This window comes from Mycobacterium sp. PS03-16, assembly GCF_004570325.1.
Lineage (GTDB): Bacteria > Actinomycetota > Actinomycetes > Mycobacteriales > Mycobacteriaceae > Mycobacterium.
On record NZ_SPQO01000019.1, the window covers coordinates 56,996 to 100,651 of the forward strand.

Genomic DNA, 43,656 nt, shown 5'->3' on the forward strand with positions numbered 1-43,656 from the left:
CCACCTGCGGTATCTGGCGTCGCCTAAGCTCGACACCGAGTAAGGGAGGTGCGATGACCGGCGATGACGCGGCGCTCGACGTCATGGTCATCGCCTACGACGGCACCGACAACGCGCGCCGGGCCGTGCACTACGCCGGCCGCTTCCTGACCGCCGCGGCGCGGGCGGTGGTGCTGACGGTGTGGTCGCCGGCGCTGCGCGGACCGCAGCGCCACGAGGTGGACCTCGACGGCCCGCCCGACCCGTCGGACACCGACGACGTCGACATGGCCCTCGCCGACGCGCAGCGCACCAACGGGGAGGGTGTGGACCTGGCGCGCGCCGCGGGCCTACCCGCCGAGGCGCTGTGTGTGCCGATCACCGGCACGGTCTGGGGCACGATCATCGACGCCGCGGACGCCGTCGCGGCCGATCTCATCGTCACCGGCACCCGCGGCACCACGGGTGTGCGGTCGCTGCTGCAGTCCAGCGTGGCGGACAACGTACTGCGGCACGGGCGCCGTCCGGTGCTGATCGTGCCGCCGGGGCCGTGACGGGCCGCGTGCTAACTTGGGCGCCATGGAACGGTTCATCGTCCCCTCGGCCGCCAGCATCGTCGTCGGCCTGCTGCTCGGGGCGGCGGCCGTGTTCGGGGTGACGCTGATGGTGCAGCAGGACACGAAGCCGCCGCTGCAAGCGGGCGATCCGGCGTCATCGGTGCTCAACAGGGTCGAGTACGGCGACAGAGGTTAGCTCCCCGGCCGCGGTGTCCCCGCCGCGCGCCGACGCACCGCAGCCGCTGTCGCGGCGCTGGTTGTGGGTGGCCGCCGCGGCGGCGCTGGTCCTGACTTTCGCCCAGTCGCCCGGACAGATATCGCCCGACACCAAACTCGACCTCACCGCCAACCCACTGCGGTTTTTGGCCCGTGCGGCCGACCTGTGGAACAGCGACCTGCCGTTCGGGCAGGCGCAGAACCAGGCCTACGGCTACCTCTTCCCGCACGGCACGTTCTTCCTCGCCGGTGACGTACTCGGGTTGCCCGGCTGGGTGACCCAGCGGCTGTGGTGGGCGCTGCTGCTGGTGGCGGGCTTCTGGGGGGTGCTGCGGGTCGCCGAGGCGCTCGGCATCGGCACCACGTCGGCACGGGTGGTCGGCGCGGTCGCGTACACGTTGTCCCCGCGCGTGCTGACCACGCTGGGTGCGCTGTCGTCGGAGACGCTGCCGATGATGCTGGCGCCATGGGTGCTGCTGCCGGTGATCCTCGCCCTGAGGGGTGATCCGCGGATCCGGGTGCTGGCCGCCCGCTCGGCGGTGGCGATCGCGCTGATGGGCGCGGTCAACGCCGTGGCCACGCTGACCGGTTGTCTGGCCGCGGTGCTGTGGTGGGCGTGTCACCGCCCCAACGGGGTGTGGCTGCGGTTCACCGGCTGGTGGTTGGGGTGCGCCGCGCTGGCGGTGCTGTGGTGGGTGGTGCCGCTGCTGCTGCTGGGCCGGATCTCCCCACCGTTCCTGGACTACATCGAATCCTCCGGCGTCACCACGCAGTGGATGTCGCTGACCGAGATGCTGCGCGGCACCGGCAGTTGGACGCCGTTCGTGGCGCCGACCGCGACCGCGGGTTCACCGCTGGTGACGGGTTCGGTGGCGGTGCTGGCCACCGTCCTGGTCGCGGCGGCGGGATTGGCCGGGCTGGCGATGCGCTCGATGCCGGCGCGTGGGCGGTTGATCGCGATGCTGCTGGTCGGCGTCGCGCTGCTGGCCGCCGGCTATTCGGGCGGCCTCGGCTCTCCGATCGCCCATCAGGTGCAGGCATTCCTCGATGCCGACGGCACCCCGCTGCGCAATCTGCAGAAGTTGGACCCGGTGGTGCGGCTGCCGTTGGCGCTGGGCCTGATCCACCTGCTCGGTCGGGTTCCCCTGCCGGGCAGCGTGCCGCGACCGGCGTGGCTGCACGCGTTCGCCCACCCCGAACGCGACCGGCGGGTGGCGGTGGGAATCGTCGTGCTGGCGGCGCTGCTCGCCGGTACCTCGCTGGCCTGGACGGGACGGCTGACCGCGCCGGGCGCGTTCACCGCGCTCCCGCCGTACTGGCACGAGACCGCACAGTGGCTCGACGCGAACAACACCGGGGATCCCACGGCGGGGCGGGTGCTGGTGGCCCCGGGCGCCCCGTTCGCCACCCAGGTGTGGGGCACCACCCGCGACGAACCCCTGCAGGTGCTCGGCAACAGTCCCTGGGGGGTGCGCGACTCGATCCCGCTGACCCCGCCGGAGACCATCCGCGCCCTGGACTCGGTGCAGCGCCTGTTCGCCGCCGGGCGGCCGTCGGCCGGACTGGCCGACACGCTGGCCCGCCAGGGCATCTCCCATGTGGTGGTCCGCAACGACCTGGACCCGGAATCGTCGCGGTCGGCGCGGCCGATCCTGGTGCACCGCGCGATCGACGGCTCTCCCGGGCTGACCAAGGTCGCCGAATTCGGCGACCCGATCGGCGCGGGGACCCTCGACGGGTTCGTCTCCGACAGCGGGCTGCGGCCCCGCTATCCCGCGGTGGAGATCTACCGCGTCACTTCAGCCGTGAACCCGTCGGCGCCGTACCTGGTCGATGCCGACGCGATGGCCCGGGTCGACGGGGCACCCGAGGCGCTGTTGCGGCTCGACGAGCGCCGCCGCCTGCTCGGCCAGCCGCCGCTGGGGCCGATGCTGCTCACCGCCGACGCACAGCGCGCCGGCCTGCCGGTGCCCCTGGTCACCGTCACCGACACCCCGATGGCCCGCGAGACCGACTACGGCCGCGTCGACGACCACACCTCGGCGGTCCGCGCCCCCGGCGATCCGCGGCACACCTTCAACCGGGTCCCGGACTACCCCTCTCAGGGCGCCGATCCGGTGTACGGGCGCTGGAGCGGCGGGCGGTTGACGGTGTCCAGTTCGGCGGCCGACTCGACCGCCCTGCCGAACGTCGCCCCGGCCACCGGCCCCGCCGCGGCCATCGACGCCGACACCTCGACCAGCTGGGTGTCCAACTCGCTGCAGGCCGCGCTCGGCCAGTGGTTACAGGTCGACTTCGACAAGCCGGTCACCAACGCCACGCTGACCGTCACCCCGAGCGCCACCGCCGTCGGCGCGCAGGTGCGGCGGATCGAGGTGGCCACCGTCAACGGCACCAGCACCCTGCGCTTCGACGAACCGGGTAAACCGCTGACGGTTCCGCTGCCCTACGGCGAGACACCGTGGGTGCGGATCACCGCGACCGGTACCGATGACGGGTCGGCGGGTGTGCAGTTCGGGATCACCGACCTGTCGGTCACCCAGTACGACGCGAACGGCTTCGCCACCCCGATCTCGTTGCGCCACACCGTCGCGGTGCCCGGCCCGCCCGCCGGATCGGCCGTCGCGAAGTGGGATCTGGGCTCGGAGCTGCTGGGCCGGCTTGGCTGCGTGGACAGCCCCGACGGCGTCAAGTGTGCCGCGGCGATGGCGTTGGCGCCGGAGGAGCCGGTCAACCTGAGCCGGACGCTGACCGTGCCGGAGCCGACGTCGGTGACGCCGACGGTGTGGGTGCGTTCCCGGCAGGGGCCCGCGCTGGCCGACCTGATCCGCGCGCCCGGCACCACCCGCGTCGCCGGCGACGCCGACATCATCGACGTGCTGGGATCGGCGTATGCGGCCGGTGACGGCGATCCGGACACCGCGTGGACCGCACCGCAGCGCGCGGTGCAGCCCCGGACCTCGCCCACCCTGACCCTGACCCTGCCCGCCGAACGGGAGGTCGCCGCGGTGCGGGTGACGCCCAGCCGGACCGAACCGCCCGCCCATCCCACGATGGTGGCCGTCGACCTCGGCAACGGTCCGCAGGTGCGCCGGCTGTCCGGCGGCGGTGCGCAGACCCTGGCGTTGGCGCCGCACCGCACCGATACCGTGCGGATCTCGCTGCTGGACTGGAACGACGTAATCGACCGCACCTCACTGGGATTCGATCAGCTCAAACCGCCCGGGGTGGCGGAGGTGACCGCACTCGACGGGCGGGGCGCGCCGATCGGCGCGCCCGACGCCGCCCGCAACCGCGCCCGAACGATCGCGCTGCCCTGCGGGCAGGGACCCGTCATCGGGGTGGCGGGGCAGTTCGTGCCCACGTCGGTCACCACCACCGTCGGCGCCCTGCTCGACGGCGAGCCGGTGCCGGCCCGGCCGTGCCGCAGCGAACCGATCGCGCTGCCCGCCGGGGAGCAGGAGCTGTTGATCAGCCCGGGCAACCGGTTCGTGGTGGACGGCGTGCAGCTGTCCGGGCCCCTGGCTCGTGACATCCGTTCTGCGGCAATGCAATCCGTGGGAACCGGCGAGTGGGGTGCGGACCGCCGCGAGGTGACGGTCGACGCCGCCGCCACCGACCGGGTGCTGGTGGTGCCCGAGAGCGTCAATCCCGGGTGGAGCGCCCACACCGCCTCGGGCGTCACGCTGACCCCGATCGTGGTCAACGGCTGGCAGCAGGGATGGGTGGTGCCCGCCGGCACCGAGGGCCCCGTGACCCTGGATTTCGGCAGCAACACGCTGTACCGGACGGGCCTGATCGCCGGGCTGGCGCTGCTGCCGGTCCTGGCGCTGCTGGCGTGGCTGCCCGCGCGGCGGCGGCGCACGGGTGCGGCCGCCCGGCCCTGGCGGCCTCACCCGCTGCTCGCCGGCGCTGCGGCACTGGCCGTCGGCACGGTGGTCTCGGGCTGGGTGGGTGCGCTGATGGTCGGAGCCGTGCTGGGCGCGCTGTACGCGCTGCGCCACCGCGACCGAGTGCGCGACCGGGCCACGGTCGTGGTGGCCGCGAGCGGGTTGATCCTGGCCGGCGCGGTGCTGTCGCAGAATCCGTGGCGTTCGGTCGACGGATACGTCGGACACTCGGCGGGCGTGCAGTTCCTGGCGCTGTTGTCGGTCGCCGCGGTGGCGGCCTCGGCCGTCCCGCTCAATGCCCGCGGACGCCCTGGGCTGCGTTAGGCGTCTGTGGTTGCGCTGTGCCCACGTACGCGTGTGCCCGCCTTCGCCTATTCCAGTGGCGAAGACGGGCAACAACCGGCCGGGCGGTTACTTGTGCAGCAGCGCGGCGATGTCGGCCACGTTGTCCACGGACTCCAGGTTGTCGACCATGGTCACCAGGCGGTCGATCTGAGCGTCGTCGATGGCGGCGGACGCCAGGCTGCGGAATTTGGCCACCAGCTCGTCGTGAGTCATCGGGTTCTGCGGTGCACCCTTGCGGTACATCTCCTCACGAAGGAAGGTCCGACCGTCCTTGAGGGTGATCTGCGTACGCGAACCCCAGTAGAGATCCCAGTCGACGATTTCTGTGGCACGGCCGTACTTCAGGTCGCCGTGCACGTGGAGTTTGTCCCCCACGGCCAGCACTTCCGGATCCTTGAGAACCTCGGGATCGACGTAGTACTTCAGCTCGTTGCCACCCTTGACCATCGCCAATCCGAGGCTGTAGGCCAAGCTGAACTGCGCGCCGATGGTGTCCTGCGGCTTGGTGATCGCCGCGCCGTGGTTGAGCGCGTGCGGGTTGATCCAGACGTCGATGCGCTCGAGGTCGTCGAAGGTGACGTCGTTCTCGCGGATCAGGTGGGTGAACGCTTGGATCGCGGTGGGAATGGTGCCGACGGTCGGGTAGGCCTTGACGATGCGCTTCTCGAGGACGAACCAGTCCGGGGAGTCCTCCTCGAGAATGCCGGACACATCGTCGAGGCGGGCGTGCAGCCGGCCGAGTCCACGCTTGCCCTCGAAGATCTCAGGTGGGCCGGTCAATCCGTTCTGTGCCAGCAACGTCGCGACCATGCCCGCGCGGGCGGCCATTCCTGAGTGGTAGCGCTTGACCTCGCCGCCACCCTGGTCGTACTCCATCGTGCCCGACGAGTGGCTGCCCGTGATCGACAGCGCGTTGACGATGGTGTCCACATCGAGATCGAGCAGCTTCGCCGTGACCGTGGCGGAGCCGAACGGCCCCACCAGCGCCTGCGCGTGAAAACCCAGTTCGGAGATGGGGCGCGTCAACACCCGGCCGATCTTGTAGAGCACCTGGCAGCCGAGCACGACCGCCAGCAGGAAATCGCGACCCGACAGTTGGCGAGCCTCGGCGAGCGCGAGAGCCGAGGCGACGGTGATGCTGCTGGCATGGGTGCCGCCTGAGTACCCGGTGTCATCGAACTCGCAGGAATGCGCGAAGTTCGAATTGACCATCGCGGCATCGGGCGAGCAGACCTTGTCACCGTGGCCGGCGATGGTGCTCTGCGGCTTGCTCCCCAACTCCAGTGCCAACTCATAGCTCGGCCGGGTCCAGGGCAGCGTCGAACCCATCAGGATGATGCCGAACTGATCGAGGATGGCTTCCTTGGCGGCAGTGATCGTATTGGGCGGGAGGTCTTCGTACTTCAGTGAGGCGATGTATTCGGCGAGCCCCCGCGCAATCGGGTCGGCTGTCGTCATTTGGGGGTCCTTCGGGGTCGGGAGAGATCAGGCGAGCAGGATCGACGTTCGAGTACCGTGCGGCGGCGCCCGGCCCAGGCCACCGTCCGCCATCAGAAGATCGCTCCGTCCCACAGTCGTAGGCTCAGCAAGCCCCACAGGATGTAGTAGAGGAACGCCCATACCAGCAGTCCCCAGATCGCTGCCGTCCACCACTTGGTCTTGGCGACCATGAACAGGTACGTCGCGGCGAAGATCGGCGCGAAGATGAGGAAGCCGAAGGCCCAGAGCCCGAGTATGAAAGCCAGGAACTGCGCCACCACGATCGCCAACTGACGTGGACCGGCTTCGACGATCTCCGCCTCCTCGGCTTCGGCCGTCTTCTCGCGAAGCGCCACGATCGTGGAACCGCTGCCGCCGATATCGTCGCCCGCCATGGCGGAGGTGCTCGCGCCCGCCGGGTCCGGCACATCCGTCGACCTCCGTTTACGCACGAGGACGGCCACACCGCTGACCGCGATACCCACCGAGAGCGCCGCGAGGATGAACGAGATGGATTGCGGCACCGTCGCCGCGCTGGTGGGTAGATCCGCCGTGCGCACATCCCAGAACGCGACTGCGCCGAGCACCGCGAAGAACCCGGCGAGGAAGATGTCACCGCGAGAGAACGGCCGTGCCTTCGCCGTCGCATCCACCCGGGCTCGACGCCGATTCCGGTAGTAACGGATCAGCGGGGATGCCAGGCTGATCGCCGCGATGACCGCCAGTATGACCACAATCGGCCGGGTCAGCCACGCCGACGGTTCACCGTAGATGTTGTTGGCCAGGAAGAAGTTCGCCTCGGCCAACTTGCCGAGCACCAGTCCGATCAGCATGGGCGCGACCGGCCAGCCCAGCCGCTCCGCCCAGAACGCCAGTAGCCCGACGAGGACCATCAGCAGAATGTCTTCGAAGCGGAACGATTCGGTGAAGCTGCCCACGGTGATGAAGACCAGCAACAGCGGCACCAGCAGCGTCTGGCGCATGTCGGCGAGACCCGCGATGCGCTTGGCCAGGAGCAGGCACAGTCCGACACAGAGCAGGTTGGCGATCACGATCGTCCAGACCATGCCGAAGGTGACGTCGACATTGGTGGTCAGCAGGTCGGGACCGGGTTGCACGCCGGTGATGATCAGTGCGCTGACCAGGATGGCCATGGCGCCGCTGCCTGGTATGCCGAACGCCACGGTGGGGAGCAGGCTGCCACCCTCCTTGGAGTTGTTGACCGAACCGGCGGCAAGCAGACCCTCGATCGACCCCTTACCGAACTTCTCCGGCGTCTTGGACGATTGCAGCGCGTGCCCGTAGGCGATGAACTGTGCCGAAGTGCCCCCCACGCCGGGGATCAGCCCCACATACGCGCCGATGAGACTGGTGCGCAATACCAGCCACTTGTGCCGCCAGGTGTCCTTGGCGCCCTCGAGCCACGAGTTGATCCGTACCGGCTGATCGCCGATCTCCGATCGTGCCGGCAGCATCGACGCCAGAATGGCCGGGACGGCGAACATCCCGACGACGACGGGAACCACCGGGATTCCGTCGAGCAGGTAGAGCGAGTCGAAGGTGAGTCTGGTCTGCGCGGTGGCGATGTCCTCGCCGACCGTGGCGAGCAGGACCCCGAGCGAAGCCATCGCCAGACCCTTGGCCATGTTCTTGCCGGACAGTGCCGCCACCGTCGTCAACGCCACCACCGCGAGCATGAACACCTCGGGCGGTCCGAAACTGAGGACGAGCGGGCGGACCAGGGGTACCGCCAGGGCCAGGCAGAAGGCCCCGAACCACGCACCGACCAACGAGCTCGTCAGCACGGCACCGATGGCGCGTCCCGCCTGGCCCATCCGGGTCATCGGATAGCCGTCGAACACCGTCGCCGCCGACGACGCCTCTCCCGGTATCCCGAACAGAACCGAGGTGACGTCGCCGGCGGTGGCGCAGGTGGCGTGCATCGCTAACAGGAAAGCAACGGCCGCAAGAGGTTCCATCGAGAACGTCAGCGGCAGCATAAGTGCCATGGTGGCCGCACCGCCCAGGCCGGGCAGCATGCCCACCGCGAACCCGAGCAACGTGCCGATCAACATGTAACCCACGGTGGGCCACACGAACAGCGCACCCGCGCTGCCCAGGAACGAGCCCAGGCCGTGCAAACCGTCAGCGATCATGAACGATCAACGCTTCTTACTGTGAGTCGGATTCGATCTGGGTGAGCACCGGGGCGACCACCGACGGATCCGCGGTGACATACTTCGTGATTCGCTCCGCGACCGTCGCACCGTCGCTGGGCACCACCGCGTACAGGGGTTCGGCTTCCTTGACGTAGTCTTCGTCGGCGTTCATCTCGTCGAAGGCGGTGCGGTAAGCCTGAACTGCCTCTTCGGACAGTCCGGGAGGACCACCGAAGGAACGCGCGAAGCCGTACCGGGTGAGGATCACTTCGAGAAGATCCTGTGACTCGGGAGAGGCGTTCTTGAACAGGTCGGATGCCTTGGGGACACCGCTGAGTTCAGGAGCCGACAGCGCGGGCGCGTCGGAGAGACCGACCGTGACCACGGGCAGCAGTACGCCCTCGTCGATGAGATCGCGTTCCTCGTCCTCCAGGCTTTCCCATGTCGTGACGATGGCGTCGACCTCTCCGCGTTCAATGGCCAGCCGACGCTCGCCCTCGTACCCGAACACCGTGTCGAACTTCCATCCCAGACCGCTGGCCAGAGTGGCCTGGACCAGGTGCGGCCCGTCTCCGGGTGAGCGCTGGGCGATTCGCACCCCGGGTCCCTCCGTGAGCGGGGCGAGGTTGTCCTTGGTGATACCTGTCCGGGTGTGGACCAGAAGCACGTTGGTTGTCACCGTGGGGCTTCCGAACCACTTGAACTTCGACGCGTCGTACCGAACGCCTTCGGCCTCGCCTTCGCCGATCAGGTTGTAATGGGGTACGGCGACCGAGAACACACCGACCGAGGTGCCGTCGGCGGGCGCTTGGGTGTAGGCGTAGTTGGCCATCACCTTGTCGCCGCCTCCAGGCATGTTCCTGACGATCACCTCCGGGTTCCCCGGCAGGTATTGCCCGATGTGGCGAGCGATCACGCGCGCGGTGGTGTCGTGCCCGCCGCCCGCCTCCTGTCCGACGAGAATCTCGACCGTCTTGCCCTGCAGGGTGAAAGCCCCGTCGGAGGACCCGGTCTCGGCGGGTTTGTTGATGCACCCCGAAAGCGCGGCGGCGACCACTACGGCCAGGCCGCCTACGAACATTCGGCGTGAGGGGTTGCGACTCATACAAGACTCCATCGACTTGTCGGAGCGAATCCGGCCCGAATGGGGTATTCAGGCGGATTAGGATACTTTTTGGAGTCTAGAGTTTTGCGCGCGAGAGTCAATAGCTGACGGCAGATTGCCGGGAGTCGACCTCAGCGACGGGAGCCCGAGATATAGCCGGAGATCAGCGCGACGGCCAACCCGCCCAGGTAGCCGCCTCGCGGGCCGCCGTGCACACCGACGACGTCGCCGGCCGCCCGCAGCCCGGGCAACGGTTGTCCGTCGCGGCCCAGCACCCGGCACCGAGCGTCCACCCGCACACCGCACATCGTCGCGGTGATGCCGGGAAGCACTCGCATGGCATACCAACTGGACGAATCCGATGCCCCGCCCGCCCAGGCTGCCACGGACCATTTCAGTTGAGCTCGCGGAATCCTCAGCTGCACAGCTATATCCGTGATCGAAGCCGGACCGATGACCTCGGCGCCCCGTTCGATCAACTCCGTCACGTCCCGCAGATGCCCGTCGGTCTGCGTCGCCCGCGGGGAACCGTCACTGTCCCGCTCGGCGGACGCCTCCGCGTGCGTGCGGCTGTCGAACACCACCGTGAAGCCGGAGGGGTCGCCGGTCCTCACCATCGCGTTGACCAGAGCGATCCCGTTGTCGGCGTTCGGGGTGAACGCATGCCCGTCCCGGTCGACCAGCAGACCGCGCCTGGCCACCGCGTCGACGGTCGGCTGAGGCCAGAGTCGAGGTTCCCGGGCTGCGGTGGCGGACAGCAGATGACCGTAGACCGCCGACGACGGTTCGGTCAGCGCGGCACCCGCACCGATCAGCAGACGCAGACCATCCCCGGCTGCCGATCGTGTGGACCGCAGGAAGACATCGTCGGCGTGCGGGCCCACGAACGCGCGCATCATCGTGGGGTTCGCTTGGAAACCGCCTGTGGCGACGATGACACAGCGACCGATCAACTCCTCCCGGCCGGCGACGCCCACGTGCCATCCGTCGGGGCGATGCCACAGCGCGTTGGCCGACCCGGCCGTGCGTTGGACTCCGGCGACGCGCGCCCGGGCCCGCAGGGTGGCCAACGCGATCTCGGCGCCGCGGTCGGGCTGGGCGGTATCCCCGCGCGCCTCCAGCCAGGGTTGGCAGGTGAATCGGTCATGAGGCCGAGGACCTTTCGGCGCCAGGTCGACGCCATGGCCGGCAAGCCACCGAATCGCCGGCCCGCAGTTCTCCGCCAGTTCGCGCGCCAGTTGCGGGTCGACCTCGCCGTCGGTCTGGTCGACCATTCGACGCACCAGCTCCTCGGGCGGTTCGTCCATGGCGCCCCATGCCAAGTGGAAGACCCCACCGGAGATCCGGCTGTTGGCGCCGGCACCCTGGTCGGGATCGGGATCGATCAGCGCAACCGACCGGCCCGCTTCCCTGGCGCGCAGGGCCGCTGTCAGCCCGGCCAGGCCGCCGCCGAGGACGACCGCATCAAACACGAACGTAGACTTCGCCGGCCATCAGGCGGCGGGCGGTGCGGACCACGGCGACGGATTCGACCGACCCGTCCGCGCGGTGGCGCACTTCGGCCGCCGCCACCCCCTTCGGGTGTCCCACTCGAACCCATGAGTCAGAACGCTCCCCGCGCAACCGGTTCGGCACCGTGCCCGCGGTCACGCCGGCGACTGCCGTGCATATCAGCCCGGTCAGGGGATGGGCATGATGCATCCGTTGCAGCGAGAACACCCGAGCGACGAAATCGAGCTCGCCGGCCGTGACCGCGGTGCCCTGCGTTGTCCGGTAGTCGGCGGCCCGCGAGATCACCGAGACCAGCGGCAGGATCGGAGACGCCAACGCTGCGACCGCGCCCGGCTCGATCAGGCCGAGGTGCAGCGCTCCCGCCGAACGCACCGCTTCGATCTTTCCCAGCAGCGCGTCGTCCGAGTTCACCTGCGCGGGAAGTACTGCCCCGTCCATCTCGAGGTAGGCGGCGTCGACGAACATCACCAGGTTGGCGGCATCGACGAACGTCGCCTCCACGGCCCCGAACGGCGTCTCGACCACATCCACCGGATTCCCGGTGGGCAGCACACCCTTGCCGCGGAACTTGCCCACCGGATCCAGGTACTCGTTGATGATCCGGGCGCCCGGCCGTGGCACCCCGGCCACCTCCACGTCACCCTGTACGGCGGCGCGTCCGTCCACCACCGGCACCGTTGCCCGGATGTTGGTGCGCGTGTTCTCGTTGTAGAGCACGAAGGTCGTCTCCGGCTCCGTGGCAGGCACCAGGCCCTCGTCGACCACATAGGCGCAGACCGCCGACGTCAGGTTCCCGCTGTTGGGCTTCCAGTCCACCAGCGGATCCCGCACGGCCACCTGACCGAAGAGGAAGTCCACGTCGACACCCGGTCGCTCGCTGCGCTTGACGGTGATGATCTTGCTCGTCGATGAGCTGCCACCACCCATGCCGTCGATCTGCCCGACGTCGGGGCTGCCCATGATCTCCAGCACGACGGCGTCACGCTCGTCCCCCGGCGGCGGCAGGTCCTCATCGCGGACCATCAAGCCCTTGCTCGTCCCACCGCGCATCCACACGGCCGGTATACCTCGTTGCGGCATGCTATTTCACCTTGACAATCGCTTCGCGTAATTCGTTCTTCTGGACTTTTCCGGTGGTGGTCCGCGGCAGCGCCTTCACCAGCCGCACCGACTCCGGCCAGTACTGACGCGCCATCCCGAGTGTGTCGAGGTGGCGGCGTAACGCCTCGATGCCGAACTCGCGACCCGTTGCGGGCACCACCACCGCGCACGCACGCTCACCGAGCCGTTCGTCGGGAATGCCCACCACTGCGACATCGGCCACCGCGGGATGGGCCGACAGCGCGTTCTCCACTTCGAGTACCGGAATGTTCTCACCGCCGCGGATGATCATGTCCTTCACCCGTCCGGCGATCCGCAGGTTCCCGTCCGCGCGGAGTTCGGCGAGATCGCCGGTGTCGAACCATCCTTCGGCGTCGAGTGCGGCCTCGTAGAGATCGTGTCGGGGGAAGTAGTCGACGCACTGCGACGCACTGCGTATCCACAACTTGCCCACCGTGCCGGCCGGTTGCGGCCGGCCCTCGGTGTCGGTGATCTTCAGTTCCACCCAGGGCAACGCCGAACCATCGGCCTGGTCGTTCCCGCCGCCGGGGCGGGTCATGGTGCAGACGCCGTTCTCGGTCATGCCCCACGCCATGGACACTTCCGCACCGAGTTCGGCCCGGACCCGGGCGCGCACCGCGTCCGGCACCGCGGCTCCCCCACTCTTGAAGGCGCGCAGTGAAGTCACGTCCAGGTGCAATCGCTGCTGTGCATTGCAGAGGTCGATCATGAACGGGGTGGCACCCGAGGCGAAGGTGACGCCGTGATCGCCGATGAGGCGCAACGCGGAGTCCGGGTCCCACTTGTCGAGATACACCGCCGTCATGCCCTCGGCCAGCGGCATCACACACCCGCCCAGGAACGCCGTCTGGTGCGCCATCGTCGACGGCGCGAGAACCACGTCATCAGAGTCGAGTTCGGCCGCGATGGCCGTCGCCCGATATGCGGCGAACAGCGTGTTGAAGGTGTGCACCACCCCCTTGGGCTCACCGGTCGTACCCGAGGTGAACTGCACCTGCGCCACGGACGCGGGGGAGACGTAGTGATCTCCCGCGACACCGTCGGACATCAGCTCGGACTCGAACCCACACGGGTCACCCGCGCGACCGACGGTGATCACCGGAACTTCCAGGCCCATGACGTCGTACATGGCCCGCAGCTCGAACCCGCCGATACGCGACGCCACCACACACAGGCTGCTGTCCACGGCGCGGATGGCGTGGGTGACCTCGCGCTCGCGGTGAATCGGCAGGATCGGATGCACCACGGCGCCCAGCCGGGCACACGCGAAGACCAGCACCGCGAACTGCCAGCAGTTGGGCAGCTGAAACGACACCACCGAACCGGCCGTGACGCCGCGCGCCCGCAATCCGGCTACGCACCGGCTGACCCGCTCGGCGAGCTCGCCGTAGCTGACGGTCACCGTCTGACCGGTGTCCACCTCGTGCGCCACCACCGCGATATGACCGGGTCGACGGGCAGCCCACTCTCTGAAGTCGTCGCCATAGGTCCGATCGGCGCGCCACCACCCACGCTCCAGGTAGGTGGCGCACCGCTCTGGGTCGCCGACGGTGCGGACTGCGATGGCCACCTAGTCGACCATCGTCAGGCCGCCGCTGACGCTGAGCACCTGACCGGTGATGTAGGACGCGGCGTCGGACGCCAGATAGGCGACGGCAGCGGCGATTTCGGACGGGTCGGCCAACCGGCGGAACGGGATGGCCCTGATCAGCGCTTCCTGGATCTTCTCCGGTTGGTCATGGAACAGCGGGGTGTCGGTCGGCCCCGGGGACACGCAGTTGACGTTGATCTTGTGGCGCGCCATCTCGCGGGCGAACGCCTTGGAGAACGCGATCACTCCGCCCTTGGCGCCCGCGTACACCGCCTCCCCCATGCTGCCGACGCGGCCCGCGTCACTGGCGACGTTGACGACGTGCCCCGGGGTTCCTGCGTCGACGAGGTCGGGGACGAAGGTGCGGCACATGGCCAGCACACCGCCGTAGTTGATGTCGATGACCCGCTGCCAGAAGTCGGGCTCTGTGCCCAGGAACGGCTGTCCGATGTTCCAGCCGGCGTTGTTGACGATGACCGTCGGCACACCGTAGGCGGCGTGGATCTCGGTGCGCATGGCCCGCACCGATTCGATGTCCGCGACGTCGGAGCGGAACGCGCCCGCGGCGCCGCCCTCCGCCTCGATCGTCGCGACGGTCTCCTTGGCGCGGCCTTCGTCGAGGTCGGCCACCGCAACGGTGGCGCCACCCGCGGCGAGTCGCCTGGCGATCGCCCGCCCGATGCCGGAACCGGCGCCCGTGACCACCGCGATCGTGCCGTCGAGTTCTGTCATGCTGATTCCTTTCGGGCGGAACTGCTCTTCTTTCTACTGCTGAGGAATTCGGTGAGGATGCCCGCCGTCTCCGGGTCGCCGTACAGCTCGCGACTCGCAGTCAGTTCCCTGGCGTAGCCATCCGGGCTGGGCGCGTCGAGTAGGCACTCCTTGGCCAACGCCATCGCCCGGGCGGGGCGTTGCGCGAGCTCGCGGGCGAGGTCGCCCGCGGCCGCGGGTGCGCCGTCCGGGCAGAAGTCCGCCAAACCAATCCGGTCCGCCTCCGTCGCGTCGATCATGCGGCCGGTGAGGACGAGCTGCCGAGCCCTCGCTCGGCCGACCACGGCCGCCAGCCGCTGAGTGCCTCCTGCGCCCGGAACCAAACCCAGCGTGGTCTCCGTGAGCCCCATCTTGGCCTCCGCGCCGGCAAGGCGGAAGTCACAGGCCAGGGCCAGTTCGAGGCCGCCGCCCAGGGCGAGGCCCTCGATCACGGCGATCGTGGCGAACGGCGCTCGCTCCAACGTGTCGAGGACATGCTGGAAGCGACCGGCGAAAGCGACCATCTCGTCGACGCCGCCGTCGCGTTCGGTCGCGGCCTGAAGCATCGCGATGTCGGCGCCTGCCGAGAAGAACCGCGGATTGTCGGAGCGGATCAGCAGGCAACGGGCGCCGGAAGTCTCGCTGTACTCGATCGCCGACTCGAGCAGATCGAGCATGTGAAGATCGAACGCGTTCACGGGTGGACGCCGTAATCGGACGGTCGCCACCGCTTGCTCGCGGACTAGTTCAATCACAACCGGCTCCACTCCCTTTCCTGATAAAAAGTATCCTACATATACCTATTGTTCTAGCGGAAGGGCATGCCATGCCGCAAGGTCACCGATGAGCAGCCGACCCTCCCCGATCGTCGCCATGGTCGCCCTCACCATCGCCGCCTCGGCGGTGGGCGCACTGCCCCTCAATCTCGTCGGTGCCCTCGGCTTCCGCATCGAGGAAGATCTCGCCCTCTCTGCGGCAGGCATCGGGGTTGCGGTTGCGACTTTCCGTCTGGTGCAGGGTGTTTCGGCATATCGTCTGGGCGGTACAGTCGATGTTCTCGGAGCGCGGCGCGCGCTGTGTGTGGCCACCGCGCTCACCGTCGTCTGCTCACTGGTGATCACGTTCGGCGCCCGGTCGCTCGCGGTGTTGATGCTCGCCATGGCCGTCGGCGGCATCGGCAAGTCGCTGATGCAGCCGGCGAGCAACCGCATGGTGGTGACCGAGGCTCGGGACGACCAATACGGCATCGTGATCGGCTTCAAACAGGCCGCCGCACCTCTGTCGACGTTGCTGGCGGGACTGGCCGTGCCACTGATCGCGATGACGTTCGGCTGGCGATGGGCATTCGCCGTCACCGCCGTACTGGCCACGTTGTGCTGCGTGCTGGTCCTGCGCTTCATGACCGAGGAGCGATCGGGGAAGGCGAAAGCCACCAAGAAGGAGCGGCCACCACGTGACGAGCTCAAACTGCTGGCGCTCATCGGAGTCGCGATGGCGTTCGCCAACGCCACCAACTCCATCATTCCCGCCTTCTGGGTGTTGGGCGAGACCCGGGCGGGCGCCGACCCCGCCCAGGCGGGCGTGGTGCTGGCGGCGGCCAGCGCCCTTGCCATCGTGGTGCGCGTCGTCAGTGGCATCGCCTGCGATCGGCTGCCGGGAGATCCGATGTTCCTGTGCGCGGCGATGCTCTTCGTCGGTGCGATCGGTATCAGCACGTTGGCCTTCGTCGATTCGAACACCATCCGCAGCATCGGCTTGGTCGTCGGGTACGCCGGCGTGTGGGGCTATCCGGCAGTGCTGTGGTACGCCCTGCTCCGTCGGTTCCACCGCACGCCCGGATACGTCACCGGACAGGTCACCATCTATTCCTTGGTGGGCGGCTCGTTCGGGCCGGTCGCCTTCGGCGTGGTGGCCGACGCCACCTCCTACGGTGTGGGGTGGATCCTCACTGCGTCCCTGGCTGTCGCCGCGGCGACGATCATGGCGCTGTCTGCGTCTCGGATGCGCAGCTCGAGCTGATCAACGAGCACGCCGCCGGGGGCTCCGGCACCAGGGGTTCCGCCTCGCCTCCTAGCCCACGATCTCGTAGACGGCGGCCAGGCCTTGACCGCCACCGATGCACATCGTCTGCAAGCCGTACCGCGAGCGGCGACGCTGCATTTCGCGCGCCAGCGTGGCGAGCATGCGTCCGCCCGTGGCGCCGATCGGGTGACCGAGTGAAATCCCGGATCCGTGGACGTTCGTGCGCTCGCGGTCTGCGGATGTGAACCCCCACTCGCGCATGACCGCCAGGGCCTGCGCGGCGAACGCCTCGTTGAGCTCGATCAGATCCATGTCGGCGAGCGTGAGACCCGCCTTGCCCAGGGCCGCGGCGGAGGCCGGCACCGGTCCGATGCCCATAGTTTGCGGTGGCACACCGGCGACTGCCCAGGACACGAGCCGCACCAGCGGCGCCAACCCGAGCCGGGCCGCCTTCTCCGGAGTCGTCACAATGCACATCGACGCGGCGTCGTTCTGGCCACTCGAGTTTCCCGCGGTCACCGTCGCGTCCGGGTCGTCGCTCCGCATGATGGGTTTCAGACGGGCCAGGGATTCCATCGTGGTGTCGGCACGCGGATGTTCGTCGGTATCGATCACGTCATCGCCGCCGCGCGAACGGACGACGACGGGGACGATCTCCTCGGCGAGGACGCCGTTCTTCTGCGCCGCGACAGCACGCCGATGTGATTCGACGGCCAGCTCGTCCTGTTCGCTGCGGGTGATCCCGTATCGGCGCCGCAGGTTCTCCGCGGTCTCCAGCATTCCGCCGGGCACCGGATGGTGCCGACCACCTGCCGTGACGCGGCCGCGCGTCAGCCCGTCGTGCACGGTGATCCCGGTTCGTGCCCCGCCCCACCGCATATCGGTGGAGTAGAAGGCGACATTGCTCATGCTCTCCACACCACCGGCGATCACCAGATCGTCGCCGCCGCTGCCCACCTGCAGTGCCGCCTGAATGATGGCCTGCAAACCGGACCCGCAGCGGCGGTCGACCTGCACACCCGGGACCGTCACCGGCAGACCCGCGTCCAGGGCCACCACTCGACCGATCGCGGGAGCCTCGCCGCTCGGGTAGCTGTGCCCGAGCACGACGTCGTCGATGGCATCGGGCGCGACACCGGTGCGCTCCAGCAGACCGCGCAGCACCGTGACGCCCAGCTCCACGGCCGACAGCGACTTGAACATGCCGCCGTACCGACCGATGGGTGTCCGGACCGGCTCGACGATCACCACCTCACGCAAGACCATCGCCTCCCTGTGTTCTCACGAGCATTGCTGCGCATGTGTGATCTACGTCATTGTCGCAGGTCACGTGATGAATCTAACGGTCCCCGGCAGTGCTTTCGTGTTGCCGGGCTTGTTTAATGGAATGCATAGACAAACAACGTAAAGAGGAGCAGCAGTGACTTTCACCGAACGCTTGGAGCAGGCCCGCACCAACATCGCCGAGATCTTCGAGGTCACGCGAATCGGCGTCGCGCTGCAGAACCGCGAGATCTCCGCCGAGCAGGCTTCTGACGCCATCGCTCGACTGGGCGCCAAGCCGATGAGCCGCGACGACCTCGAACTCGCCGCTCACTGACCGCTCATCCGAACACCGGAATCTTCGCCAGGCCTTGCGGCCACTGCAGTTCGGCAAAGGTTCCGAAGAGGTAGAACGCCAGCAGCACCGATGCCACCGAGATGGCCGTGAACCTCGGAGCGGCCTTGGCATCGAAATGCAGCAGGAGCGTGAGCACCACCGCCGACGCGATCACCATGCCGATCACGTAGGTGGCGGCGACATACGCGACCATCACCGCGAGGTAGAGAACGCTGATGCCGAGGACCTTCACGGTCAACGCATCGGATGTCGCCTCCGCGGTGGTGGCGTAACTGCGCGTGTCGCCGCGGCTGGTGCGGACGAGCCGCACCACCTCCCGGGCCAACAGCATCGACATCAGCACCGTCGCGACGGCGCCGGCGGCCAGTGGTGCATACATAGCGAGCGGATGGAAGCTCAGTGCCTCGTAGGCGTAGAACACGCTGACGGCCAACAGAAGCGCGCAGAGTGCGACCCGGAACGGGCCCTCGATCACTCGATCATTCACCGCCCGGCCTCACTGTCGAGATTCGCCACCGCTTTTGTCCTCCGCATCCGTTGGAACATCGGCACCGCCACCACGACCGCCACGACGACGAGGCCGATGGTGATGACGCCGGGGCGATACATCCAATCCGCGCCGTAGCGACTGATCGACAGGTGCAGGTACCGCTCGATGCTGGGCGCCAGCACGAAGCCCACCACCGCCGGGGCCCGCGGGATGTTCGCGATCTTCATCGCATAACCGAGTACGCCGAGGCCCAGCACGGCCAGCAGGTCGCCGAAGTTCAGCGACGCCTGGTAGGACGCGGCGAAGAACAGGACCAGCAGGAACGGCGCGAGCAGTTGTCCGGGCACCAGGGTCACCCGAGCGATGTAGCGCGACAGCGAGAAGCAGGTGACGGTGGCCAGTACGTTGGCCAGTACTAGCGCCCACACGACGAGCATCAGGATGTCGAGGTCCTGCTCGAGCATCGCCGGTCCGGGAGTGAGCCCCAACAGCACTATCCCGCCGAGCATCACGGCCGTCGACCCGCTCGACGGGATGCCCAAGGTGAACGTCGGAACCATCGATCCACCGTCGACGGAGTTGTTCGCCGCCTCCGGGGCGATCACGCCGCGGATGTCGCCGCGGCCGAATCTGCTTTTGTCCCTCGCCGTTTGACGGGCCATGGCGTACGCCATCCAGTTCGCCGCGGTTCCGCCGATTCCGGGGATGACGCCGAGAGTCGTCCCCAGTAGTGAACTTCGGATGACCAGACCCTTGTGCTTGCGCACCTCACTGAAGCCGTCGAAGATGCTGCCCTCGATCTTCTCGGTCTTGGCGATCGCGGTGCGATTGACCAACAGTGAGATCACCTCGGGCACGGCGAACAGTCCCATGGTGACGATGACGATCGATACCCCCGAGTACAGGTACAGGGAATCGAAGGTGTAGCGGTACTCCGGGTAGGCCGGCGCCCCTCCGATCAGACCGATCATGACTCCGAGCACCGCGGCGGCGAACCCGAACAGCGGATCGCCTTTGACCAGCGCGCCGACGGTGGCCAGCCCGAGCAGCGCAAACATGAGTAGCTCCGGCGTGCCGATGCCGCCGATCAGCGGCCGCGCCGCGGTGATGACGAACAGGAAGGACACGGCGCCGATCAGCCCTCCGATCAGCGACGAGGAGAACGACGCGCCCAGCACCCGGGCGGCCTGTCCCTGCCTGGCTAGGGCATGGCCGTCGAGAATCAATGCCTGCGAGCCGCCCGAACCCGGCACGCCGATGAGCACCGACGAGAAGGTGTCACTCGTGCCACCCACGGCGGCCATGCCCACCAGCATCGCGATACCGGCCTCGGGCTCCATGCCGAACAGGAACGGGAGCAGCAGCGCCATTCCGGAGCTGCCGCCGAGCCCCGGCAACACGCCGATGACCAGCCCCACGGCGACGCCCACCAACAGATAGCCGAGAACCTCGATGGTGAACAGGTTCGCCATCGCGGTGGTGGCGGCGTCAAGCATGGTGCACCCGGACCAAACGAGTCATTGGGAACGTCCTATCAAGTATCCTGATTATCCCACTTGTAAGGAGTGCACCATTAGTTGGTCTCGCCGTCAAGAAGTCGGCCGAGACCTCGCCCGAAGGAGGACAGTGAACACCGAAGCCACGGAGACGCCGAGCGACCAGCGCCTGCTGATCGAGATCCTGGACATCGACGGACCCCTGCGTCCGGAGGTGATCGCATGGGTGCGCACGGAAGTCGAACGCCGCTCGTCGAATCCCGATCTCGGCGTCGTCGAACACTGGGTCGCCGTCTCTGACGATTCCGGGGCACTGGGCGAGGAACGGTCGCGCGTCCTGCTGATGCACCACCCCGTCGCCCCGGTCGGGCAGATCCCGCTCCCTGACACCCCCCCGGATTGGTTGACCATGCGCCACACCTACGACGCCGAACCAGTCAGCCGGCTACGCGCCGACGGCCGACCGGAACCCGGCACCGCCAACGGCCTGCGCTTCGTCGCGATGAACTGCGCCGAAGGGGCAGAGGACGAGTTCCACGCCTGGTACGAGGAAGACCACCTGCCGAAGTTCAGCCACGTGCCCGGCGTCCTCGAGGGCCGTCGGCTGCACTCCCCCAACTCACCGCGCAAACATCTGGCTCTCTACTGGCTGGAGGACATCGACATCGTCGGCATCCCCGAATGGAAGGCCGCCGCAGGTACCGAGTGGACCGCCGAGATGCGCAAGAAGACCTTCGACCGCGACCGGATCAACTTCGTACCGTTCCCCAGCGGTCAGGTATGAGCGAGCGGATCACATCACAGCCCGCCGCGATCACCGTCTCCGGCGACGGGCGCCTCCGCGTTCCGGAGACACCGATCGTGCCGTTCATTCGCGGCGACGGGATCGGTGTGGACATCTGGCCCGCCACACAGGCGGTACTCGACGCGGCGCTGGCCAGATCGGGACGTTCCATCGCGTGGAGAGAAGTACTCGCCGGCCGGCGCGCCTTCGACGAGACCGGTGAATGGCTGCCCGAGGAGACCCTCGACGCGTTCCGTACGCACTTCATCGGGATCAAAGGGCCGCTGACCACACCTGTCGGCGGCGGCATCCGATCCCTCAACGTCGCCCTTCGCCAGCTGCTCGATCTCTACGCCTGCGTCCGGCCTGTGCGTTACTTCCCCGGCGTGCCGTCTCCGGTCAAGCGTCCGGAGCTGGTCGACATGGTGATCTTCCGCGAGAACTCCGAGGACATCTACGCCGGTCTCGAGTTCGAGGCGGGCTCCCCTGAAGCCGATCGGTTACGGCAGATGCTCACCGAATTCGGCGGCCCCTGGGGCGGATTGCACCCGGGCACCGGGATCGGCATCAAGCCCATCTCCGAGAACGGATCGAAGCGGCTCGTACGGGCCGCCCTGGATTTCGCGGTGAGCCATGGGCGCAAGCGGGTCACCCTGGTGCACAAGGGCAATATCATGAAGTTCACCGAGGGGGCTTTCAAGAACTGGGGCTACGAAGTCGTCGCCGAGGAATACAGCGATGTCGCGGTCACCTGGTCAGAGTGCGACGGCGAAGCCGGCGACAAGATCCTGGTGTTGGACTCGATCGCCGACATCGCGTTCCAGCAGGTGCTCACCCGGCCGTCGGAATGGGACGTCATCGCCACCATGAACCTCAACGGCGACTATCTGTCCGACGCGCTCGCCGCGCAGGTGGGCGGCATCGGCATCGCCCCCGGCGCGAACATCAACTACCGCACCGGTCATGCGATCTTCGAGGCGACCCACGGCACCGCCCCGAAGTACGCCGGACAGGACAAGGTGAATCCCGGTTCACTCCTGCTGTCGGGAGTGATGCTGCTCCGGCACCTCGGTTGGCATGAGCCCGCCGACGGCGTGGTGCGGGCGATGGAGGAGACGATCGCCTCCGGCATCGTCACCTACGATTTCGCCCGGTTACGCCCCGACGCAACGCAAGTCACAACCTCACAGTTCGCAGAGGCGATCATCGCGCGGCTGTGACCGGGCACCCGGAGCCGCGCGCACCCGCCGTGCGCGCGGCTTCTGTCATTTCTCCGCGCCCGTTCGATTGAGGTGGTATCAGTAGATTTCTGATACTAATTACCCTGCATTCAGTACCGAGATCACAAGGAGCGCGATGCCCACTAACCGAACTCTGCTCGCGGTGGCCGCGGTGGCGACGCTGACACTGTCCGCATGTAGCGGCGGGAGCGGCGGCGGCGCTGACGACGGAGCCTTCTATGCCGGCGAGACCATCGAGCTCATCGCACCGGTGTCCCCCGGTGGGTCCGTCGACGGCGTGGCCCGCCTGTTCGCCAAGAAACTCTCCGAACACCTCGAAGGCAACCCGACGGTCCAGGTGGTCAACATCGACGGCGGCGGTGGGATTCTGGCCGGCAACGAGTTCGCCAACAAGTACCGGCCCGACGGCAAGACGCTGATGCTGATGACGCAGGTCTCCGTGCTGCCGGAGATCCTCGGCATGGACGCGGTCCAGTACGACCTGGCCAACATGACGGCGGTGTGGGCGGCCAATCGCGGTCAAGCGGTCATGATGGCCAACACGAGCACCGGAATCACCGACGTCAAGCAATTGGCCGACGCGCCAGGCAAACTCACCATGGGGACCATCTCCCCGGCCGGCGCAGACCTCCCGTCGGTGGTGAGTCTGGAAGTGCTCGGGCTGCTCAACAACAAGGTCGAGGTCATCAGCGGCTACGAGAACGGCGACGCGGTGCGCAATGCATTCATGGCCGGCGAGCTCGATGTCCACTTCGACCGATCGTCCGGCTATGTCAAGGAATTCCAGGGCACCTATCCGGCCATCTACACCTACGGTGAGACCGACGGACAGGGCAACGTCACCCGGGACCAGGTGGTACCGGACGCTCCCGACGTCGGCGAGGCGTACCGCACCCTGTTCGGCAAGGAACCCTCCGGCGAAGCGTGGGACGCCTACGTCATGCTGCTGAACATCCTGGGCCGCGGCGGCTACTCGCTGCAGACCCACAAGGAGGCCCCTCAGGAAGCCGTTCAGGCGCTTGACGCCGGGATCGCCGGCGTCGTCGCCGACGCGGAGTTCACCGAGGAACTCAAGGGTTTCATGGGTCCGTTCCCGAACGAGATCACCGGCGACGAAGCCAAGCAATGGGGGGAGAGCGCCTCCGACGTGGACCCCGAGTCGTTGCAGTGGGTGCAGAACTTCCTGTCCACCAACTTCGACATGAAGTTCAACTGAGAGGACGTGATCTCATGACACCCACACCGGTGGCGGTGGTGACCGGGGCCGCGCGCGGAATCGGCGCGGCGATCGCGTTGCGGCTCGCCCAGGACGGCCACGCGGTCGCTCTTCTGGACCGCGACGCCGGTTCGTGTGACGAGGTCGCCGACAAGGTGCGTGCCACGGGCGTCGCAGCAGTGGCTGTGGCAGCGGATGTGTCCGACGAGGATTCGGTCTCGGCGGCGGTGGGCGCCATCGCCGAAGAACTCGGTTCGCCGACCGTACTGGTGAACAACGCCGGCATCCTGCGGGACAACCTTCTGTTCCGGATGTCCTCCGACGACTGGGACGCGGTGTCCGGGGTACATCTGCGGGGTTCTTTCCTGATGACCAGGGCCGTCCAGCCGTACATGCGCGAAGCGGGCTTCGGCCGGATCGTCTGCCTGTCATCGACGTCGGCGCTCGGCAACCGCGGCCAGGCCAACTACGCGGCGGCCAAGGCAGGCCTGCAGGGCTTCGTCAAGACCCTGGCGCTCGAGTTGGGCCCTTCGGGTGTCACCGCGAACGCGGTGGCGCCCGGGTTCATCGTCACCGACATGACGCGGGCGACAGCCGAGCGCCTCGGCCAGCCGTTCGAAGAGTTCGAACGGGCGAAGGCGGCTGCCATACCGGTGCGCCGGGGCGGTACCCCGGAGGACGTCGCACACACGGTCAGTTACCTGGTCGACCAGCGGTCGGGCTTCGTCAACGGACAGGTGATCTACGTGGCCGGCGGGCCGCGTTGTTGAGCCACTGACACAGATCAGCCCCGGGGCGGCGCCCCGGGGCTGATGTGTTGCTGTCTGTTGCCGGTCAGCGGAAGGCCGCGATACCGGTCACCGCTTGCCCGATGCTCAGCGCGTGCATCTCCTCGGTGCCTTCATACGTCGCCACGGTTTCGAGATTCGCCATGTGCCGCATGGTCTGGTGGTCCAGGGTGATGCCCGCGGCGCCCAGCATTCCGCGCGCCGTGCGAGCCACGGTCAGCGCGGCGTTGACGTTCGCGAACTTGCCGTAGCTGATGTGTGCCGGCTCGGCGCGGTGCTCATCCTTGAGTCGAGCGATCCGCAGGGCCGCGAGCGCCGCGTTGTTGACGGCCACGACCATGTCGGCGAGCTTTCGTTGAGTCAGCTGGAACGACGCGAGCGATTTGCCGAACTGCTTGCGCACCGTGGTGTAGTCCAGCGCCTCCTCGTAGCACGACCGTGCCGCACCCACGACGCCGCACAGGATGCCGAAGCGGGCCTCGTTGAGGCATGTGAGCGGGCCCTTGAGCCCGCGGACCTCGGGGAACATCGCCGATGCGGGTAGGCGCACATCGTCGAGTACGAGCTCGGCCGTCACCGAAGCACGCAGCGACAGTTTGCGTTTGATCGGGACAGCGGTGAATCCGGGGGTGTCGGTCGGGACGACGAAGCCGCGGATGCCGTCTTCGGTGCGCGCCCAGACCACGGCGACACCGGCGAAGGTGCCGTTGGTGATCCACATCTTCGACCCGTTGAGCACCCAATCGCCGCCGTCGCGGCGGGCGGTGGTGCGCATGGACCCGGGATCGCTGCCGGCCTCGGCCTCGGTCAGGCCGAAGCACCCCAGGACGTCGCCGGTGGCCATCTGCGGCAGCCATTCCGTCCGGTGCTCCTCGGTGCCCCAGTGATGGATCGCGAACATCGCGAGTGAGCCCTGCACCGAGACGAAGCTGCGCAGCCCCGAGTCGATGGCCTCGAGCTCTTGGCACGCCAGGCCATAGGAGACGGCGTTGGTACCGGCACAGCCGTAGCCCTCGAGGTGCATTCCGAACACCCCCAGCTTGCCCAGACCGGAGGCGATGTCGCGGGGTACGTGGCCGGCCTCATACCACTCCGCCACGTGGGGGGCGAGCTCCGAACGCGCGTAATCCCGCACGGCATCGCGGAGTTCGCGCTCATCGGATGTCAGCGTGTCATCGATGAGCAGGTAGTCCCTCGGGTTGATCATCGTCCCTCCCACTGCGGTGTCTCCTTGGCGTTGAAGGCACGGTGGAACTCGGCGTGATCCTTGGTGGTCATCAGTAGCGCCTGGGTCATCGCGTCGAGCTCCATCGCGGAGGCGATCGGCATGTCGAGCTCGCGGGTGATCAGCGACTTCGTCTGCGAATAGGCCAGATACGGGCCCGTTGCCAAGCGCTGAGCCAGAGCGGCGACCTCATTGTCGAGGTCTTCGGGTTCGACGAGCTTGGACACCAGACCGTAGCTCTGCGCGGTGGCCGCGTCGATGGTGTCGCCGAGCATCAGCAGTTCGGTCGCTCGGGTGTAACCGATGGCGCGCGGCAGCAGGTACGCCGCGCCCATGTCACCACCGGACAGTCCCACCTTGGTGAACAGGAACGCGAACTTGGCCTTGGGCGTGCAGATCCTGAAATCGGACGCCAGCGCCACGACCGAACCGGCGCCGGCGGCGATACCCTGCACCGCGGAGATGATGGGCAGCGGACATTCCCGCATGGCCCGAATCGCATCGCCGGTCATCTTGGTGAACCCCATCAGATCCCGCGCGTCCATCTTGATCAGCTCGCCGATGATCTCGTTGACGTCACCGCCGCCGCAGAAACCCTTGCCCTCGCCCTTGATCACCAGCACCCGGGCGCCCTCCATATGCGGCAGCTGACCCAGAAGGTCCCGCAGGTCGGCGTAGCTCTCGAAGGTGAGCGGATTCATCTTCTCGGGCCGATTCAGGGTCACGGTGGCGACGCCGTCCTCGAGTTCGAACTTGAAGTGTTGCCACTTCTGGGTGATGTCCGCTGATGCACGGTACCGCATCATGCACTTCCCTCTCTTCCGGTGATATTGGTATCTGCCTTGGCACGTTGGGATTTCACGAGATGACGACCGATGATGGTGCGCTGCACTTCGGAGGCTCCCTCGTAGATCCGGGGTGCCCGGACATCTCGGTACAGCTGCTCCAGTAGGTGGCCGCGTTGCAGGGCCCGGGCGCCGTGGAGCTGCACCGCGCGGTCGACCACGTACTGCGCGGACTCCGTGGCCTGCAACTTCGCCATGGCCGCCAGGTAGGAGATCTCGCGCGCGGGACGGCCGCAGTCGTAGGCGGTGGCCGCCGCGTAGACCATCAGCCGGGCAGCGGCGGTTCTGGTAGCCATACCCGCGAGCTGATGTTGAACGCTGGGCTGATCGGCCAGGTACGCACCGTAGATCTCACGTTCCGTCGCCCACCCCACCGTCGCATCGAGAGCGGCGGAAGCCATGCCCACCGCGAATGCTCCGACGCTGGGCCGGAACAGGTCGAGCGTGCGCATGGCCACCTTGAACCCTTCTCCCGGTGCTCCGATCATGTCATCGTCGGTCACACGCACGCCGTGGAAGCTCAGTTCACCCAGGGCGTGGTCGGAGATCATGTCGAGAGGGCGCCCGCTCAAACCGTCGGCATCGCCAGGTACCGCGAACGCCGACACTCCCTTCGCCCCCTCACCGCCGGTGCGGGCGAAGACGGTGTAGAAATCGGCATCCGGGGCGTTCGAGATCCAGGTCTTGGACCCGTGTAGCCGCCACGCACCGGGGCCGTCGACGTCGGCCGACAGGGCCAGGCGCGCGGCGTCCGACCCGGCGCCGGACTCCGACAACGCGAATGCGGCGACCACTTCACCCGAGACCACGCCCGGCATCCACCGCTCGATGGTTCCGGGCTTGCCGGACTGCAGGATCGGATAACTGCCCAGGCCCTGCAGTGCCAGCGCGGTCTCGGCATGCGTGTCGACGCGCGCGAGCGTCTCACGCAACAGGCACAGCTGCATGGCGGCCGCGCCCTGCAATGGCTCGTCGGGGGCGCCTCCGAAGAGCGCGCGCAGCAGCCCGGTGTCGCCCAGTGACCGGACCAGGTTGCGGTCGACGCGCCCGGCTGCTGCCTCGACGTCGTGCCGCAGCTTGTGGCGGGCGATGTCGTCGACCCGCGCGACGAAAGCAAGCTGGTCCGGCGTCAGCGCGAACTGATGCATTGAGTGGTCCTCCAAACGCAGGCATTCCGTTATGCCAACCGTTTTAGCATAATAAGTACCCTAATACTACCGTTAGTCTCACCGGCGGCGGGAACGACAGGAACGGAGCCTCATGAACGACGTGCACATCGACGTGCGGGACGGGATCGCCACGCTGACCTTGAATGCGCCCCGGCGGCTCAACGCGATCACACCCGAGATGGCTGACGACATCGCCGAACACTGCCGCGCGGTCGAGGCCGATCCCGATGTCGCGGCCCTGGTGGTGTGCGGGGCGGGTGAGTCGTTCTGCTCGGGCGCCGACCTGTCCAGCCTCGGCGAGGTGTCGGTAGATCCGTTGCGCGACGACAACTTCGACGCGATCGAACGGATCTATCGCGCGTTCCTCGCCGTGGAGGAACTCGATCTTCTGACCGTGGCCGCGGTGAAGGGAGCCGCGGTGGGCGCAGGCCTCAACCTGGTGCTCGCCACCGACATCCGCATCGTCGCCCATGACGCGCGGCTGTTGTCGGGCTTCGTGAAGAAGGGCCTGCATCCCGGCGGCGGGCACTTCGACCTGTTGGCGCGGTCGTCGTCACCTCAGGTCGCGTGCGCGCTGGGGTTGGCGGGACAGCGGATCAACGGCGATGACGCGGTGCGCCTCGGCCTCGCCTGGGAAGCCACCGACGCCGACGGCGTGGACGCGCGTGCCAGGGAGGTCGCCGCGGGAGTCGCCGCGAATCCCGCCGTGGCACGGGCGGCCAAACGCTCGATCCGGCTCTCGGTCACCGAGCGCGCCACCCGGCGGGCGGCGGTGCAGATCGAGCGGGTGCAGCAACTGCGTACCGTGCGGCGGGTCGGCTCGGCGGTCACCGGGCGCGCCGAGTGACTCCGCTACTCCCCGTAGTGCGTCTGCCGGAGATAGCCCACCCAGCGGTCGCGCGGGAGGATCGGCCCCTCGAGGCGGCCGGCCTGATTCATCACCTTCTCGAACGCCTCGATGTGCTTGAGCATCACCGACGCGGCGGTGTCGCCATCGCCGGCCATGATGGCAGCGGCGATCTTGGCGTGGGCCCGGCCCGCGGCCTTCACACCCTCTGTGGGGATGTCGTCGACGCGCGTCTGCCACCCGACGACGCGGTTGATCGCCGACATGATGGTGCGCAGGACATCGTTCTCGACGCAGTCGACCAGCAGGTCGTGGAAGGCGGAGTCGCCGGCCGCGTCGTCCTCGGCGAACTCGATGAGCTTCTGCTTCTGCTCATCGGTGGCGTCGTGGGCCGCGGCCGCGGCGACCGCGGGCTCGATGAGCTTGCGGAACTCGAAGATGCTGCGCAACGGCGTGCCGCCGACCGTCAGCAGCGTGGCCAGCGACCGGCTCACCACGTCGATCTCGGGATGGCTGACCATGATCCCGCCGCGCGGGCCACGCCGGATCTCGATGAAGCCGTCGGCCTCCAGGAGCCGCAGCGCCTCACGTACCGTGCCGCGGCTCAAGCCGAACATCTGGATCAGCTCGGGCTCGGACGGCAGCGAGTCGCCCGGCTCCAGGTGCTGTTCGAGGATCTGAGCACGCAGTTCATTGGCCAGGGCTCCAGATGCTTTGGGCAGCCTGATCTGGCGCGGACCCGAACGGTTGACCGCCATTGCCGAAGTACACCCCTCCCAGCTGGCCAGCACTCATAATAATCAGAATCCTTAGGAGCCTAATTGAAATCCGCTGCATCAACTCGTAAGGCCGTCGTCACCGGGGCGGGCACGGGCATCGGGTACGCCACCGCGTCGAGTCTGGTGGACCAGGGTTACGACGTCGTTCTGGTGGGCCGCCGCGAGCAGCCCCTACAGCGCGCCCGCGCACAGTTGAGACGGCCGGCCGCCGCGTCGGTCCACCTCTGCGACGTCACCGAAGAGGCGGCGGTCACGGCGCTGTTCGAGGCCATCGGACCGGTCGACGCGCTGGTGTGCAACGCGGGCACGGCCATGTCGGCCCCGTTCGGCCGCACCGGTCTGGACCAGGTGAACGAGGCCTTCACCGTCAACGCGGTCGGGGCGTTCCTGTGTCTGCGCGCCGCCTTGCCGGGGATGAAGGAGCGCCGGTGGGGCCGCGCCGTGGTGGTGTCATCGATTTCCGGTGTGGTCGGCGCACCGTACATCGCCGCGTACACGGCGTCGAAGCACGCGGCCATCGGCTTCGTCCGTGCCGCGGCTGCCGAGATGGCGGGCACCGGCGTCACGGTGAACGCCGTGTGCCCCACCTACGTACGCACGCCGATGACCGAGCGAACCATCGAGCAGATCTCGGCCAAGACGGGTCGCGATGAGAGTGAAGCGGCCGCGGCGTTGGGCGCCGGGTCTCCGCTCGGGCGGCTGCTGGAACCACAGGAGGTGGCGCACGCGGTGAGCTTCCTGTGCTCCGATCTGGCCGGCGGCATCAGCGGACAAGCCCTGGTCATGGACGGCGGCGGCGTCCAGCACTGAATGCCGAAGTTCAATTAGGATAATAATTAACCGAAACTATTGACCACCGCGTTGAGGCGTCACTAACATCCTGCCCACGGGTGTGAGACCCATCACCGAACATCGTCGTTAGGAGACTCCCGTGCACCCCAGATCCTCGTTCCGGAGAGGAATGAAAGCCGCGGCCATCGCCGCGGTCGCCACCCTCGCACTCAGCGCCTGCGCCCGCGAAGCAGGCACCGACTCGGCCGAGCCGGCCGACAACACCGAGATGTCCGCCGAGCAACTCGAACAGGTGTGGGCGGGCAAGACCGTCCGCTTCATCTGCAGCGAGTCCGCCGGCGGCAGCCTGGACACCACGTCGCGCGCCATCGGCCGGCACCTCGGCAAGCACTTGCCCGGTAACCCCCGTGTGGTCGTGGAGAACATGGAGGGCGGCGAGAGCCGCATCGCGACCAACTACATCTACACCGCCGAGCCCAACGGCCTGGTGATCGGCATGACCGACATCAACATCCCGTTCTACACGCTGCTCGGCGAAGGGGAAGCCGAAGGCGTCCGCTGGGATCCGAACAACATCAACTGGTTGGGCAGCACCTCGAAGGCCCCGCAGGTGCTGGCGATTCACAGCCGCACAGGTATCGACCCCAAGGATCTCGACGCCATCCGGGCCGCCAACATCAAGCTGCCCTACGGCGCCGTCGGTGACGGTCCGCACACCGCCCACGTCCTGATCAATGAAGTGCTCGACCTCAACCTGCAGCCGGTGTTCGGCTACGGCGGCTCCACCGAGCGCATGCTCGGCCTCGACCGCGGCGAGGTCGACGGCACCGTGAGCACCTGGGACAGCCTCAAGCGCCAGAAGGGCGAAGAACTGGCCAACGGCACGCTGCTCCCGGTACTTCAGATCGGTGGACCGATCGACGACCCCACGATGGAGGGTGTCCCGACCATCACCGACCTGATCGCCGGCAACCCGGAAGAAGACAAGAGCCTGGTGGGTGTGGTCGCGGATCGCTACGAGTGGGCGCGCCCGATCATGGCGCCGAACGGCACCAATCCCTCAGTGCTGCAGGCCTTGCGGACCGGTATCGCCGACACCCTGTCCGACCCTGAGTTCCTCGCCGAGGCCCAGAAGTTGGGCATCGACATCGAACCCGCCACCGGCGAAGAGGTCACCGAACGCATCAATGCCTACCTGCAGCTCGACACCGCCGCGGTGGAGCGCTTGCAGACCGCGATCGGCGCCGACGGCAGCTAGTCAGTAAAGAGGAGAAGAAGCGATGTTGCAGGAACTCGTACTGTTCGTCTCAAGCCTCGGAAGCGTTCTGTCCTGGCCGACGTTCGGGTTCCTGCTCATCGGAATGGGTCTCGGCTTCCTGGTCGGGATCCTTCCCGGTCTCGGTGGCAGCACCGCCCTGGCGTTGATGCTGCCGTTCACCTTCGCCATGGAGCCGGTGTCGGCGTTCGCCTTTCTGTTGGGCATGGGCGCCGTCACGGCCACCACCGGTGACCTGACGTCCATACTGTTCGGCATTCCCGGCGAGCCCAGTTCGGCAGCAACCGTTTTCGACGGCTACCCGATGACCAAGCGCGGTGAACCCGGACGGGCCGTCGGCATCGCGCTGGTCAGCTCGTTGATCGGCGCGCTCATCGGCGCGTTCTTCCTGGCGTTCGCCGTACAGATAGCCAGGCCGGTGGTATTGAGTTTCGGTCCACCGGAGTTCTTCATGGTGGCCGTCGTCGCCCTGTCATTCGTGGCGACGCTGTCGGGTCGCGCGGTCGCCAAAGGCCTCATCATGGCCTGCATCGGATTCCTGGTCGCCTCGATCGGGCAGGACCCGGGCACGGGACGGGTCCGGCTGAGTTTCGACATCCCCTACCTGTTCGACGGCATCTCCGTCGTGCCGGTGGTCGTCGGTCTGTTCGCCGTCCCCGCAGTGCTGGCCATGATGTCCATGACCGGAAACCAGCAGGACTGCAGTCGTGCGCCGTCGATCCAGGGTTGGACCGTGGGCGCACGTGACGCGATCAGCCGATGGTGGCTCATCGTGCGATGCAGCGCCATCGGCATCTTCTGCGGCATGCTGCCCGGGGTCGGTGGCAGCTCGTCACAGTTCATCGCCTATGCGCACGCCAAGCAGACCTCCAAGGCGCCGCACGAATTCGGCACCGGTTCGGTCGACGGCCTCGTCGCGGCCGGCTCGGTGAACAACGCCAAAGAGGGCGGCGATCTGGTGCCGACCGTCGGGTTCGGTGTTCCCGGGAGCGGCCAGATGGCGATCCTGTTGAGCGCCTTCCTGATCACCGGCCTGACTCCCGGCCCGGCCATGCTCACCGACCATCTCGACGTGACGTTCTCCATGGTGTGGACGCTGGTGGTGGCCAACATCATCGGCGTGATCCTGTGCCTGGTCTTCCTCAAGCAGATCTGCGGGATCACCCGGCTCCCGGTCCGTCGCCTGGTGCCGTTCCTGCTGGTGTTCATCGCCATCGGCGCCTTCACCGCGACGAATTCGTGGAACGACGTCATGGTGATGTTGGCCTTCGGTGTGATTGCCGTGTTCGCCGGCCGCTGGGGTTGGCCACTGCCGCCGCTGCTACTGGGGCTGGTTCTCGGACCCATGATCGAGAGCAACTACTTCCTGTCCTATGAGCTCGACGACGAGGGCTTCTCCTGGCTCGGCCGCCCGCTGGTGCTGGTGATGATCGGCCTACTGGCGCTCAGCTTCGGTGTGCCGAGGCTCAAGCGCTGGATCGACCGACGGGCGCAGCGATCCGTGTCGGGCGACCTCCCGCACGACGATGGACCGGCGGAGACCGCGACGACGAACGAGCCGGCCGTCGGCCGCTGGCGGGTGGTGTTCAGCGCCGCGGCACTGCTGGTGGCTCTCGTGGTGATCTGGCAGATGCAATTCGCCGGAGACATCCCGTTGCGCACCAAGCAATTCCCGCTGCTGGCCGCGGTGCCGATGGCGCTGCTGTCGGCCTACCAGCTGCTGGTGGACCTGCGTGCCCTCCGGCGCCGGCGCCCCCCGGCGCAGCCGACGACGGGTGCCACGCCACCGGTACCCCAGCCCGGCACCACGGCTGAGGGCAATCAGCAGGTCGCGATCCTCGAGCAGGTCGCGGTGGACACCGACGTGACGTCGTTCGCCCGGGAGGAGGCGTCGTCGATCACCTGGAAGGCCACCGTCGCCTTCGCCCTGTTCTTCGTCTGCCTCTACGTCTGCGGGTTCACCATCGGTATGCCACTGTTCGCCGGGCTCTACCTGCTTCTGATCGCCCGCGTGAAGTGGTGGGGTGCGCTGCTGGCCGCCGCCGCCACCTACGGCTTCCTGTGGTTGGTGTTCATCCAGGTGGCACCGATCCCACTGATGCCGAGTCAAGTATTCGGCTGGTAACAGCCGCAATTGAAGAGTGTCCTACGGCCAGCGTCGGCCGTAGGACCGATAGTTCGCGAGATTATGGAGAGGTCGATACCGGTGAGAGAAACCCAGCAGCTCAGCGAGTACATCGCGGGGCTGAAGTACGAGGATCTGCCACCCGCGGTGGTGGAGCAGGCGAAGATCGCCATCCGCGACGCCATGGGCGTGGCGCTGTACTCCGCCAACCTGCCCTGGACGACGATCGTCTCGGAGTTCGCCGGTGAATCCGGCGCTGCGGGGCCTGCAACGCTGTGGGGGCGTTCCGGATCGCTGTCCGCCCCGGCCGCCGCGATGGTGAACGGCACGGCTGCCCACGGGATCGAGATGGACGATCGCAGCGCGGCTCTCGACCTGCACAATGGTGCGCCCACCATTCCGGCCGCGATCGCCACGGCCCAGTACAGCGGTGCCAGCGGACGTGAATTGATCACCGCGGTGGTCGCCGGGTACGAGGTGGCCTACCGGGTCGCGCGGGCCACCCAGGGGGGTATCACCCGCTTCTACTGGGTGAGCATCCGCAGCATTCTCGGCGCCGCGACCGCCGCCGCGATGGCCAACCGGCTCGACGCCGACGGGCTGGTCAACACGTTGGGCATCGTCGGCAGCTTCGCCTCCGGATTGCTCGCGCACATGCAGGAGTCCAAGGGCACCATGGTCAAACGACTGCAGGGCGGCGGCTGGCCGTCGCAGGCCGGCGTCACCGCGGCCCTGCTTGCCGGCCGCGGCTTCACCGGCCCCTCCACGATTCTGGAGGGAGAGTTCGGCATCTGCTCTGCCTTCTCCACGGAGAAGGCACCCCGGATGGAAGCGCTGGTAGCAGACCTCGGCGGTGGTTTCGAGATCACCGGCTGGGAGACCAAGCCCTATGCCGCGGTGGGCCACCTGCACAGCACCATCGACGCGATCGGCGAACTCCGGGGCCGGCCGGGTTTCGAACCCGGGAAGGTGACCGCGATCGAGGTCGCCTGCTCGACGAAGATCACCCCGAACGTCGACAACAATCCGCCGCAGTCGTTGATGGCGGCACAGCGCAGTCTCAACTTCATCGCGGCGACGGCGTTGTTCCACGACCTGCGCGACGCCGGCACCTGGCGCGAGGACATCCTCGAAGACAAGCGCTTGACCAGTCTGGTGCCCAATGTGACCACGGTCATCGATCCGGAGATCGAAGAGATCTACCGCGCCACCAACGACCATGGCGGAGTGCGGATCACGGTGACGATGGAAGACGGCAGCACCCACACGGCGGCGGTACGGCACGCCGTCGGCACGCTCGCCAATCCGATGAGCAAGGAGCAGCTCGTGGGCAAGTATTCGCTGCTGGCCGAGCGGACCCTACCCGCCGAACAGGTGCACGCGTTGTCTGCGTGGATCGATGACCTGGATCAGCACCAGGACCTCAGCGGCCTGGACGCTCTCGTCACCCCGAAGGATGGCAAATGACCAACGACAGCTACGACCTGGTGATCGCCGGCGGGCGGGTGCTCGACCCGGGCGCCGGCATCGATCAGCGCACCGACGTCGGCGTCAAGGACGGGAAGGTGGCCGCACTCGGCGACCTGTCCGATGCGGCGGCCGGTGAGCGGGTCGACGCCGTGGGCAGAATCGTCACCCCCGGCCTGGTGGACCTGCACGCCCACGTCTACTGGGGTGTCGGCCGCGGCGTCGACGTCGACCAGGACTGCCTGCCACGCGGTGTCACCACCGTCGCAGACGCCGGTAGCAGTGGATCGCTCAACTTCCCCGGCTTCAAGCGCTACATCGTCGAGCCGGCCCGGACCAGGGTGATCAACTTCCTCCACCTGTCCTACATCGGACTGGTCGGCGGCACCCCGATGGGGGAACTGATCAAGGAGGAATGGGCCGACCCGGAAGGCACCCTCGAGACCATCAAGGCCAATCCCGGCATCGTCAAGGGCGTCAAGGTCCGGCTCGAGGAACGCGCAGTCGGCATGCGCGGCAAAGAGATCATGACCATCGCCCGCGAGGTGTGCGCGGCTGCGGATGTGCCGCTGATGGTGCACATCTGCGGTGCCACCGATCCGCTCGCCGAGCTGCTCCCCTACTTCGCACCCGGAGACATCGTGACGCACATGATGACCGGACGCGGCAAGGCGCAGCTCCTCGAGGGCGACAAGCTGATCCCCGAGGCCGTCGACGCCCGGGAGCGTGGCGTGGTGTTCGACGTCGCCCACGGCCGCAGCCACTTCCCGTTCCGGGTGGCCGAGCGGCTGATCGGCGACGGATTCCTCCCGGATGCCATCAGCACCGACGTGACGAGCTTGAGCCTCAAGGGGGCGGTCCGCGACATGCCCTACATCATGAGCAAGCACCTCGCGCTGGGCATGAGCCTGGAGGACGTCGTCGAGGCGTCCACCGCGGGCCCGGCGAAGGCACTCGGCATGGCCGGCGAGATCGGCAGCCTCGCGGTCGGCCGGGAGGCCGACATCGCCGTGCTGGAGCTCGTGGACGCCGATGAACTGATCACCGACACCGAAGGCCAGGAACGGGCTCTCAAGCAGCAGCTCGTGCCGACGGCCACGGTGCGCGCGGGAACGCTCGTCGCCTGACGCAACTTCCGCGAGAGGCCCGCTGTCCGCAACGGACAGCGGGCCTTCCTCAGCCTGCCACAGGTGTCGTCACGTGGCTTCCGACGGCGGCCGGGAACGCTCAGTCGGGACGCACGGCGATGAAGTGCCGCAGCAGCGACTCGCCCTCGACCAACGCCTCGACCTCCCGTTCGACGACGAGGTCCTGCCCGGTCTGACGCGTGACGTGCTGGCGCAGATGCTCGTCCCAGGACCGCACCACGAACATCTCGACGAACGTGTGCGGGGTCTCGCCGCTGCGGAACAGCTGCCACTGCATCGCGCCGGTGCGCTGGCGGGACCGGCCGACGCGCGCCATCGCGGCGAAGAACTCCGCCTGGTTCTCCGGCGTGACGCGGTAGGACTTCAGCACCACCACCGGGCCGTCCGGCGGTGCCGGTTCGAACACCAGCGCCGGTTCGGGCCAGTGCGCCGACGGGGTGACGTCGAGGTTGCCGGTGCCGGGGTGCAGCGGCCACCACGCGACCGACAGCGCGCACACGGCGAGCAGTGCGGCGCTGATCAGCAGTGCGGTCACCCCGCTGGTCGCGCCCGCCACCAGCCCCCACACCAGGGACCCCAGCGCCTGCCCGCCCATGAACACGAGCTGGTACACCGACAGCCCGCGGGCCCGCACCCAGGCGGGCAGGCTGAGCTGCATCGAGGAGTTCAGCGTCGACAGCGCCAACAGCCAGGAGATCCCGCCGAGGACCAGCGCGACCAGCACGATGGGCAGCACGTGCACGGTGGCCAGCACCGCGGTGGCCGCACCGAAGCCGACCGCGGCGACGGTCAGCAGCGCGTTCTGCCCGAACCTGGCCTGCAGCCGCGACAGCACCACCGCACCGGACACCGCCCCGACGCCCAACGCGCCGAGCAGCACGCCGTACCCCGACGCCGACAGGCCCAGCTGATCGGCGGCGATCACGGCCAGCAACCCCCACAGCGCGCTGCCGGGTGCGATGAACAGCACCGCGCGCAGCAGGATCCGCCGCACCACCGGCGACGCGCGCACGAACCGGCCGCCGGCACTGAGCGCGGAGATCGGACGCTCGCTGGGCATCAGGCGTTCGGCGACGGGACGCTGCCAGCGCAGCAGCACCGCGACGATGCCCAGGAACGAGACGGCGTTGAGCGCGAACACCAGCGTCGGGCCGGACAGTGACACCAGCGCGCCCGCCACGGCCGGGCCGATCGCCCGCGCACTGTTGATGCTCATGCTGGTCAGTGCGGCCGCGGCCGGGATCTGTTCGCGCGGCACGAGTTCGGGCTGGATGGCCTGCCACGCCGGCGAGGTGAGCGCCTGCCCGCACCCGATCAGGAACAGCAGGATCAACAGCACCGCGGGGGTGGCCAGGCCGGCGCCGGTCAGCATGGCGAGTGCCGCCACGCCCGCCGCCATCGCCGCCTGGGTGGCGATCAGCAACCGTCGCCGGTCGACGAGGTCGGCGAGCACCCCGGACGGCAGCGCCAGCAGCATCACAGGCAACGTCGTCGCGGTCTGCACCAGTGGCACCAGCACCGCCGCCCGCGGATCGCCCACCAGCATCCACTGGGCGCCGACCGTCTGCATCCAGGTGCCGAGGTTCGACACCGTCTGGGCGATCCACAGCGCGCGGTAGACCGGCGAACCCAGCGGCGCCCACGCCGAGACCGGGGCGCGTCGCTGCGGCGGTGCTGCCATGCCCCGACCTCCCGTCGACCGTCACGGGATACCCGCAACCGCGTACGCTAACGGGCGATCGCCACCAAGCGCGAACGGCACGGGAGTCCTGCCCTAGCATCAGGCCTGTGCCACAAGTCGATACCGCCCGCGGAGCGATTGACACCGGCGCGCTGGGCGTCACACTCATGCACGAGCACGTGTTCATGATGACGACCGAGATCCACGTCAACTATCCCGACGCCTGGGGTGACGACGCGACGCGCGAGGCGGATGCCCTCAACCGGCTCAACGAACTCAAGGCGCGCGGCGTCGACACCATCGTCGACCTGACCGTGATCGGCCTGGGCCGCTACATCCCCCGGATCGCGCAGATCGCCGCGTCCACCGACCTGAACATCGTCGTCGCGACCGGGCTCTACACCTACACCGACGTACCGTTCTACTTCCATTTCCGGGGCCCCGGCACCGCGCTGGGCGGTCCGGAGATCATGACCGAGATGTTCGTTCGCGACATCGAACACGGTGTCGCCGACACCGGCGTGAAGGCGGCGATCTTGAAGTGCGCCACAGACGAACCCGGACTGACCCCCGGCGTGGACCGGGTGTTGCGGGCCGTCGCGCAGGCCCACCGCCAGACCGGGGCGCCCATCTCTACCCACACCCACGCCGGCACCCGCCGGGGGCTCGAGCAGCAGCGTGTGTTCGCGCAAGAAGGCGTCGACCTGTCCCGCGTGGTGATCGGGCACTGCGGAGACACCACTGATCTCGACTACCTCCAGGAACTCATGGCGGCCGGCTCATACATCGGGATGGATCGCTTCGGCGTCGACGCCTACCTGTCTTTCGAGGACCGCGTCTCGACGGTGGCGACACTGTGCTCGCGCGGCCACGCCGATCAGATGGTGCTTTCGCACGACGCGTCCTGCTATTTCGACGCGCTGCCGGAGGCGACTCTGCCGGTGGCCATGCCGAATTGGCATTACCTCCACATTCACAATGATGTCCTGCCTGCGCTGCGGCGGTGCGGTGTCACCGAGGACCAGATCACCACGATGCTGGTCGACAACCCGCGCCGGATCTTCGAGCACGACGGCGGATACTGAGATGGCCGACTGCGTCGCCCCCATCGGCACGCAGGTGTCCCGGCTGGCCGCCGCCGCGCCCGACGCACCGGCGGTGACGTGCGCGGGCCGCACCCTGACCCGGGCCGAGCTCGACGCCGAGTCCAACCGACTGGCCCGCGCGTTCGCCGAACACGGTGTGCGCCAGGGCGACTACGTCACGGTGGTGCTGCCGAACTCGATCCAATGGGTGCTGTCGGTGCTGGCGGCGTGGAAGTTGGGGGCGGTGCCGCAGCCGCTGTCGGCGCGGCTGCCCGACGCGGAACTGGCGGGCCTGCTGGCCCTGCGGCCCCCCGCGCTGCTGATCGGCCGGGCCGACCCGGGCGGCGTGACGCCGCACCTGCCGGACGGATTCACCCCCGATCCGGGGCTGTCGGCCGATCCGCTGCCCGAGGCGGTCTCACCGGTGTGGAAGTCGATGGCCTCGGGCGGCAGCACCGGCCGGCCGAAGCTGATCGAGGCGGGCGGCGACAGCCGGGTGCCCGCGGCCATCGGCCTGCCCCTGGGCGCGCAGGACGACGACGTGAACCTGATCTCGGTGCCGCTCAGCCACAACACCGGGTTTACCATGTTCGCGATCGGCCTGCTCATGGGCCACCACCTGGTGGTGATGCCGCGTTTCGACCCGCACGAGTTCCTCCGCCTGGTGGCCGTGCACCGGGTCACCTTCCTGGCCACCGTGCCCACGATCATGCAGCGCCTGCTGCCGGTCTACCGGGCGGACCCCGGCGCCTGGGACCTGTCGTCGATCCGGCGGTTGTGGCACCTGGCCGCGCCGTGCCCGCCTGCGGTCAAGCGGGCGTGGATCGACATCCTCGGGCCGGATGCGGTGTGGGAACTCTACGGCGGCACCGAGTTACAGGCGCTGACGTTCATCTCCGGTGGGCAGTGGCTGAGCCATCCGGGGTCGGTGGGCATCGTGGTCGCCGGCGAGATGACCGTGCTCGACGACGACGGGAACCCCTGCCCGCCGGGCACGGTCGGCGAGGTCTACCTGCGCCGCGCGCCGGGCAGCGCACCCACCTATCGCTACATCGGCAGCACCGCCAAGAGCCGCGACGGCTGGGAGTCGCTCGGCGACCTCGGCTACTTCGACGACGAGGGATTCCTCTATCTCAACGACCGCCGGGTCGACATGTTCACCGTCGGCGGGCGCAACGTGTATCCGGCCGAGATCGAGTCCGCGCTGTCGGCCCATCCCGGCGTGCTGTCCTGCCTCGTCGTCGGCGTCCCCGACGGGGACCTCGGGCAGGTGCCGCACGCCCTGGTGCAGCCGGCGCCGGGCGCCGGCCTGGACGAGGCCGCGGTCGCGGCGTTCGTCGCCGAACGCCTGGCCGGCTACAAGGTGCCCCGCACCGTCGAGTTCACCGACCAGCCGCTGCGCGACGACGCCGGCAAGGCGCGGCGGTCGGCCGTCCGCGACGACGTCATCGCCCGTCGCGCACACGCCCGGTGATCAGCGCGAGATCGGCTCGGGCACGTCGTCGACCGCACTGTCCAGGGGCGGCGCCCGGTGTGCCGGCGTGGCGCGCCGGAACTCCCAGCGCCGCAGCGCCTCCCGGCACGGACTCTCCACCAGCGCGTAGCTGACCGCGGCGATTGCGAAGCCGAACACCAGGGTCAGCACCAGCACCACCGGCATGGCGCCGTTGAAGGCGAACTGACCGATCAGCGGGAACACCATCGCCAGCGCCGCGAGATGCCAGACGAACAGCCCGTAGGACCAGCGGCCCAGCGTCACCATGACCCGGCTGCCGAGCAGCCGGTGCGGGGTGTCGGGGCGGTCGAGCACCAGCGGCGCGAGCAGGGCGGCCGCGACCACCGCCCCCATCGCGGTCTTGAGCGTGACCTGTCCGATGGTGCCCGGGTGCAGGCCTTCGCGGCCGGCCAGCGGGGACGCCGCCAGCGCGAACGCCCCCACGGCGATGGCGCCCATCAGCACCCGCCTGCGGGCCAGCCGGTGCGCCCACCCGAACGGCGTGACGGTGAGTTCGGCCAGCACCATCCCGGCCGCGAACCACGAGAAGAAGGCGGGCGGCCAGTTCCACAGGTTGTGACCCGACGCGGGGTCGAACGGGATGTACACCCACAGCAGGCTCAGCGCGGCGGCCGCCAGCAGCACCGGGATGCGGGCGGCGACGGGCACCCGGCGCACCAGCAGCGCCAGCAGTGGCAGCGCCAGGTAGAAGCTGACCTCGACCGACAGGCTCCACATCTGGGTCAGCCCGGCGGTCAGCGTCAGCGGGACGTAGATCTGGGTCAGGCTCAGGTTGGCCAGCCACACGGTCAGATCGGCCTGGGCCTCGGGCAGCAGCGTGAGGATCACGATCACCGCGACCAGATAGCCCGGCAGGATGCGCACGATCCGCGAGCGCAGGTAGTGCGCGGTGGGTGGCCGCTGCCGCAGTCCGCGCGCCGCCGCGGCGTGACCGCGCCACAGCAGGAAACCCGACAGTGCGAAGAACACCGCGACCGCGAGGTCGAAGCGGCCGAAGAACCGTCCGTCCACCCCCTGGGTGTGCCCGGTCTGGAACGCCACGTGGGTGACGACGACTCCGATGGCCGCGCACGCGCGCATCCCCTCCACCGCGGGCAGGAACGACCGCGTCCCGCCGATCGGCTCGGTGCTCGTCACGGCGACCAGTGTGCCAGCGCACCGGAGTACGTCCCGGAGTAAGTACCGGCCTTAATCTCTGCTGTTAGGGTCAACTGGGTTTTGCCAGCCCTAGCCGAAGGAGGCACGGTTTGAACCGCGCAGTGGCGCTGCGGATTGCGGCGTGCGGACTCATGGGGCTGGGGGCTGCCCTGCTCATCGCCGCGCTGTTGCTCTCCACCTACACCAAGGGCAAGGTCGCCAAGGTCCCGCTCGACATCGACACGACCCTGGTCAGCGACGGCACCGGCACCGCCTTCGACCCGGCCTCACTCCTGGGTGAGCGCTTCGTCGTCGACCGCGACGTCCCGGTGACGTTCCAGCAGGACATGACCGTCGAGGCGCCGTCCAACGCCGACGTCGTCACCCTGCAGGTCGGCAGCACGCTGCGGCGCACCGACAAACAGCAGGACGAGGGGCTGCTGCTGGCCATGGTCGACACCGTGACCATGGACCGCACCACCGCGATGGCGGTGTCGAGCGAGAGCAATCCCGGCGGCGCGCTGCAGAAGCCGCGGGCCATCGAGGACGATCAGCCGCCGACCAACATCGCGCTGCCCCACGACGGTCTCACCTACCGCTTCCCGTTCGACACGGAGAAGAAGACCTACCCGATGTTCGACCCCATCGCGCAGAAGGCGTACGACGCCAACTACGACGGTGAGGAGGACGTCAACGGGCTGACCACCTACCGGTTCACCCAGAACGTCGGCTACGACGCCGAGGGCAAGCTGGTCGAGCCGGTCGCCTACGCGTCCCTCTACGAGGACGACGCCGACGCGCAGGTCACCGCCCGCGCCGCGCTGTGGGGTGTGGAGGGCGACCCGGAGGAACCGATCACGATGAGCCGGTTCTACGCCGCCGAGCGCACGTTCTGGGTCGATCCGGTGTCGGGCACGATCGTCAAATCCGACGAGCACGCCTACCACTACTACGCCCGGGACGCGCTGCGGCCGGAGGTCACGTTCGTCGACTACACGGTCACCACCAATGAGCAGTCCGTCGAGTCGCAGGTCGCCAGCGCCCGCGCCGAGGATGACCGCATCGGGTTGTGGGGCCGCATCCTGCCGATCACGTTCACCGCGGTCGGCCTGCTCGCCCTCGTCGGTGGCGCGGTGCTGGGCTCGTTCAGCCTGCGGACCGAGTCCGCCCTGATCGATCCGGGTCTCGACGACGCCGACCACGGGTTCTTCGACACCCAGGGCATCCAGGTCCCCGGCGCCGAGGCCAAGACCGAGAAGCTCCCGGCGCAGCGACCGACGGACCTCCCGCCCGACAGACCGGTCTGATCCGCCACCTCCCCCCGGCGTACGCGCTGGCGCTGTCGCTGGTCGTGACAGCGCCGCTGCTGGCGCCCGGCTACCTGCTGCTGCGCGACGCGGTGTCGACGCCGCGGTCGTATCTGACCGATGCCGCACTCGGCCTGTCCGAGGCGGCGCCGCGCGCGTTGCCCCAGGACTTCGCGTTGGCCCTGGCCTCCCAGGTGGTCGACGGCGGTGTGGTGGTCAAGGCGCTGCTGGTGGCCGGGCTCTGGCTGGCCGGCTGGGGCGCGGCCCGGTTGGCGGCGACGGTACTGCCCGAGGTCGGGGTGCCGGGGCAGTGCGTGGCGGTGACGCTGGCGATCTGGAATCCCTACGTCGCCGAACGCCTGCTCCAGGGGCACTGGAGCCTGCTGGTCGGGTACGGGTGCCTGCCGTGGGTGGCGACGGCGGTGCTGCGGTGGCGCGACGGCTCCGGCGGCTGGTGGCCGCTGCTGTTCTGGGTGGCCCTGGCCGGGTTGACGCCGACCGGGCTGCTGCTGGCCGCCGCGGTCGGGGTGGTCGCCGCGCTCGCCCCGGCCCACGCGCGACGGCGCCTGCCCGTCCTGGCCGCGCTGCTCGGCGCCTCGGTGGCCACCGCGCTGCCCTGGCTGGTCGCCGCCGCGGTGTCCGGGTCGCTGGCGGCCTCTCACGCCTCGGGGGTGCCGTCGTTCGCGGCGCGCGCGGAACCGGGCCTGGGCACGCTCGGCAGCCTGGCTGGGCTGGCCGGGATCTGGAACGCCGACGCCGTGCCGGGGTCGAGGACCACCGGCTTCGCCGTCGTCGCGACGCTGGTGCTGCTGGCGGTGGTGGCCGCCGGCCTGCCGGCGGCGCTGCGCGCACCCCGCGCGGTCCCGCTGCTGGCGCTGGCCGCGGTGGCGGTCA

Annotated in this window: 35 protein-coding genes and 1 pseudogene; 19 read left to right on the forward strand and 17 right to left on the reverse strand. The window is 68.4% G+C overall.

Annotated elements, in window-relative coordinates; translation table 11 throughout:
- Positions 1–53 precede the first annotated feature (53 nt).
- From E4P42_RS16905 to E4P42_RS16915, 3 genes are read left to right on the forward strand one after another with little or no spacing between them, the layout of a single operon-like run.
- Positions 54–533, forward strand: coding sequence for a universal stress protein (locus E4P42_RS16905; RefSeq protein WP_135127232.1), 480 nt, complete (start codon positions 54–56; stop codon positions 531–533).
- Positions 534–558: 25 nt separating this feature from the next.
- Complete coding sequence (locus E4P42_RS16910; RefSeq protein ID WP_066832392.1) at positions 559–732, forward strand: DUF2613 domain-containing protein; 174 nt, start codon at positions 559–561, stop codon at positions 730–732.
- A gap of 13 nt (positions 733–745) precedes the next feature.
- Positions 746–4,966, forward strand: a complete 4,221-nt coding sequence (locus E4P42_RS16915; protein ID WP_245234068.1) for an alpha-(1->3)-arabinofuranosyltransferase — start codon at positions 746–748, stop codon at positions 4,964–4,966.
- A gap of 87 nt (positions 4,967–5,053) precedes the next feature.
- Here E4P42_RS16915 and E4P42_RS16920 read toward each other — a convergent pair whose 3' ends face one another.
- The 8 genes from E4P42_RS16920 to E4P42_RS16955 all read right to left on the reverse strand — a co-directional run bounded on the left by E4P42_RS16920 (position 5,054) and on the right by E4P42_RS16955 (position 15,472).
- Positions 5,054–6,445, reverse strand: a complete 1,392-nt coding sequence (locus E4P42_RS16920; RefSeq protein ID WP_135127233.1) for an MmgE/PrpD family protein — start codon at positions 6,443–6,445, stop codon at positions 5,054–5,056.
- Between the two features lie 92 nt (positions 6,446–6,537).
- Positions 6,538–8,622 (reverse strand): tripartite tricarboxylate transporter permease, encoded by a 2,085-nt coding sequence (locus E4P42_RS16925; protein WP_135127234.1) that lies wholly within the window; start codon positions 8,620–8,622, stop codon positions 6,538–6,540.
- A 16-nt stretch (positions 8,623–8,638) separates the two neighbouring features.
- Positions 8,639–9,730, reverse strand: coding sequence for a hypothetical protein (locus E4P42_RS16930; RefSeq protein WP_135127235.1), 1,092 nt, complete (start codon positions 9,728–9,730; stop codon positions 8,639–8,641).
- Positions 9,731–9,861: 131 nt separating this feature from the next.
- Positions 9,862–11,202, reverse strand: coding sequence for an FAD-dependent oxidoreductase (locus E4P42_RS16935; protein ID WP_135127236.1), 1,341 nt, complete (start codon positions 11,200–11,202; stop codon positions 9,862–9,864).
- Positions 11,195–12,322 (reverse strand): PrpF domain-containing protein, encoded by a 1,128-nt coding sequence (locus E4P42_RS16940; RefSeq protein ID WP_135127237.1) that lies wholly within the window; start codon positions 12,320–12,322, stop codon positions 11,195–11,197. The genes E4P42_RS16935 and E4P42_RS16940 overlap by 8 nt, the downstream gene beginning before the upstream one ends.
- Before the next feature lies 1 nt (position 12,323).
- The gene (locus E4P42_RS16945) at positions 12,324–13,934 is read right to left on the reverse strand and encodes an AMP-binding protein (RefSeq protein ID WP_135127238.1); all 1,611 of its coding nucleotides are present in this window, start codon (positions 13,932–13,934) and stop codon (positions 12,324–12,326) included.
- A complete protein-coding gene (locus tag E4P42_RS16950; RefSeq protein ID WP_135127239.1) occupies positions 13,935–14,687 on the reverse strand; it encodes an SDR family NAD(P)-dependent oxidoreductase in 753 nt (250 codons plus the stop codon). It lies immediately after the preceding gene.
- The gene (locus E4P42_RS16955; RefSeq protein WP_135127240.1) at positions 14,684–15,472 is read right to left on the reverse strand and encodes an enoyl-CoA hydratase/isomerase family protein; all 789 of its coding nucleotides are present in this window, start codon (positions 15,470–15,472) and stop codon (positions 14,684–14,686) included. The genes E4P42_RS16950 and E4P42_RS16955 overlap by 4 nt, the downstream gene beginning before the upstream one ends.
- A 106-nt stretch (positions 15,473–15,578) precedes the next feature.
- Between E4P42_RS16955 and E4P42_RS16960 the strand changes: the two genes are divergently transcribed.
- Positions 15,579–16,724 carry an MFS transporter gene (locus tag E4P42_RS16960; RefSeq protein ID WP_167759517.1) on the forward strand — a complete coding sequence of 382 codons (1,146 nt, stop codon included), beginning with the start codon at positions 15,579–15,581 and terminating at the stop codon, positions 16,722–16,724.
- Between the two features lie 51 nt (positions 16,725–16,775).
- Here E4P42_RS16960 and E4P42_RS16965 read toward each other — a convergent pair whose 3' ends face one another.
- Positions 16,776–17,993 carry an acetyl-CoA C-acetyltransferase gene (locus tag E4P42_RS16965; protein WP_371287047.1) on the reverse strand — a complete coding sequence of 406 codons (1,218 nt, stop codon included), beginning with the start codon at positions 17,991–17,993 and terminating at the stop codon, positions 16,776–16,778.
- A gap of 154 nt (positions 17,994–18,147) precedes the next feature.
- Here E4P42_RS16965 and E4P42_RS16970 point away from each other — a divergent pair, with 154 nt between their 5' ends.
- Positions 18,148–18,327: a hypothetical protein gene (locus E4P42_RS16970; protein ID WP_135127242.1), complete on the forward strand. Its 180-nt coding sequence runs from the start codon at positions 18,148–18,150 to the stop codon at positions 18,325–18,327.
- A gap of 4 nt (positions 18,328–18,331) precedes the next feature.
- Here E4P42_RS16970 and E4P42_RS16975 read toward each other — a convergent pair whose 3' ends face one another.
- Both E4P42_RS16975 and E4P42_RS16980 read right to left on the reverse strand, forming a co-directional pair.
- The gene (locus E4P42_RS16975) at positions 18,332–18,835 is read right to left on the reverse strand and encodes a tripartite tricarboxylate transporter TctB family protein (RefSeq protein WP_135127243.1); all 504 of its coding nucleotides are present in this window, start codon (positions 18,833–18,835) and stop codon (positions 18,332–18,334) included.
- The gene (locus E4P42_RS16980) at positions 18,832–20,334 is read right to left on the reverse strand and encodes a tripartite tricarboxylate transporter permease (protein WP_135127244.1); all 1,503 of its coding nucleotides are present in this window, start codon (positions 20,332–20,334) and stop codon (positions 18,832–18,834) included. Before E4P42_RS16980 ends, E4P42_RS16975 begins: the two co-directional genes overlap by 4 nt.
- 130 nt (positions 20,335–20,464) lie before the next feature.
- Between E4P42_RS16980 and E4P42_RS16985 the strand changes: the two genes are divergently transcribed.
- From E4P42_RS16985 to E4P42_RS17000, 4 genes are all read left to right on the forward strand, one after another.
- Positions 20,465–21,118 (forward strand): hypothetical protein, encoded by a 654-nt coding sequence (locus E4P42_RS16985; RefSeq protein WP_135127245.1) that lies wholly within the window; start codon positions 20,465–20,467, stop codon positions 21,116–21,118.
- On the forward strand, positions 21,115–22,338 hold the full coding sequence (gene icd, locus E4P42_RS16990) for an NADP-dependent isocitrate dehydrogenase (RefSeq protein WP_135127266.1): 1,224 nt from the start codon (positions 21,115–21,117) through the stop codon (positions 22,336–22,338). Before E4P42_RS16985 ends, icd begins: the two co-directional genes overlap by 4 nt.
- 136 nt (positions 22,339–22,474) lie before the next feature.
- The gene (locus E4P42_RS16995) at positions 22,475–23,575 is read left to right on the forward strand and encodes a tripartite tricarboxylate transporter substrate binding protein (RefSeq protein ID WP_135127246.1); all 1,101 of its coding nucleotides are present in this window, start codon (positions 22,475–22,477) and stop codon (positions 23,573–23,575) included.
- A 14-nt stretch (positions 23,576–23,589) separates the two neighbouring features.
- On the forward strand, positions 23,590–24,345 hold the full coding sequence (locus tag E4P42_RS17000) for an SDR family oxidoreductase (RefSeq protein WP_135127247.1): 756 nt from the start codon (positions 23,590–23,592) through the stop codon (positions 24,343–24,345).
- A 64-nt stretch (positions 24,346–24,409) separates the two neighbouring features.
- On the opposite strand, the gene E4P42_RS17005 is transcribed toward E4P42_RS17000, so the two are convergent.
- From E4P42_RS17005 to E4P42_RS17015, 3 genes are read right to left on the reverse strand one after another with little or no spacing between them, the layout of a single operon-like run.
- Complete coding sequence (locus E4P42_RS17005; protein WP_135127248.1) at positions 24,410–25,570, reverse strand: acyl-CoA dehydrogenase family protein; 1,161 nt, start codon at positions 25,568–25,570, stop codon at positions 24,410–24,412.
- The gene (locus E4P42_RS17010; protein ID WP_135127249.1) at positions 25,567–26,394 is read right to left on the reverse strand and encodes an enoyl-CoA hydratase family protein; all 828 of its coding nucleotides are present in this window, start codon (positions 26,392–26,394) and stop codon (positions 25,567–25,569) included. Before E4P42_RS17010 ends, E4P42_RS17005 begins: the two co-directional genes overlap by 4 nt.
- Entirely contained in the window at positions 26,391–27,581 is a 1,191-nt protein-coding gene (locus tag E4P42_RS17015) for an acyl-CoA dehydrogenase family protein (RefSeq protein ID WP_135127250.1), read from the reverse strand. Before E4P42_RS17015 ends, E4P42_RS17010 begins: the two co-directional genes overlap by 4 nt.
- A 112-nt stretch (positions 27,582–27,693) precedes the next feature.
- On the opposite strand from E4P42_RS17015, the gene E4P42_RS17020 reads away from it, so the two are divergent.
- On the forward strand, positions 27,694–28,449 hold the full coding sequence (locus tag E4P42_RS17020; protein ID WP_135127251.1) for an enoyl-CoA hydratase-related protein: 756 nt from the start codon (positions 27,694–27,696) through the stop codon (positions 28,447–28,449).
- A gap of 5 nt (positions 28,450–28,454) precedes the next feature.
- Here the strand turns inward: E4P42_RS17020 and E4P42_RS17025 are convergent, their stop codons facing one another.
- Positions 28,455–29,207 carry a FadR/GntR family transcriptional regulator gene (locus E4P42_RS17025; protein WP_135127252.1) on the reverse strand — a complete coding sequence of 251 codons (753 nt, stop codon included), beginning with the start codon at positions 29,205–29,207 and terminating at the stop codon, positions 28,455–28,457.
- A gap of 63 nt (positions 29,208–29,270) precedes the next feature.
- On the opposite strand from E4P42_RS17025, the gene E4P42_RS17030 reads away from it, so the two are divergent.
- The 5 genes from E4P42_RS17030 (at position 29,271) to E4P42_RS17050 (ending at position 36,015) form a co-directional block, all read left to right on the forward strand.
- Positions 29,271–30,038 carry an SDR family NAD(P)-dependent oxidoreductase gene (locus E4P42_RS17030; protein ID WP_135127253.1) on the forward strand — a complete coding sequence of 256 codons (768 nt, stop codon included), beginning with the start codon at positions 29,271–29,273 and terminating at the stop codon, positions 30,036–30,038.
- 151 nt (positions 30,039–30,189) lie between these two features.
- The gene (locus tag E4P42_RS17035; RefSeq protein WP_135127254.1) at positions 30,190–31,278 is read left to right on the forward strand and encodes a tripartite tricarboxylate transporter substrate binding protein; all 1,089 of its coding nucleotides are present in this window, start codon (positions 30,190–30,192) and stop codon (positions 31,276–31,278) included.
- Positions 31,279–31,300: 22 nt separating this feature from the next.
- Positions 31,301–33,421, forward strand: a complete 2,121-nt coding sequence (locus E4P42_RS17040; RefSeq protein WP_135127255.1) for a tripartite tricarboxylate transporter permease — start codon at positions 31,301–31,303, stop codon at positions 33,419–33,421.
- An 81-nt stretch (positions 33,422–33,502) separates the two neighbouring features.
- Positions 33,503–34,888: an MmgE/PrpD family protein gene (locus E4P42_RS17045; RefSeq protein WP_167759518.1), complete on the forward strand. Its 1,386-nt coding sequence runs from the start codon at positions 33,503–33,505 to the stop codon at positions 34,886–34,888.
- The gene (locus E4P42_RS17050) at positions 34,885–36,015 is read left to right on the forward strand and encodes an amidohydrolase/deacetylase family metallohydrolase (RefSeq protein WP_135127257.1); all 1,131 of its coding nucleotides are present in this window, start codon (positions 34,885–34,887) and stop codon (positions 36,013–36,015) included. Before E4P42_RS17045 ends, E4P42_RS17050 begins: the two co-directional genes overlap by 4 nt.
- A gap of 100 nt (positions 36,016–36,115) precedes the next feature.
- Here E4P42_RS17050 and E4P42_RS17055 read toward each other — a convergent pair whose 3' ends face one another.
- Positions 36,116–37,717, reverse strand: a complete 1,602-nt coding sequence (locus tag E4P42_RS17055; protein ID WP_135127258.1) for an MFS transporter — start codon at positions 37,715–37,717, stop codon at positions 36,116–36,118.
- Between the two features lie 107 nt (positions 37,718–37,824).
- Between E4P42_RS17055 and E4P42_RS17060 the strand changes: the two genes are divergently transcribed.
- Both E4P42_RS17060 and E4P42_RS17065 read left to right on the forward strand, forming a co-directional pair.
- Positions 37,825–38,802 carry a phosphotriesterase gene (locus E4P42_RS17060; RefSeq protein ID WP_135127259.1) on the forward strand — a complete coding sequence of 326 codons (978 nt, stop codon included), beginning with the start codon at positions 37,825–37,827 and terminating at the stop codon, positions 38,800–38,802.
- Position 38,803: 1 nt separating this feature from the next.
- A complete protein-coding gene (locus E4P42_RS17065) occupies positions 38,804–40,276 on the forward strand; it encodes an AMP-binding protein (RefSeq protein ID WP_135127260.1) in 1,473 nt (490 codons plus the stop codon).
- On the opposite strand, the gene E4P42_RS17070 is transcribed toward E4P42_RS17065, so the two are convergent.
- On the reverse strand, positions 40,277–41,398 hold the full coding sequence (locus E4P42_RS17070) for an acyltransferase (protein ID WP_135127267.1): 1,122 nt from the start codon (positions 41,396–41,398) through the stop codon (positions 40,277–40,279).
- A 167-nt stretch (positions 41,399–41,565) separates the two neighbouring features.
- Here E4P42_RS17070 and E4P42_RS17075 point away from each other — a divergent pair, with 167 nt between their 5' ends.
- Complete coding sequence (locus E4P42_RS17075; protein ID WP_135127261.1) at positions 41,566–42,762, forward strand: DUF3068 domain-containing protein; 1,197 nt, start codon at positions 41,566–41,568, stop codon at positions 42,760–42,762.
- Positions 42,762–43,656: pseudogene (locus E4P42_RS17080) on the forward strand (hypothetical protein); the annotation flags it as partial. The gene E4P42_RS17075 and the pseudogene E4P42_RS17080, both read left to right, overlap by 1 nt.

Excerpts from the sequence above, each read along its gene's own strand:
- E4P42_RS16905 (WP_135127232.1), top strand. The coding sequence starts at position 54 with ATGACCGGCGATGACGCGGCGCTCGACGTCATGGTCATCGCCTACGAC.
- E4P42_RS16910 (WP_066832392.1), top strand. The coding sequence starts at position 559 with ATGGAACGGTTCATCGTCCCCTCGGCCGCCAGCATCGTCGTCGGCCTG.
- E4P42_RS16920 (WP_135127233.1), bottom strand. The coding sequence starts at position 6,445 with ATGACGACAGCCGACCCGATTGCGCGGGGGCTCGCCGAATACATCGCC.
- E4P42_RS16925 (WP_135127234.1), bottom strand. The coding sequence starts at position 8,622 with ATGATCGCTGACGGTTTGCACGGCCTGGGCTCGTTCCTGGGCAGCGCG.
- E4P42_RS16930 (WP_135127235.1), bottom strand. The coding sequence starts at position 9,730 with ATGAGTCGCAACCCCTCACGCCGAATGTTCGTAGGCGGCCTGGCCGTA.
- E4P42_RS16940 (WP_135127237.1), bottom strand. The coding sequence starts at position 12,322 with ATGCCGCAACGAGGTATACCGGCCGTGTGGATGCGCGGTGGGACGAGC.
- E4P42_RS16950 (WP_135127239.1), bottom strand. The coding sequence starts at position 14,687 with ATGACAGAACTCGACGGCACGATCGCGGTGGTCACGGGCGCCGGTTCC.
- E4P42_RS16960 (WP_167759517.1), top strand. The coding sequence starts at position 15,579 with ATGGTCGCCCTCACCATCGCCGCCTCGGCGGTGGGCGCACTGCCCCTC.
- E4P42_RS16965 (WP_371287047.1), bottom strand. The coding sequence starts at position 17,993 with ATGGTCTTGCGTGAGGTGGTGATCGTCGAGCCGGTCCGGACACCCATC.
- E4P42_RS16980 (WP_135127244.1), bottom strand. The coding sequence starts at position 20,334 with ATGCTTGACGCCGCCACCACCGCGATGGCGAACCTGTTCACCATCGAG.
- icd (WP_135127266.1), top strand. The coding sequence starts at position 21,115 with ATGAGCGAGCGGATCACATCACAGCCCGCCGCGATCACCGTCTCCGGC.
- E4P42_RS16995 (WP_135127246.1), top strand. The coding sequence starts at position 22,475 with ATGCCCACTAACCGAACTCTGCTCGCGGTGGCCGCGGTGGCGACGCTG.
- E4P42_RS17000 (WP_135127247.1), top strand. The coding sequence starts at position 23,590 with ATGACACCCACACCGGTGGCGGTGGTGACCGGGGCCGCGCGCGGAATC.
- E4P42_RS17005 (WP_135127248.1), bottom strand. The coding sequence starts at position 25,570 with ATGATCAACCCGAGGGACTACCTGCTCATCGATGACACGCTGACATCC.
- E4P42_RS17010 (WP_135127249.1), bottom strand. The coding sequence starts at position 26,394 with ATGATGCGGTACCGTGCATCAGCGGACATCACCCAGAAGTGGCAACAC.
- E4P42_RS17015 (WP_135127250.1), bottom strand. The coding sequence starts at position 27,581 with ATGCATCAGTTCGCGCTGACGCCGGACCAGCTTGCTTTCGTCGCGCGG.
- E4P42_RS17020 (WP_135127251.1), top strand. The coding sequence starts at position 27,694 with ATGAACGACGTGCACATCGACGTGCGGGACGGGATCGCCACGCTGACC.
- E4P42_RS17025 (WP_135127252.1), bottom strand. The coding sequence starts at position 29,207 with ATGGCGGTCAACCGTTCGGGTCCGCGCCAGATCAGGCTGCCCAAAGCA.
- E4P42_RS17035 (WP_135127254.1), top strand. The coding sequence starts at position 30,190 with ATGAAAGCCGCGGCCATCGCCGCGGTCGCCACCCTCGCACTCAGCGCC.
- E4P42_RS17040 (WP_135127255.1), top strand. The coding sequence starts at position 31,301 with ATGTTGCAGGAACTCGTACTGTTCGTCTCAAGCCTCGGAAGCGTTCTG.
- E4P42_RS17050 (WP_135127257.1), top strand. The coding sequence starts at position 34,885 with ATGACCAACGACAGCTACGACCTGGTGATCGCCGGCGGGCGGGTGCTC.
- E4P42_RS17055 (WP_135127258.1), bottom strand. The coding sequence starts at position 37,717 with ATGGCAGCACCGCCGCAGCGACGCGCCCCGGTCTCGGCGTGGGCGCCG.
- E4P42_RS17065 (WP_135127260.1), top strand. The coding sequence starts at position 38,804 with ATGGCCGACTGCGTCGCCCCCATCGGCACGCAGGTGTCCCGGCTGGCC.
- E4P42_RS17070 (WP_135127267.1), bottom strand. The coding sequence starts at position 41,398 with ATGCGCGCGTGCGCGGCCATCGGAGTCGTCGTCACCCACGTGGCGTTC.